Annotated in this window: 53 protein-coding genes, 1 pseudogene and 2 riboswitches (2 of these 56 cut by a window edge); of the genes and pseudogenes, 37 read left to right on the forward strand and 17 right to left on the reverse strand. The window is 36.2% G+C overall.

From position 1 onward, the window contains the following. The 5 genes from M1R53_RS00215 to clpB all read left to right on the forward strand — a co-directional run. Window positions 1–692, forward strand: the 3' portion of a protein-coding gene (locus M1R53_RS00215; RefSeq protein ID WP_249242642.1) for an ABC transporter ATP-binding protein. It extends 226 nt beyond the left edge of the window; only the last 692 of its 918 coding nucleotides appear in the window; the start codon falls outside the window, past its left edge; it ends in the stop codon at window positions 690–692. Next, entirely contained in the window at window positions 685–1,482 is a 798-nt protein-coding gene (locus tag M1R53_RS00220) for a hypothetical protein (RefSeq protein WP_249242643.1), read from the forward strand. The genes M1R53_RS00215 and M1R53_RS00220 overlap by 8 nt, the downstream gene beginning before the upstream one ends. After that, window positions 1,482–2,438: a sensor histidine kinase gene (locus tag M1R53_RS00225; protein WP_249242644.1), complete on the forward strand. Its 957-nt coding sequence runs from the start codon at window positions 1,482–1,484 to the stop codon at window positions 2,436–2,438. Before M1R53_RS00220 ends, M1R53_RS00225 begins: the two co-directional genes overlap by 1 nt. Window positions 2,439–2,599: 161 nt before the next feature. After that, the gene (locus M1R53_RS00230; protein ID WP_249242645.1) at window positions 2,600–3,592 is read left to right on the forward strand and encodes a DnaJ domain-containing protein; all 993 of its coding nucleotides are present in this window, start codon (window positions 2,600–2,602) and stop codon (window positions 3,590–3,592) included. A gap of 20 nt (window positions 3,593–3,612) precedes the next feature. Further along, window positions 3,613–6,192, forward strand: a complete 2,580-nt coding sequence (gene clpB, locus M1R53_RS00235; RefSeq protein WP_249242646.1) for an ATP-dependent chaperone ClpB — start codon at window positions 3,613–3,615, stop codon at window positions 6,190–6,192. Window positions 6,193–6,244: 52 nt separating this feature from the next. Here clpB and M1R53_RS00240 read toward each other — a convergent pair whose 3' ends face one another. The 3 genes from M1R53_RS00240 to M1R53_RS00250 are packed head-to-tail and all read right to left on the reverse strand — an operon-like array spanning window position 6,245 to window position 8,605. Then, window positions 6,245–6,949 carry an ABC transporter permease gene (locus M1R53_RS00240; RefSeq protein WP_070600594.1) on the reverse strand — a complete coding sequence of 235 codons (705 nt, stop codon included), beginning with the start codon at window positions 6,947–6,949 and terminating at the stop codon, window positions 6,245–6,247. An 8-nt stretch (window positions 6,950–6,957) separates the two neighbouring features. Continuing rightward, window positions 6,958–7,710 carry a hypothetical protein gene (locus M1R53_RS00245; RefSeq protein ID WP_249242647.1) on the reverse strand — a complete coding sequence of 251 codons (753 nt, stop codon included), beginning with the start codon at window positions 7,708–7,710 and terminating at the stop codon, window positions 6,958–6,960. A 1-nt stretch (window position 7,711) separates the two neighbouring features. Then, entirely contained in the window at window positions 7,712–8,605 is an 894-nt protein-coding gene (locus M1R53_RS00250; RefSeq protein ID WP_249242648.1) for an ABC transporter ATP-binding protein, read from the reverse strand. Window positions 8,606–8,741: 136 nt separating this feature from the next. On the opposite strand from M1R53_RS00250, the gene M1R53_RS00255 reads away from it, so the two are divergent. The 3 genes from M1R53_RS00255 (at window position 8,742) to thiT (ending at window position 11,747) form a co-directional block, all read left to right on the forward strand. Beyond that, window positions 8,742–9,437: a response regulator transcription factor gene (locus M1R53_RS00255; protein WP_070600590.1), complete on the forward strand. Its 696-nt coding sequence runs from the start codon at window positions 8,742–8,744 to the stop codon at window positions 9,435–9,437. Window position 9,438: 1 nt separating this feature from the next. After that, complete coding sequence (locus tag M1R53_RS00260) at window positions 9,439–10,716, forward strand: sensor histidine kinase (protein ID WP_249242649.1); 1,278 nt, start codon at window positions 9,439–9,441, stop codon at window positions 10,714–10,716. Window positions 10,717–11,076: 360 nt separating this feature from the next. Continuing rightward, window positions 11,077–11,170, forward strand: a riboswitch (TPP riboswitch). 25 nt (window positions 11,171–11,195) lie between these two features. After that, the gene (gene thiT / locus M1R53_RS00265) at window positions 11,196–11,747 is read left to right on the forward strand and encodes an energy-coupled thiamine transporter ThiT (protein WP_249242650.1); all 552 of its coding nucleotides are present in this window, start codon (window positions 11,196–11,198) and stop codon (window positions 11,745–11,747) included. A 410-nt stretch (window positions 11,748–12,157) separates the two neighbouring features. Here thiT and M1R53_RS00270 read toward each other — a convergent pair whose 3' ends face one another. Then, window positions 12,158–12,325: a hypothetical protein gene (locus tag M1R53_RS00270; RefSeq protein WP_215492048.1), complete on the reverse strand. Its 168-nt coding sequence runs from the start codon at window positions 12,323–12,325 to the stop codon at window positions 12,158–12,160. Between the two features lie 141 nt (window positions 12,326–12,466). Then, entirely contained in the window at window positions 12,467–13,837 is a 1,371-nt protein-coding gene (locus tag M1R53_RS00275; RefSeq protein WP_249242652.1) for a cation:dicarboxylate symporter family transporter, read from the reverse strand. A gap of 280 nt (window positions 13,838–14,117) precedes the next feature. Here M1R53_RS00275 and M1R53_RS00280 point away from each other — a divergent pair, with 280 nt between their 5' ends. The 4 genes from M1R53_RS00280 to M1R53_RS00295 all read left to right on the forward strand — a co-directional run bounded on the left by M1R53_RS00280 (window position 14,118) and on the right by M1R53_RS00295 (window position 17,798). Next, window positions 14,118–15,107: a PTS sugar transporter subunit IIC gene (locus tag M1R53_RS00280; RefSeq protein ID WP_249242653.1), complete on the forward strand. Its 990-nt coding sequence runs from the start codon at window positions 14,118–14,120 to the stop codon at window positions 15,105–15,107. Between the two features lie 339 nt (window positions 15,108–15,446). Continuing rightward, a complete protein-coding gene (locus M1R53_RS00285; protein WP_249242654.1) occupies window positions 15,447–16,925 on the forward strand; it encodes a C69 family dipeptidase in 1,479 nt (492 codons plus the stop codon). Window positions 16,926–17,253: 328 nt separating this feature from the next. Then, window positions 17,254–17,526: a type II toxin-antitoxin system RelB/DinJ family antitoxin gene (locus M1R53_RS00290; protein ID WP_249242655.1), complete on the forward strand. Its 273-nt coding sequence runs from the start codon at window positions 17,254–17,256 to the stop codon at window positions 17,524–17,526. After that, window positions 17,523–17,798: a type II toxin-antitoxin system YafQ family toxin gene (locus M1R53_RS00295; RefSeq protein WP_019214516.1), complete on the forward strand. Its 276-nt coding sequence runs from the start codon at window positions 17,523–17,525 to the stop codon at window positions 17,796–17,798. Before M1R53_RS00290 ends, M1R53_RS00295 begins: the two co-directional genes overlap by 4 nt. A gap of 118 nt (window positions 17,799–17,916) precedes the next feature. On the opposite strand, the gene msrB is transcribed toward M1R53_RS00295, so the two are convergent. Together msrB and M1R53_RS00305 are read right to left on the reverse strand one after the other, a co-directional pair. Beyond that, the gene (gene msrB, locus M1R53_RS00300) at window positions 17,917–18,951 is read right to left on the reverse strand and encodes a peptide-methionine (R)-S-oxide reductase MsrB (RefSeq protein ID WP_249242656.1); all 1,035 of its coding nucleotides are present in this window, start codon (window positions 18,949–18,951) and stop codon (window positions 17,917–17,919) included. A gap of 10 nt (window positions 18,952–18,961) precedes the next feature. After that, a complete protein-coding gene (locus tag M1R53_RS00305; RefSeq protein ID WP_249242657.1) occupies window positions 18,962–19,954 on the reverse strand; it encodes an LLM class flavin-dependent oxidoreductase in 993 nt (330 codons plus the stop codon). Between the two features lie 171 nt (window positions 19,955–20,125). Here M1R53_RS00305 and M1R53_RS00310 point away from each other — a divergent pair, with 171 nt between their 5' ends. From M1R53_RS00310 to M1R53_RS00390, 17 genes and pseudogenes are all read left to right on the forward strand, one after another. Further along, window positions 20,126–20,761 carry a YARHG domain-containing protein gene (locus M1R53_RS00310; RefSeq protein ID WP_249242659.1) on the forward strand — a complete coding sequence of 212 codons (636 nt, stop codon included), beginning with the start codon at window positions 20,126–20,128 and terminating at the stop codon, window positions 20,759–20,761. A gap of 551 nt (window positions 20,762–21,312) precedes the next feature. Next, window positions 21,313–21,510, forward strand: a complete 198-nt coding sequence (locus tag M1R53_RS00315; RefSeq protein ID WP_249242660.1) for a DUF4177 domain-containing protein — start codon at window positions 21,313–21,315, stop codon at window positions 21,508–21,510. Between the two features lie 90 nt (window positions 21,511–21,600). Then, window positions 21,601–27,264 (forward strand): S8 family serine peptidase, encoded by a 5,664-nt coding sequence (locus M1R53_RS00320; RefSeq protein ID WP_249242661.1) that lies wholly within the window; start codon window positions 21,601–21,603, stop codon window positions 27,262–27,264. Between the two features lie 214 nt (window positions 27,265–27,478). Continuing rightward, the gene (locus M1R53_RS00325) at window positions 27,479–29,959 is read left to right on the forward strand and encodes an S-layer homology domain-containing protein (protein WP_249242662.1); all 2,481 of its coding nucleotides are present in this window, start codon (window positions 27,479–27,481) and stop codon (window positions 29,957–29,959) included. A gap of 409 nt (window positions 29,960–30,368) precedes the next feature. Further along, on the forward strand, window positions 30,369–30,545 hold the full coding sequence (locus M1R53_RS00330) for a hypothetical protein (RefSeq protein ID WP_249242663.1): 177 nt from the start codon (window positions 30,369–30,371) through the stop codon (window positions 30,543–30,545). Between the two features lie 16 nt (window positions 30,546–30,561). Then, window positions 30,562–31,245 (forward strand): Type 1 glutamine amidotransferase-like domain-containing protein, encoded by a 684-nt coding sequence (locus M1R53_RS00335; protein WP_249242664.1) that lies wholly within the window; start codon window positions 30,562–30,564, stop codon window positions 31,243–31,245. Window positions 31,246–31,296: 51 nt separating this feature from the next. Then, on the forward strand, window positions 31,297–31,842 hold the full coding sequence (locus M1R53_RS00340) for a GNAT family N-acetyltransferase (RefSeq protein WP_249242665.1): 546 nt from the start codon (window positions 31,297–31,299) through the stop codon (window positions 31,840–31,842). Window positions 31,843–32,189: 347 nt separating this feature from the next. Beyond that, on the forward strand, window positions 32,190–32,891 hold the full coding sequence (locus M1R53_RS00345; protein WP_249242666.1) for a lantibiotic protection ABC transporter ATP-binding protein: 702 nt from the start codon (window positions 32,190–32,192) through the stop codon (window positions 32,889–32,891). Between the two features lie 3 nt (window positions 32,892–32,894). Next, complete coding sequence (locus M1R53_RS00350) at window positions 32,895–33,635, forward strand: lantibiotic immunity ABC transporter MutE/EpiE family permease subunit (protein ID WP_249242667.1); 741 nt, start codon at window positions 32,895–32,897, stop codon at window positions 33,633–33,635. Beyond that, entirely contained in the window at window positions 33,635–34,375 is a 741-nt protein-coding gene (locus M1R53_RS00355; protein ID WP_249242668.1) for a lantibiotic immunity ABC transporter MutG family permease subunit, read from the forward strand. Before M1R53_RS00350 ends, M1R53_RS00355 begins: the two co-directional genes overlap by 1 nt. A 32-nt stretch (window positions 34,376–34,407) precedes the next feature. Continuing rightward, the gene (locus M1R53_RS00360; protein WP_249242669.1) at window positions 34,408–35,067 is read left to right on the forward strand and encodes a response regulator transcription factor; all 660 of its coding nucleotides are present in this window, start codon (window positions 34,408–34,410) and stop codon (window positions 35,065–35,067) included. After that, on the forward strand, window positions 35,058–36,428 hold the full coding sequence (locus M1R53_RS00365) for a sensor histidine kinase (protein WP_249242670.1): 1,371 nt from the start codon (window positions 35,058–35,060) through the stop codon (window positions 36,426–36,428). The genes M1R53_RS00360 and M1R53_RS00365 overlap by 10 nt, the downstream gene beginning before the upstream one ends. Window positions 36,429–36,709: 281 nt before the next feature. Then, window positions 36,710–37,654 carry an NAD(P)-dependent oxidoreductase gene (locus M1R53_RS00370; protein ID WP_249242671.1) on the forward strand — a complete coding sequence of 315 codons (945 nt, stop codon included), beginning with the start codon at window positions 36,710–36,712 and terminating at the stop codon, window positions 37,652–37,654. Continuing rightward, window positions 37,647–38,681, forward strand: a pseudogene (locus M1R53_RS00375) (glycerate kinase); the annotation flags it as partial. The gene M1R53_RS00370 and the pseudogene M1R53_RS00375, both read left to right, overlap by 8 nt. Before the next feature lie 27 nt (window positions 38,682–38,708). Further along, window positions 38,709–39,863, forward strand: a complete 1,155-nt coding sequence (locus M1R53_RS00380; protein ID WP_249243184.1) for an NAD(P)-dependent malic enzyme — start codon at window positions 38,709–38,711, stop codon at window positions 39,861–39,863. Then, a complete protein-coding gene (locus M1R53_RS00385) occupies window positions 39,863–40,372 on the forward strand; it encodes a hypothetical protein (RefSeq protein ID WP_249242672.1) in 510 nt (169 codons plus the stop codon). Before M1R53_RS00380 ends, M1R53_RS00385 begins: the two co-directional genes overlap by 1 nt. A 41-nt stretch (window positions 40,373–40,413) precedes the next feature. Then, a riboswitch (FMN riboswitch) is annotated at window positions 40,414–40,528 on the forward strand. Window positions 40,529–40,570: 42 nt separating this feature from the next. Continuing rightward, window positions 40,571–41,215, forward strand: coding sequence for an ECF transporter S component (locus M1R53_RS00390; protein WP_249242673.1), 645 nt, complete (start codon window positions 40,571–40,573; stop codon window positions 41,213–41,215). Window positions 41,216–41,634: 419 nt separating this feature from the next. On the opposite strand, the gene pdxS is transcribed toward M1R53_RS00390, so the two are convergent. Continuing rightward, window positions 41,635–42,492 carry a pyridoxal 5'-phosphate synthase lyase subunit PdxS gene (gene pdxS, locus M1R53_RS00395; RefSeq protein ID WP_249242674.1) on the reverse strand — a complete coding sequence of 286 codons (858 nt, stop codon included), beginning with the start codon at window positions 42,490–42,492 and terminating at the stop codon, window positions 41,635–41,637. Window positions 42,493–42,587: 95 nt separating this feature from the next. Between pdxS and pdxR the strand changes: the two genes are divergently transcribed. Then, window positions 42,588–43,970 carry a MocR-like pyridoxine biosynthesis transcription factor PdxR gene (pdxR, locus tag M1R53_RS00400; RefSeq protein WP_249242675.1) on the forward strand — a complete coding sequence of 461 codons (1,383 nt, stop codon included), beginning with the start codon at window positions 42,588–42,590 and terminating at the stop codon, window positions 43,968–43,970. Between the two features lie 42 nt (window positions 43,971–44,012). Next, window positions 44,013–44,873 (forward strand): DegV family protein, encoded by an 861-nt coding sequence (locus tag M1R53_RS00405; protein WP_249242676.1) that lies wholly within the window; start codon window positions 44,013–44,015, stop codon window positions 44,871–44,873. 474 nt (window positions 44,874–45,347) lie between these two features. Here the strand turns inward: M1R53_RS00405 and M1R53_RS00410 are convergent, their stop codons facing one another. Beyond that, on the reverse strand, window positions 45,348–46,013 hold the full coding sequence (locus tag M1R53_RS00410) for an LrgB family protein (protein WP_249243185.1): 666 nt from the start codon (window positions 46,011–46,013) through the stop codon (window positions 45,348–45,350). Beyond that, window positions 46,013–46,366: a CidA/LrgA family protein gene (locus M1R53_RS00415; RefSeq protein ID WP_019214179.1), complete on the reverse strand. Its 354-nt coding sequence runs from the start codon at window positions 46,364–46,366 to the stop codon at window positions 46,013–46,015. Before M1R53_RS00415 ends, M1R53_RS00410 begins: the two co-directional genes overlap by 1 nt. A gap of 307 nt (window positions 46,367–46,673) precedes the next feature. On the opposite strand from M1R53_RS00415, the gene M1R53_RS00420 reads away from it, so the two are divergent. Together M1R53_RS00420 and M1R53_RS00425 are read left to right on the forward strand one after the other, a co-directional pair. Further along, complete coding sequence (locus M1R53_RS00420; RefSeq protein ID WP_249242677.1) at window positions 46,674–47,618, forward strand: 2-keto-3-deoxygluconate permease; 945 nt, start codon at window positions 46,674–46,676, stop codon at window positions 47,616–47,618. 11 nt (window positions 47,619–47,629) lie between these two features. Further along, window positions 47,630–48,790: a M20 metallopeptidase family protein gene (locus M1R53_RS00425; protein WP_249242678.1), complete on the forward strand. Its 1,161-nt coding sequence runs from the start codon at window positions 47,630–47,632 to the stop codon at window positions 48,788–48,790. 292 nt (window positions 48,791–49,082) lie between these two features. On the opposite strand, the gene tpx is transcribed toward M1R53_RS00425, so the two are convergent. Next, on the reverse strand, window positions 49,083–49,595 hold the full coding sequence (gene tpx, locus M1R53_RS00430) for a thiol peroxidase (RefSeq protein WP_249242679.1): 513 nt from the start codon (window positions 49,593–49,595) through the stop codon (window positions 49,083–49,085). A 150-nt stretch (window positions 49,596–49,745) separates the two neighbouring features. On the opposite strand from tpx, the gene M1R53_RS00435 reads away from it, so the two are divergent. Beyond that, entirely contained in the window at window positions 49,746–50,096 is a 351-nt protein-coding gene (locus M1R53_RS00435) for a helix-turn-helix domain-containing protein (protein WP_346428865.1), read from the forward strand. Window positions 50,097–50,228: 132 nt separating this feature from the next. Here the strand turns inward: M1R53_RS00435 and M1R53_RS00440 are convergent, their stop codons facing one another. From M1R53_RS00440 to M1R53_RS00465, 6 genes are all read right to left on the reverse strand, one after another. Next, window positions 50,229–52,709 (reverse strand): ABC transporter permease, encoded by a 2,481-nt coding sequence (locus M1R53_RS00440; RefSeq protein WP_249242680.1) that lies wholly within the window; start codon window positions 52,707–52,709, stop codon window positions 50,229–50,231. Beyond that, window positions 52,693–53,376 (reverse strand): ABC transporter ATP-binding protein, encoded by a 684-nt coding sequence (locus tag M1R53_RS00445; RefSeq protein ID WP_249243187.1) that lies wholly within the window; start codon window positions 53,374–53,376, stop codon window positions 52,693–52,695. The genes M1R53_RS00440 and M1R53_RS00445 overlap by 17 nt, the downstream gene beginning before the upstream one ends. An 82-nt stretch (window positions 53,377–53,458) precedes the next feature. Continuing rightward, entirely contained in the window at window positions 53,459–54,331 is an 873-nt protein-coding gene (locus tag M1R53_RS00450) for a sensor histidine kinase (RefSeq protein WP_249242681.1), read from the reverse strand. Then, complete coding sequence (locus M1R53_RS00455) at window positions 54,319–54,972, reverse strand: response regulator transcription factor (RefSeq protein WP_070599576.1); 654 nt, start codon at window positions 54,970–54,972, stop codon at window positions 54,319–54,321. Before M1R53_RS00455 ends, M1R53_RS00450 begins: the two co-directional genes overlap by 13 nt. Before the next feature lie 18 nt (window positions 54,973–54,990). Then, a complete protein-coding gene (locus tag M1R53_RS00460) occupies window positions 54,991–55,236 on the reverse strand; it encodes a helix-turn-helix domain-containing protein (RefSeq protein ID WP_249243188.1) in 246 nt (81 codons plus the stop codon). A 144-nt stretch (window positions 55,237–55,380) separates the two neighbouring features. After that, window positions 55,381–55,551: a hypothetical protein gene (locus tag M1R53_RS00465; protein WP_249242682.1), complete on the reverse strand. Its 171-nt coding sequence runs from the start codon at window positions 55,549–55,551 to the stop codon at window positions 55,381–55,383. A 101-nt stretch (window positions 55,552–55,652) separates the two neighbouring features. On the opposite strand from M1R53_RS00465, the gene M1R53_RS00470 reads away from it, so the two are divergent. The 3 genes in view from M1R53_RS00470 to M1R53_RS00480 are tightly spaced (at most 4 nt apart) and all read left to right on the forward strand, a layout consistent with a single transcriptional unit that may run on beyond the window. After that, window positions 55,653–56,828, forward strand: coding sequence for a glucose-6-phosphate isomerase (locus M1R53_RS00470; RefSeq protein ID WP_249242683.1), 1,176 nt, complete (start codon window positions 55,653–55,655; stop codon window positions 56,826–56,828). 4 nt (window positions 56,829–56,832) lie between these two features. Then, entirely contained in the window at window positions 56,833–57,117 is a 285-nt protein-coding gene (locus tag M1R53_RS00475) for a cupin domain-containing protein (RefSeq protein WP_085839746.1), read from the forward strand. 1 nt (window position 57,118) lies between these two features. Then, window positions 57,119–57,671 carry the 5' portion of a Crp/Fnr family transcriptional regulator gene (locus M1R53_RS00480; protein ID WP_019214183.1) on the forward strand. 140 nt of this gene lie beyond the right edge of the window, so only the first 553 of its 693 coding nucleotides appear in the window; its start codon is at window positions 57,119–57,121; its stop codon lies off the right edge, out of view.

Consider the following 57,671-nt stretch of genomic DNA (forward strand, 5'->3'; position numbering starts at 1 on the left):
GAAGGACAGGTGCTCTAATAAATAGGCCTTACTTCATTCCAACGCTTAGCGCAAGGGACAATCTTGAGTACATCGCGATCAACAGGGACATCAAGGACAGAAAGACGAAGGTAAATGAAACTTTGGAGCTTATCGGCCTTGAAAATACTAAGAATAAGAAGGCGAAGAACTTCTCACTAGGTATGCAGCAAAGGCTTGCCATCGGTATCGCGCTTATCGATGACCCGGTCTTTCTTATACTAGACGAACCGATCAATGGTCTTGACCCTATCGGTATCAAGGAGATTAGGGACCTTATCAAGCTTGTTAATCAAGAGAGAAAGACTACTGTCATGATCTCGAGCCACATTCTAAGCGAGCTTAACATGGTTGCTACTAAGTACGGCTTCATTGACAATGGTAGACTGATCCAAGAGATTACTAAGGCGGAGCTTGATGAAAAGCTTAAATCATCGACAAAGATCAAGGTTGACGACGCTGCCAAGGCTACTATAGTTTTGGAAGAGGACATGAAGCTTCATAATTACAAGGTTTTAGCTGATAATGTTATAGCCATCTATGATAATGTTTCATCGAGCGCTATATTCAAGGCTTTTGAAGCAGCTGGCGTTGAAATCATCGACATAAATCAAACTAAGGAAGAGTTTGAATCATATTTCTTAAGCTTAGTAGGAGGTAGAAGAGATGTTTAATTTTATTAAAGCAGAATTTTTTAGAATTAGTAGGAGAAAGTACAATGTGGGTCTATACATCTTCGGTTTTGTGATGTGTGCCTTTGTCTTATCCGTCTTCGCAGGATTTCAAAAGAGCAGATTTGATGTAGACAAGGACCTTACAATGATGTTCTTTACTTTAGGTCAAATAATGTCTATAGCATCCATACTTATACCTCTAATGGTAAACCTTACAGCGCTTGAACCATATGCATCAGGTGCCATCAACAACAACTTAGCTCTTGGTCAATCAAGGATGAAGATTTACCTAGCAAACGCAATTATTTCCTTCCTATATATCTTAGTTTACATGATAATTATGTTAACTATACTTATAGGCGGCGGCGCACTTATCGCACCTATCAGTACCGCATCATATGCAGATTTGATGAAGAACTTCCTTATAGGCTTTGTATATCTACTACCATGTCTATGGTTTTACGTGTCCCTAGTCTTGTTCTTCCAAATACTTACAAGACACAGATCATCAGCCATCGCCATCACTTATGTTGCCATGGCGATCTTCACACCAGTACTTTTAATAGTTATAGGTAAGTTTGAATTGCCTCAAAGTTTAATATTCTTATCACCATCGAAAATAACTCAATCTATAGCTTCAATGATGGGTAGCTACGGATTTGACTTTTTGCGTGGTATTACTTATACAAATAATGTTTTAAATGTTAACACTATGCTTTGCATCATGCTTGGCTGGATAGCTCTTGTTTGGGCTGGCATCTACTTTGTAGGTAGAAAAAGAGAATTTTAATGAAAAGGATATTTCCTGCCATAATTATAACAGCGGCGCTAATTTTTTTAGTAGCCGCTCTTGGTTTAGATTTGATGACTGTTGTTATTGTGCTTTTAGCTCTTGTGGCATATCTTTCTTACACCATATACCTATCAAGAAAAGAGCTTAGGGAGTTTCGCGAAAACCTTGAGGACAAGGAAGCAAGCGAGATTAAGGTCGCTTTGCAAAGCTATTCTTACACGGGTGAATTGAATGAGATCTGCAAGATAATTGAAGCGATCATTGACTCAAAGAACACCATGGGTCAAAAGTACAACGCTTCGATTGAGAACCAAAACCTGATGATTACAAACATCTCGCACGATTTTAGAACGCCTCTTACGTCCATCATGGGCTACATCGATGTCTACGAGAAGACTAGGGACGAGAAGTACCTTGAGATAATCAAGAAAAAGGCCGAGGAGTTAAAGGGTCTCATCGACGGTTTTTATGATTTTTCAAGGCTTGTGTCGAAGTCCTACAAGATTGACAAGAGGGTCTTTAATCTCGATGACTTTATCAAGGAAGAGATAGTGAATTACTACGACTACTACATTGCCAAAGGACAGATGATTGATGTAGAGCTTGATAGAGTGAGGTGCTTCCAAGACGAGAAGAATCTTAAGATAGTTGTCGACAATTTGATTTCAAATATGATGAAGTACTCCGAAGGCGAGGACAAGATTGAGCTAAAGCTGAAAGATGGCTACTTCGAGCTCAAATTTTCTAATCTTGCTCAGATTGAAACGGATGACAGTATAGAGAGAGTTTTCGAAAGGAACTACACTATAGATAAGTCGAAGAATGATGCGTCGAGCGGATTGGGACTGAATATTGTGGAGAATTTATGTGAATTGATGGGACTAGAAGCAACAGTCTCATACGAAGATGATATTTTTACAATTACAATCAAAGGCAAGGCCTTAAACAAATAAAAAATAAATTTATAATAAAACTCATTGAAGCGAATGATATTTAATTATCATCGCTTCTTTTTTCGCGATTTTTTACTATTTTCATAGAAAAATAAAAAATATGTTTATATTTTCATTTACTGGGTATAAATAAGTCAGAGATAGTCAAAGGAAGTGATATTATGGAGTATAAAGATTATTATAAGATATTAGGTGTCGATAAAAAGGCCTCTGATGCTGAGATTAAGAAGGCTTTTAGGACGCTTGCCAAAAAGTATCACCCTGATTTGCATCAAGGTGACAAGGCGAACGAAGAAAAATTTAAGGAAATAAATGAGGCTTACGAGGTTCTCTCTGACAAAGACAAGAGACAAAAGTACGACGCTTTCGGCTCTAACTATGACTTTAGAGGCGGACAAAACTTTAACCCGAACGATTTTGGGTTTGGCGGCTTTGGCGGTGCTAATGGTAATGGCGGCACTTATTACAGATACGAAACAAACGGCTCTGGTGGCGACTTCTCCGACTTCTTTAATATGTTCTTTGGTGGCGATTCTCAATCAGCTTCAGGAAAAGGATCAGGCTTTAATATAAATGACATTTTTGGCGGAAAAGCGCAATCTAATAAAAAATCGGGCTTTAATATAAATGACTTATTTAGAGGAAAGGCAAAAAAAGAGAGACAAAGGTACAATACTGAGCTATATATCACGCTTGATGAAGCTTATAAGGGCTCAAAAAGGTCAGTTTCACTTAATGTGGACGGCAAAAACATTAGCATAAATCTTAATATACCAAAAGGAATTACAGCTGGCAAGTCCATAAAAGTGGCTGGCGAAAAATGGGGCGTAAGTGGCGACATCTATTTCAAAATTCAATTCTTGAAGGACAGCCGCTACGAACTTGACGGCCTTGACATCAAAACTAGCGTCGACATCTACCCTTGGGGCGCGTATTTCGGCTGCGAAAGAGTGGTCGAAGTCTTTGACAAGAAGATCAAGATCAAGGTGCCAAAGGGCTACGACGTAAGCAAGCTTATGAGGATCAAGGGCAAGGGCTTTACTGATATGAAGGGCGCAACAGGCGATTTATATATCAGATTTAATATGGTGAACCCAAAACTTGATGAGGAAAGCGAAAAATTATACAGAGAATTAGAAGAAAAATATAAATAAATATAATAGAAGGTGATATTATGAACATGGATAAATTAACGAAAAAAACAATTGAGGCGATAAATAATTCGAACGAGGCTGCGAGGTCACTCGGCAATCCTGAGATAAGGCCTGCGCACCTACTAAAGGCACTACTTGAAGACAAGGAAGGCCTTATCAGAACTACAGTTGAGGCGATGGGCGTAAATGTGGACGGCATGCTTATGGATGTCCAAGGCATCATTAACAATTTCCCTAAGCAAAGCGGTTCAAACATTTACACTTCAGCTGAATACAACAAAGTTTTGGAACTAGCAGAAAATGAGATGAAAAACTTTCAAGATGAGTACCTAAGCGTTGAACATTTATTCTTAGGAATTATGGAAGTGAAAAATGCGAACATCGATGCCATTTTCAAGAAATATAATATAACGAGAGCGGCATTCTTAGATACTTTGAAGGGCTTTCGTGGCAATCAAAATGTAACGAGTGATAACCCTGAGATGCGTTATCAAGCGCTTGAAAAATACGGCAGAGACCTTGTGGAATACGCAAGGAAGGGCAATATGGACCCAATTATAGGCCGTGACGATGAGATCAGAAACGTTCTTATGATTCTTTCGAGAAGAACAAAGAACAATCCTTGCTTAATCGGCGACCCAGGCGTTGGTAAGACAGCCATAGTCGAAGGCTTAGCGCAAAGGATAGTTAAGGGCGACGTGCCAGAAAATTTGAAAGACAAGACAATTTTCGAGCTTGACATGGGCGCACTAATCGCTGGAGCTAAGTACAGAGGCGAGTTTGAAGAGAGATTAAAGGCAGTTTTAAAAGAAGTCGAAAAATCTGAAGGAAGGATTATATTATTCATCGACGAAATTCACAACATCGTCGGCGCTGGCAGAACTGAAGGCTCTATGGACGCTGGAAACCTTCTAAAACCTTTACTTGCAAGAGGCGTCTTGAGAACCATTGGTGCGACAACTATTGACGAATACAGAAAATATATTGAAAAAGATAAAGCGCTTGAAAGAAGATTCCAAAAAGTTATGGTGACTGAACCATCTGTTGAAGACACCATCAGCATCTTGAGAGGTTTGAAGGAAAAGTACGAAGTTTATCACGGAATCAGAATTTCTGACCCCGCTGTTATAGCTGCCGCAGTACTTTCAGATAGATACATCACCGACAGATATTTACCAGACAAGGCCATCGATCTAATGGATGAGGCCTCGGCGATGATTAGAACTGAGATTGACTCGATGCCAGAGGAGCTTGACTCGAAGAGAAGGCTTATTATGCAGCTTGAGATCGAGAGAGAGGCACTTAAGAAAGAGGACGACGAGCGCAGCATGAAGAGACTTGAAGAGCTTAACAAGGATTTGCAAGCACTTCAAGAGGAATACGATGTTAGTCTAAAGAAATGGCAAGAGGAAAAGGACAGGATAGAAGACGTTAAAGAGCTTAAGAAGAAGATAGATGAGACAAAATACGAGATAGAAAAGGCTCAAAGAGAGTACAATTTGGAAAAACTTTCCGAGCTTAAATATGGTACACTTGCGAAACTTGAGGCAGAACTTAAGGAAAAGAACGAAAATGTCAATGAAAAGCAAAAGTATCTAAAGCTTGAAGTTACTGAAAACGAGATCAGAGACGTTGTATCAAAGTGGACTGGCATACCTGTTTCTAAGCTTGAAGAGAGCGAAAAGGAAAAACTCTTAAAGCTTGACGAGATACTTCACCAAAGAGTAGTTGGTCAAGATGAGGCGATAGAAGCCGTATCAAACGCCATCATCAGAAATAGAGCGGGACTATCTGATCCGAACAGACCTATTGGCTCCTTTATATTCTTAGGACCAACTGGTGTAGGTAAGACAGAATTAACAAAGGCCTTGACACAAGATTTATTCGACGATGAAAAGAATATGATTAGAATTGATATGAGTGAATATATGGAAAAATTCGCTGTATCTAGGTTAATAGGCGCACCTCCAGGATACGTAGGCTACGAAGAAGGAGGCGAACTTACTGAAAAAGTAAGAAGAAAACCATATTCAGTAGTATTATTCGACGAGATAGAAAAGGCTCACCCAGATGTATTTAACATACTCCTACAAGTCTTGGACGATGGTAGATTAACTGACAATCAAGGAAGAACAGTCGATTTCAAGAACACCATCATCATCATGACAAGTAACATCGGTTCGCCAGACATACTTGAAGGCATTAGCGAAGACGGCAAGATTACAGACGAAACAAGAGAAAAAGTTAATGACGAGATGAAGGCCGCATTCAGACCAGAATTTTTAAACAGAATCGACGAGATCGTTATGTTTAAGCCGCTTATGAAGGCAGAAATCTTTGACATAATCGAAAAAGAAGTTGACAAGATCAGAGTTAAACTTGAAGCAAGATCCATCACATTAAAGATGACAGAAGCTTTGAAGGAGTACATCCTTAAAGAAAGCTACTCATCAGCCTTTGGCGCAAGACCAGTTAAGAGATTCATTCAAAGAACAGTTGAGACAAAACTTTCTAGAATGATTATAGCTGGAGAAGTGCTTGACGGCGAAAACATTGTCATGGACTACGACGGAAAAGATATTACAGTAAAGAAAAATTAATATTTGCATAAGAAAAAGAGCTTGTACAAAAATGTACAGGCTCTTTTTGTGTTTACTTGCTTTCATATTTTAAAAATCTCTTAGAAAGATACAAGGATATTAAGATCTCCACCGCTGCAAAAAAAGCTAATAAGCTTAAATCGTGAAGATTTATAAATCTTAAGTTGTTTGACTCAATCGCCAAAAAGCTTAGTCCAACTATTTTTAATGCCCTATACGCAGTTCCCAAACCAAGTATAGTAAATATGCTAGATAGAAGCACTATGATGCCGAAGGACTTTATCCTTATGGCAAGTGCGCTGAATATTGCGATTATTGGAAGTGATAATATTATGCTCATCATTATATAGTAAAAATATATGCTAAAGTTTATACTAGAGAAATTTGCTATAAATTTTCCTCCTATATAAAATAAGAAGAAAAAATATATTTGGCATAAACTTACTATGATGAAAGCTAAAATCGTCTTTGCTAATACAAAGGACATATTCTTTTTTGGACTCAGTCTTATGAATTTAAGTCCCGCCTTGTGCTCAACTGACCACAAACTTGCTACAACGATTGCAATTAAAGGTATATAGAAGAAGGAGAAGTAGAATAAACTCACTTGAGCCCACAGACTTTGCCACTCGTGCGTTAGTGAAGCCTTGTTACCCATGTAGTTTATAAGCCCAAAGGCGTTAGCTAATAAGGGTATTATGAGACTTACTAGCAAAATATTTATAAATTTTATCTTTTTTAATTCTAATTTTAACATTTTTCCTCCTAGTCCTTCCATAAATTATATGATTTCATTGTCTTTATATAAATTATCATAAGCACTAAAAATGCAAAGGCAATGATTATGGTGTAGAAATTTATTGGGTTTAGCACTTGAACAAAGTTTTGGTTTTCTATCACATAAGAAACATTCAAAAGAGATGCCATCCAAGCAAATGGGTTGATAAATGAAAGCACTTTAGATGTTAGCATGGTGATGATACCTGTAAGACCGCCTATGATTGAGATAAATGAAAGGGTGTAGACTTTTTTCGATTTCATCTCCACTATCATGAAAAATCCCAAGAAAAATAAATTTATTATCAGTGCTGATAAGTTTACCAGTAGAAATCTTAGGAGCATTTCGCTGTTCATATTGAAGTTTACTGATTTTCTTGCGAGCAAGATAAAGAATAGAGCTTCAAGCGCTTGCAGCAAAACTAATTTTATGGATAAATTTTTAAATTTATTTATAAGTATATGGTTAACTTTCTCTCCGAGCATAATTTGAATTTTCCACATATTATTTTTTTCTTCAATCTCTATAACTTTTTTCACAAGGGACGAGATCAGTATTGGGTTTATCAGTAGTGATATAAATAAATAAGTGTCTAGGATGTAGGCAAGTGGATAGGCACCTTCTGCAAACGATTTCGAGTGGCTAACGCCTGCTACCATCAGCATTTGAGCGATAAAAACAACTATTATTAAGAAATTTATTCCAAGTCTTTTATATTTTTTCCTCTCTAAATTTTTCATCTTAAGACCTGCTTTCTTCAATAAATAGCTTTTCTAGACTTTCTTTTTCTTCCTCTATCCTGTATATATCAACTTTTCCTGTTAAAAAATTAACTATATCTGCAATATCTTGGTTAGATTTTTTACCTAAAATTATCTTTTTCTCATTTATGCAGTCTATGTCAAGGTCTAAAAGTTCTCTAGCCTTGTCATTATCAGAAGTAATCATTGATATATATGGCGGATGAAGCCTTCTGTATTCGTCCAAACTGCCATTGTAAGTCAAGTTACCCTCTTTAAGTATACCTATGTGAGTGGAAATTTTTTCGATTTCATCAAGTATGTGCGAAGAGATAAGTATGCTGGTAGATGTGTTTTTCACGATGTTTTTAAATAAATTTCTCATCTCCTCAATACCTTGAGGGTCTAGGCCGTTGATTGGCTCGTCTAATATTAATAGTTTTGGGCTGCCCATCAGCGCCATGGCTATGCCGAGCCTTTGCTTCATGCCTAGGGAGTAGTTCCTAGCCTTTTTCTTACCTACATTGTTAAGGCCTACTAGATCTAAAGTTTTATTGATGCTCTCTTTTTTAATTCCTTTTAGGCTTGCGACTATCTCAAGGTTTTCGTAGCCACTTAGGTGCTCGTAAAATGATGGATTTTCAATAAGAGCGCCAAGATTTTTATTAAAATCCTTTTGGTTTTTGGCGTTTACCTCTTGATCGAAGACTTTAACTGTGCCAGCGTCTTTTTTCACAAGACCAAGTACAATCTTCATAAGAGTTGACTTGCCGGCGCCATTCTTACCGATAAGGCCATAGATAGAGCCTTCTTCGATTTCCAAAGAATCAATGTCTAGGACCAATTTTTTGTTGTAAGATTTTTTTAAATTTTTTACTTCAAGTATTTTTTTCATAATCATTCCTCCTAAAATTATAATAGCACGCATAGATAAATATAAAGTTTACACAAGCTCACTTTTAGATAACAAATTCAAATAAAGCTAAATATATTAAAAAAATGTTGTATAATAATCTTAATGAGGTGGGGCAATGGATTTTAGAAGTAATTTTAGTATATTGTTAGTCGATGATGAAAAAAGTTTATTAGAAAATTTATATAATTTTTTGAAAGATAAAGGCTTTAAAGAGGTTTATACTGCCAAAAACTTGAAGGAGTCCAGATTTAAATTAGAAAATTATAAAATCGATTTGGTGGTTTTAGACTTAATGCTTCCAGATGGCAGTGGCTTTGATTTATTAAAGGAGATAAGAAGCACATCTAATTTAGCGGTTATCATACTTTCAGCACTTGATGGCATAGACGACAGAAGAGAAGGCTTTGAGAATAAGGCGGACGACTACCTTGTTAAGCCTTTCTTCCCAGATGAGCTGCTTTGGAGGATTGATGCAGTTTTAAGAAGAATTAAAAAAATTAAAAGCGACGAGAAAATAAATTTAGGTAAAGTAGTTTTTGATAAATCAAGAGGCATACTTGAAAAGGGCGGCGAAGAAATTCCCTTAACAGCAAAGCAATTTAAAATTTTGGATTATTTATCCCAAAATATAAATACAATAGTTTCAATTGACCGAATTTTAGATAATATTTGGGAAGACTCTTATGGTTACGAAAACACCTTGATAACGCATATATACAGGCTCAGAGAAAAGCTTGAGGATGATCCAAGAAATCCCAAGATTTTGATCACAATAAAGGGTCTTGGCTACAAACTAATTAAAGAGGATTAAAATGTTTAATTATATATTAAAAAGATTTAAAAAAATTGTCATCAGAATACTAAGTTTATTGTTTTTTCTATTATTACTACTTATGATATTTTTATACTTAAACTATAGATTAAATAATAAATATCCAAACCCCAATTATATTTACTCCTATGTGAATGAAAATAAAACGGATACTTATCTAAACGAGAAAAATACAGCATTTTTACAAGAAAAAGATATTTGGGCTATAAGACTTGACAAAGAGGGAAATCTTATAGAGAGCTTTAATAAGCCAAAAGAGCTTAAGAAGAACTTTGATATAAGAGATGTGGCGAGATTTGCGAGATACTACTTAGCTGATTACCCTGTATTTACCTACGTTTTAGACGATGGCCTAATTGTCTTTGCTTATCCAAAGCACTCCTTGGACAAATTGCCTTCGAATTACTATAGTTACAGCAAATTTATTTTCAATATAATACTTGTTTTGGCATTTTTAATTTTATTCTTATTATTTGTCTATGTATTTTATAAGATAGATATTAAAAATATCCTTAAAAATATACTCCCACTGCAAAGTGCCATAGATAAGCTGTATGAGGATGACTACGAAAAGCTCGATGAATACGGCGACTTGAAAGATTTGACGAAAACCATAAACGAGGCGAATGAAAAATACAGGGAGCTAAAAAAGTCTCAAGGCAAGTGGATTAGAGGCGTGAGCCATGATGTGAGGACGCCGCTTGCAAAAATTTCTTGGGAAGTAAACAAAGAAAATCCAGATAAAAAACTTATACAGGACGAGGTTTTGAAAATTTCAAACATCTTAGAGGGGCTAAACCTTACTATATCGCTCTCTAGCATTGATAAAGAGAATATTACTAGTGAAAACCCATTAAAAATAATCAGAAAACTTATAGTTGATAAACTAAATGAAAATTCAGAGCGAGAAATTATTTTTGAAAATAATATTAAAACAGATACGAAAATTAAGATGGATGAGAATTTATTTTACAGAATGCTTGAAAATATCTTGAAAAATGCACTTAATTATACATCTGGCAAAATTAAAGTTACGCTTGGAGAGGGTGAAGACGTGATAAGTATCACTATATCGGACGAAGGCAGTGGCGTAAGTGAAGATATTATCAAGAGAATTAACCAAGAAGATTTGACAAATATTACAAAACATGGCTTAGGTCTCTTTATTTCTAAGCAAATAGCTGAGCTACACGACGCGAAATTTATTATAAAAAATAAAAACTCAGGTTTGGAAGTATCATTTATCTTTGATAAATAAAGTCAATAAAAAAGGAAAAGAGCTTGTACAAAAAATGTACAGGCTCTTTTTGAAGGAGATATTTCAAAATGAAAAAATATTTTCATCAAATTATAATTAATGTTTCCTTTGAACTTTTTTATAGCTCCTTAGAAGAAAATAAATTATTGCAAGGCCAATAATTAGTCCCACGGCTTTTAAAATTAAATAATTATCCATATGTAAACCTCCTTAAGGTGCTTAGGAATCACTTGAGCGTGATAAATCGTTCAATTATATATACCCAAAATTTTTAATAATAAACATAATTTATAAATAAATTCGTGCATTTCCTTGACAAATTATTTTTCTTGTGCTACAATCATCATTGTAATAATTAATATTTATCACTAGGGGAGCCATTGGCTGAGAGATTTATCGACCCTTATGACCTGATCTGGTTAGTACCAGCGTAGGCAAGTGCGAGAAAACTCCTAGTGACATCATTAGGGGGTTTTTTTATGAAAAAATTTAGTACAAAAATATTGACTGAAGCAGCTGTTATGATTGCTTTGTCAATAGTTCTTGGTAGATTCAAGATTTTTGAAATGCCTCAAGGCGGCTCAATCACTCTTGGACAAATGATTCCACTTTTATTCTTTGCAATAAGACATGGTGCTGGCTATGGTATAGTTGTTGGCGCTGTTTATGGCGTTCTAGACATGCTTTTAGGCGGCTACATCTACACACCTATCCAAGCTATACTTGATTATCCACTAGCATTTGGCTTACTTGGACTTGCTGGATGCTTCTCTAAACAAATTGTTAGCGAAGGAAAATCTTTCTACGTACCAGTTGCTGTTATAGTCGGCGTTCTAGGTAGATTCATCTGCCACGTTTTATCAGGCTACATCTTCTTTGCAGAATATGCAGAAGGATCAGGCCACGGCCCACTTATGTACTCAGTTATTTATAATGGTACTTTCTTGGGAGTGGAAGCGGTTATTGCTTTTGTAATTATCTTAATTTTAGCGAAAAATGTTCTTTTATACGGATTGGATAAAAGTAGATAGGATTTATTGAATTAAAATAATTTTTATTCGCAAAAATTAAAATTATATCTTTTGCATTGGCTATTGTGAGTTTGCTTACAATAGCCTTTTCTTTTTTGATTTTTGATTTTGCGTTAAAATTGCGCCTAAGGCTCGCGCGCTTACTTCCTCCTTGCGGAGTACCTTTAGTACACCTCAGTCGGTCGTTCGTTATGCTACGCCTTATCCATCAATTTTTCCAGCAAAATCTGTTTGTGCAGGCTCATTGACAAGGGCAATTGTTTTGTGACGATAAATGAAAACACTTTTCGATGTGTAATACACTTTTCGTTAAGAGATCATCCAAAAACTATTCTTATAAATCAAAACAAATCCATTTACATATAAAAAAGACAGGTGCTAGATAAATATCTCAAGCACCTGCCCATCTCTTATTTAATTACACCTTCAACAAGGTATAACTTTTTAAACAATATTTTCTTGAATTTCAAAGTTAGCGTATCATCCATCGCCCTAACAGCAACGAAGACGTAAACCTTGAATCCATCCACTTCATAAAGATCGTAATCATCTTTATTACTAGGTTCTTCCAATTTCACGATTGGTGTTACTTCACCTGCACCTCATTCGGAGCAGCCCGATAAATCAATCGTTACAGTGTTTTTTCCTTCGCTCTTAAGAGCGCTCTTAAAACTATCTTCAAGAATAATCTTCATAATTGTAACCTCCTTTAATAGAGTTTAGTCCACAATTTCTTTTCTGTTATAAATTTCTTCGTTCAATACACCAGTTCTCTTCGCAGCTATAACCCCAGCAAGTAGTGAGTCTGAGATGTTTAGAGCAGTTCTACCCATGTCTATGATTGGTTCAACTGAAATTAGTAGACCAACTAAGCCAACTGGGAAGTTTAGTGCACTTAAAACAACTATGGCAGTGAAAGTCGCTCCACCACCTACGCCTACAGTACCGAAGCTTGCTAGTACGCATAATAATGCTACTTCAACAAGAAAAGCTATTGACAATGGATTTATACCCATAGTCGGTGCAATCATAACAGCAACCATAGCTGGGAAGACTCCGGCGCAACCGTTTTGGCCCACGCTTGTACCAAGTGTCGATGCTAAGTTTGCTATGCCCTCTGGCACACCTAAGTTATTTTCTGCATTGTTTATGGTAATAGGTAGTGTAGCTGCAGATGATCTTGATGTAAAGGCAAATAATAGATTACTCATAGATTTTCTATAGAATGTGAATGGATTTAATCCAGCTGTTAATAGATATAGCATATGAACTATAACCATGATTATCATTGCTGCGTAGCTGATTAGTATGAAGTTTACAAGCTTTAGTATAGCTTGCCAATCAGATGTTGCAGTGATCTTGATCATTAGAGCTAATACGCCGTATGGTGTTAGTCTAATTATGATTCTAACAAGGTGCATGATGACATCGGAAATGTCCTGTACCCCTTGAATGAACCTATCTGCCACGTCCTTCTTATAATTTTTAAGCTGCATAGCTGCAAGACCTATCATGAAAGCAAAGAAAACAACAGCAAGTGTTGCGTTATTGCCTTGACCAGTAAGTGCGTAGAATGGATTTGTTGGTATGATATTAACGATTTGCTCTTGCATAGGAAGTTTGCTGAAATCAGCTTGCTTTTCCATAAGCACTTCTTGTCTGTGCAATTCGTTTTCGCCAGAGTTTAGTCCATCGGCGTTTAGTCCAAAGACTGCTGATAATGAGCCAGAGACCATAGCCGCGATAAATACAGTGATTAAGAAGACAGCCATAATCCTAAATGTGCTCTTGCCCATGCCGCTTTCTTGCATAGCAACTGATTTAACGATGCTTATGAAGATTAGTGGGAAGGCTACCATAGTTAAAAGTTTTACATAGGCGCTGCCGACTATCGAGATCCAGGATACTGATGTTCCAAGGACTTCCTTGTCTTTAACGATAATTTGTAGTAGTGCGCCGAAAATGATGCCGACTGCTAAAGCTATCAAAACTCTTGCGTTGAAGCTTAGGTTTAGCTTCTTCATGTAGCCAATTGCCCATAGCATACATGCAAAAATTGCTATGATTAATAATACAAATAATAAAGTCATTTTTTCTTCCTCCTTTGCTTGAAGCATACCACTTTTGGACTTAAAAGTCAAGAAGCGAGATCACATAGATTATGGTCTTGCTAAAAAATATTATATACAAATGGAACAAGAAAGTTAAAACATTAACACATAATTAACAAAGATAATATTATTAATTAACAACTTGCGAAAAGCTATAAAAAAACTAGAAAAAACTCTTCACATAAAAAATATTGGTGCTATAATATCAAAAAGGAGATTGATGAAATGAAAATAAAAGAATTTTTACACAAGAAAAAACGTGCTCGTCTCATACAAGGTCTACCTTATTGACGTGCTTGGCAACATGGCGATGGGTCTTTTCGCATCGCTACTGATCGGCACCATACTAAACACGATCGGCACTCATACTGGATTAAAATTTTTATCCGAAGAGCTTTGGCCACTTTGTAAAGACATGACTGGCCCAGCCATTGCCGCGGCGATAGGGGTCGCACTAAAGGCGCCAAACCTTGTTATGCTCTCATCGCTTGCGGTTGGCTACATAGGAAACCAGCTTGGCGGACCTGTTGGCTGCCTTATCGCATCGGTCGTTGCGATTGAACTTGGCAAACTTATTTCAAAAGAAACCATGATAGACATCATCGCAACACCACTAACTGTAATACTTTCAGGCTTTGCCATCGCAAAATTCGTTGGCCCTTCCATAAACATGATGATGGTGGGACTTGGTGATGTAATCATTGAAGCGACTAAGCTTAGACCATTCTTTATGGGTATAATAGTCTCCTTAATCGTTGGAATGGTTTTGACGCTACCAATATCGTCGGCGGCTCTTTGCATGATGCTTGGACTAAGTGACCTCGCTGCAGGCGCTGCAACTGCTGGCTGCTGCGCGCAAATGGTGGGTTTCGCCGTGATCAGTTTTAAGGTGAATCGCTTCGATGGACTGCTTGCTCAAGGACTCGGCACTAGCATGCTACAAATACCAAACATAGTAAAGAACTGGAAGATATGGCTTGCGCCGTCACTTGCATCCATGATAACTGGACCCATCGCAACCTGCGTATTTGGGTTAAAAAATACTCCGCTTGGCGCTGGCATGGGAACGAGCGGATTGGTTGGAATACTAGAAACCTTCAACGCAATGCAAGGCGCAGATATGACCATGACAATGATTGGCGTTCTTTTGACATATATAGTGCTACCAGCAGTACTATCCTTACTATTCCATAATCTATTTAAAAAATTGAACTGGGTTAAAGACGACGACTTATTACTTTCGCGCTAAATTATTTTTTATTCCAATTAGACATATTTAAAGACTATACTATAAAATGTGTAGTCTTTTTTATTATAATGGGTAAGAATACTTCGTAGAGATTATATTTACAAATATATTTTGTAAAAAATTTGATGACTTTGCATAGTAAAGCAAAAAGGGCAATTATATTATGAAGTATATTTAAGTATTAATAATGTTATAATAATATTTTGCTAAGAAAATGTGATGATTACGCGAAATGGAGCTTCGAGGCAAGCGGAGCGTATATGAGATACTCGAGCATTGCTGAGAAGCGAATGAGCGTAAGGACGCATTTTATAGCAAAAGATGAGGAGGTTTTATATTATGGCATGTACAACAATCTTAGTCGGAAAAAATGCGAGCTACGACGGCTCAACTATAGTCGCAAGAAATGAGGACTCACCATCTGGTATTTTCTGCGCAAAAAGATTTGCGGTGATGAAGGCAAAGGACCAACCACGTAAATACAAAGCAGTTATTTCAAAGGTTGAGATCGATTTACCAGACGATCCGATGGACTACACTTATTCACCAAGCTCTGACACAAAAGAGGGCATTTGGGGCGCTTATGGCGTTAACGCTAAAAACGTAACCATGAACGCGACTGAAACACTTACAACAAATGAGTTAGTTATGGGCGCTGATCCACTTGTTGAGTACCATAAAGATGAAGATGGAACTGAGCATTTTGGTGGTATAGGCGAAGAAGACCTAGTTACTATCACACTTCCATACATCAAGAGCGCTAAGGACGGCGTTAGAAGATTAGGCGCACTACTTGAAAAATACGGCACTTACGAGATGAATGGTATTGCCTTCCAAGACGAAAATGAAATTTGGTGGCTTGAAACAATTGGCGGCCACAACTGGATGGCAAAGAGGGTTCCGGACGATGCTTATGTAATTATGCCAAACCAATTAGGCATAGATGAATTCGATTTTGACGACGCTTATGGCGATGAAAAAGAATATATGTGCTCAAAATCATTAAAAGATTTAGTTAAAAAAGCGCACCTAGATAAGAGAATGAGTGAAGAAGAGGTATTTAACCCAAGAGACGCCTTTGGTTCACACGACGACTCAGACCACACATATAACACACCAAGAGCTTGGGTTTTACTACGCTATTTCAATCCAAAAACATTCTTCTGGGATGGCTACGACGCAGATTTCAGACCAACAGACGACAATTTACCATGGGCACTAGTACCAGAAAAGAAAATTACTATAGAAGAAGTTAAATGGGCACTATCCAACCATTATCAAGGTACACCTTATGACCCATACGCAAAACATAAAGACGAAATGCACACAGGCATATTCAGACCTATAGGTATAAACAGAAATAACGTTCTTGGCTTAACACAAGTCAGAGGCTACATGCCAGACGATTTGAAGGCACTTCACTGGTTAGCACTTGGCTCTAACGTTTTCAACGCGATAGTACCATTCTATACAAAGGTTTCCAAAACTCCAGACTACGTTGGAAAGGCAGTTACAAAGCCATCTACAGACAATTTCTACTGGATAAATAGGATTATAGGCGCTCTTGCAGACGCACACTTTGCTGAAAACGCATCAAACGTTGAACGTTATCAAATCAAGATTAATAATAAAATGAATGAAATGATCAATAAATTTGATGAGGAATATGCTAATGCAAAGGACAAAGAAGCCTTCTTCGAAAAAGCAAACCAAGAAATATCAGACTTTGTAGAAAAAGAAACTTTGGATTATTTGGATAAAGTATTATTTACTTCTTCGTGCTTGATGAAGAATGGTTTCTCGAGAAGCGACGCCTAAAATTTCTTGTTCGTGCGAAGCACCAAGGTTCTCGGGACCCATCTAAAGCTTTAGCTTTATGATGGGTGAGGTTCTTCAATTGCGCCTGGAACTCGTTACGGTCTCAACACTCCCTCAACGTACGTCTATGTACGTATCGGTCGTGTCTCGACCTAGACTTCGTCCCATGCATCAAATTTTCCGGCGAAATTTATTCTTCGTAGCAGTTTGCAAAATTACTCTTCGTACGAGATTGATAAAGTAAAATAAATAAATATTGCCATAATAATGACATTGTATTGACAAAGTCTTTATAAAGTGCTAGAATTATATTAAGGAAGGTGATTTTATGAGTAACACTAACTTAAATGTAAGGATAGATAAGGACATAAAAAAGGCTGCGGAAGAAGTTTACGCTGAACTTGGCTTTAATATGTCGACAGCCATAAATATGTTTTTAAGAGCAAGCATCAGAAAAGGTGGCATTCCTTTTGATTTAAAACTAGATGTGCCTAATAAAGAGACTTTAGAAGCGATTGAAGAAGGAAGACGCTTAGCAATGGATCCTTCAACACCGCTATATGACAATATGGAAGATCTTAGAAGAGCTTTAGAAGTATGAAATATAAGGTCTTATTAACATCTAAATTTAAAAAAGACTTTAAATTATTAAAAAAGCAGGGCAAGAATACAGATAAAATTTTAGCCATTATTAATAAGCTAGCTAAAGGCGAATTTTTAGATGCAAAATACAAGGATCATCCTTTGTTAGGAGATTATCTCGGCGCAAGAGAGTGCCATATTGAACCAGATTTACTTCTAATATATGAAAAACAAGAAAATATTCTGATACTTAATATATTGAGAGCTGGTTCACATTCAAATCTATTTTAATAAACAAAACAAAAGCTGTGAGATTTTTCTCACAGCTTTCATTTTTATAGCATCTTTATTTTTTTATCTTTTTCCATAATAGTCTAGCTATTATAATCACAACTAAAACAATAATCAGTCAATCAGCACTAATCCCTTTACTTGAAGCTTCTGGCTCATCTGCCTTAACTTCTTCGCCTACATTTTTAATGGCATTTTCCTTATACACTTCATCTGCGAAAAATATTTTGTACTCGCCATAGCCTTCCTTATCCATGTCTTCAAGCGGCACAAAGCGCAGAGCAGCGCCATCGATGCAGTATCTTAGTCCGCCCATTTCCTTTGGTCCATCGCTAAAAACGTGTCCTAGATGGTTTTTGCCGAATTTACTCTTGATCTCTACGCGCCTCATTCCATGCGATTCGTCTCTGTTGTAGCTAACGCTGTCACTATTTATAGTCCTCGCAAAGCTAGGCCAGCCGCAGCCTGCATCGAATTTATCCTGTGAAGTAAAAAGCACTTCACCAGTTAATTTATCCACATAAATCCCAGCACGCCACTCATCATTTAGCTCAGACGTATGCGGATGCTCAGTGCCTTCTTCCCTCATAACCTTGTAGCTAAGCTCATCCAATAGCTTTTTTGCTTCCTCATCAGAAACTTCCTTGTACTCTTTTTCGAAAATGGGCTCATCAGCTTCAGCCAAATTGATATGGCAGTAGCCGCCCGGATTTTTCTCCAAATAATCTTGGTGGTAGCCCTCTGCTAATACAAAGTTTTTCAGCTCCTCGACCTCAACAGCGAGCTCGCCGTGAATTTTTTCTTCATATTTATATACCTTGTCAATAATTTTTTTATCAGCTGGATCACTATAATAAATTCCAGTTCTATACTGTCTACCCCTGTCGCCGCCTTGCTTATTGACACTTTTTGGGTCAATGACCTTAAAGTAGCGAAGAAGTATTTCTTCTAGGCTCACAAGGCTTTTATCATAAGTTATTTCAACGGTTTCAGCGTGATCAGTCTCTTTAACTCTCTCGTAATTAGTGCTATCACCCTTGCCATTAGCGTATCCTACTTTTGTGCCCATAACACCACGTATTCTATTGAAATAGCCTTGCATGCCCCAAAAACAGCCGCCAGCTAAGTGTATGGTCTTGTTGTTATTATTCATAAAATCACCTCTATTTTTCCTCGTTTACAATGTCTTCAAGTATCTCAAATGACTTCGTAAGCTTGTCATATTCAGGAATATAGCTTACCGCAATTAATTCATCGAAGCCGTAATCCCTCTTTAAACCTTCGTAAGTTTTTTTCGCGTCCTCATAAGTGCCGCCGATGTGCAGACCGCGCATAGCCTTAAGAGCAAATTTTTGCATGCTTGTAAGCTCTGGCGCGTTGTTCGGATCGATCTTTTCAAACTCATCGCGATTGTCCACGTCTAGTATCTTTAAAAACACTTGCATCGCGTGAAACTCAAGCTCATCCGCATCCTTTTTGTTCTCGCCAATGTTAGCTGAAACTCCCAAGCTTGTGTATGGCGCGTCAAGGTACTTGCTCTTCTTGAAATTATCTCTGTAAATGTCAAAGGCCGCTTTAACGGTGTGCGGCGCGAAATGACCTGCGAATGAATAAGGAAGACCAAGCTCAGCCGCTACATAAGCGGAGTTTATGGAGCTACCCAAGATAGTTATAGGGACTTTTGCACCCATGCCAGGGTAAGGCGCGCTCGTTAAACCACTTGCATCGCCATCAAAATATTTTAGCATTAGGCGGATTGCATCTAAAAACTTTTCTTGCTTATATGTGTCGCGATAAAGTATTCTTGCAGTTTCCATATCAGTGCCGGGTGCTCTACCTATGCCAAGGTCTACTCTGTGAGGGAAAAGCGCTTCCATAGTTCCGTAGCGTTCAGCGACTTGAAATTGCGTGTGATTTGGTAGCATCACTCCGCCTGCGCCGACCTTGATGCGCTCTGTTTGGCCTAGTATGTGAGTTATAACAAGTTCAGTCGCGCTCGATAGTACGGCGGGGCTGTTATGATGCTCAGCCACCCAATATCTTTCAAAGCTTCTTGAGTCCGCAAACTGAGCGAGTTTCACGGCTCTTTCGAAAGCCTCCTTCTTTGTTTCGTCCTTGTATTTCGGTACAAGATTTAGTATCGAAAGCTTAGTCATTTAATCACCTCTATATATCTATTTATCTAAATTTCACCATGCTTATGGACTAGCCATGACTAATAAAAACGAAGTGGCAAGGCCATAAACATAAATCTTAATTATAATATAGATACCCAATCGCTCTTGAAAACATTGCCCCATCGTGATATAATTAAGCTAGGTGATGAAATGAGAATTAGAAGAAACTCTAGTGTTTACATAAATTTTGAGGGCAGAGGCGAAGGCCAAAGGGACAAAAGAAAGATTTATGCAATCGTCTTGACTTTGGCATGTTTAGCGCTTTTGGCGATTTTTTATTTTTTATTCAAATACACGACAACTCATGTATATATAAAGGAAGCGAGCGAGGACGCGAAAGTTTACGAGGGAATTTACAAGGAAACCGTTCTTGACCGCGAAAAATTCGAAAAGGCTGACGAAAAATTCAAAATGAAGATAGATGAGGCAAGTTTCATAAGGGCGCAAGCTGAGTATTTTATGCCAATTGAGCCGAAAGAAAAGCTTGACAAGAATTTCGCCAAGTCATACAAAAAAGTTTTTGAGGACGAATATCTTTTTAATGGCGATGCAAAATTGATACCAATGAAGCTTTTGAAAGCATTGTCGCGTAATGAGATTAGACTGATTAAGGCAGAAATTTTGGCTCGCCACGGATATGAGTTTAAGACGAAGGAATTTGCTGATTACTTTAAGCAAAAATCGTGGTATAAGGTTGATGAGCATTATAATAGTGCGTTTTTATCGACGACGGAAGCGCAAAATATTAAATTCATTATGGACTATGAAAAAGAATTAGACAAATAATAAAATTTCTGGTTAAAACGAGCCCTTTAGCTAGTTTCGAATTATTTTGTCGCTGCGGAGTGCTTTTGCACACCTCACTCCAAAAAATTCTGCACAACGCTAAATCATCTCGTTTTTCCTGCGAAATTTGCTCGGTGTATATATACTGATAAAATAATTTGAAGAGGTGTAATCATCGCATTTTTCCGACAAAATTTATTTGATCTAGTTCTTTGACACAATAAAAAATTTACTCGGTGTATATATTTTGACAAAACTCCGCTTCGCCAAATCATCGCAAGTGCGAAGCACCAAGGTTCTTAAGTCCATGCACCAAGAGAACGAGTTTGGCGATGTTCGATTGGCTATGCATGCCTTATGCCAGAGTTTACAAAGAGACGGAACGAAGTGAACGTCGATTTGATTAAACTTACGGCCTGGACCCATCCAAAGCTTTAGCTTTGATGATGGGTGAGGTTCTTCTTTCTTTAAGAAATTTACTCGGAGTATATAAATAGAAAAAAATTGAATGATTAGTAAAGAAAAATAAATTAAATAAAAGGGGCGATTTTATGAAAAAATATGAATACGAATTCGTTACAGTAAAGACCACAGGTCTTTGGTACGACGATTACCAAGAAATAATTAAAAAACACGGGGAAGATGGCTGGCGTTTTGTAGATGCCATAGATAAGAGTAGGGATTTTGTTGACGCCAACCCACGACTTGATCTAGTATTCGAAAGAGAAGTAGAAACGGAGGGGGAGTAAAACTATGAAATTTAATTTAAGAGATTAGTAATTTTATGATAAAGTATAGCTATATAATTTACTATAAATACTAACTAAGGAGGGAAGTTTATGAAGAAAACTATGTCTATAATCTTAGCCATGCTAATGATTTTATCAAGTGTAAATGTTTTAGCACTATCTTCAAATCAAGAAATTTATGTACTTAACGAGGGTAATGAGGACATTTACATTAATGAAAAAGTAGCAAGTCTTATACGTCAAAGTGATGGCAAGATTAAAAATGAAGATGAGGTGCATGTGCTATTTAGACTAAATCAAGAATATTTTCGTGAGTTTGGTCAAATGATTGATGCAGCTAGACTATACAGTGACTCTGGCATTAAAGAGCAGCTAGACTTTGGTCAAAGGGCTGTAGCTAAGGCTGTGAGTGAATTTAAAGCTCAAGGCTTTACTTTTGATGTGATTGATCAGTTCACTGTACTTTTACTTGGTTTTGATACCAAGGTTTCTTTTAAGGACGCAAAGAGGATGGCGTCGCTTGATTTTGTTGAGTCGGCTACTATTCAAAAGAAAATTATGAAGCCTGTTCTTAAGAACACTGGACTTAGATTTAGAATGTATAGTGCTGATAGACAGTCAAGGGATATCATCGGTAATGAGACTGTTTACTCAAAATTTAAGGGTGAGGGCACTATAGTTGCTGTTATCGACTCTGGTTTTGATGTTGATCACGAAGCTTTTTACTTAAGTGAGTCTGGTAAGGCTAAGGCTCGTTACTCTGAAGAAGATATTAATAAGCTTAAGAGTGAGGGTGTATTAAAGCAAGGCCGCTACTTTAACGAGAAGGTGCCGTTTGGCTGCAACTACTTCCCTGAGAGCAATCCTGAGAAGTTAAAGCAAAGAAGTCAAAACTCTCACGGTCAACACGTTGCGGGTACTATCGCCGGTAACAAGGTACTTGTTAAGTACGATGGTGTCAGAAGAGAGCTTATAGGTGTTGCTCCTGAGGCGCAGCTTGCTCTTATGAGGGTTTTCTCTGATGATGATCCTGGTACTGACCCGACTATCTATGTAAAGGCACTTGAGGACTGTGTTAAACTAAAGGTTACTGCTGTTAACATGAGTATCGGCTCACCTGCGGGAGACGCGACTCAAATTGACAAGGATACTACTACTGCTCTTGATCGTTTATCTAAGGCGGGCTGTGTTGTTGCAATTGCTGCGGGTAATGAGACTGCCTTTGGTATGGGTCACGAGCTTCATCCGTTTAAGGACAACCCTGACTACGGTATACTTGGTAATCCTGCTGCTGCTGAAAAATCTTTCGCGGTTGCATCTGTTGAAAACGGTTTTACTGTGCAAGATTATTTTGTAAATAAAACTGTGAGCGGCGAGCAAAATTACGCTATCAAGTGGTCTGTGGACAGCAAGGACAAGATGACTGAGCCTGAGTATGACAAGGAATATGATCTTGCATACGCTGATTTAGGTAGGGAAGAAGATTATTCTAAGAATAATTATGATGTTAATGGCAAGGTCGCTCTTATTGAAAGAGGGGTCAATAAATTTGAAGAAAAGGTTGATATCGCTATCAAGCACGGTGCTAAAGCTGTTCTAATCTATAATCATAAAGATGGCGGCGATCAATTCATCGGTATGGCGAACACATGGGGCAAGAGTGTTCCAGTAGCTTCCTTATACTACTCAACTGGTATGGCTCTTAGAAATAGCGGCGGCAAGGTCATTTTCAAAAAAGGCAAGGTAGAGCTCAACAATCCACTTGCTGGACAGATCTCAATCTTCTCATCGTTTGGTCTATCAAGCGACGGTTCATTCAAGCCTGAGATAACTGCTCCTGGTGGAAACATCCTTTCACTTGGTAACAACAACACATACAACGTACAAAGCGGTACATCCATGGCAACACCACACGTATCTGGTGGACTTGCGCTTGCACGCTCCATGGCTGATGAGAGGTTCCCAGATCTACCAGTAGAAGAAAAGTGGCAAAGAATTAGAAATTTACTAATGTCTACTGCACAAATCCACTTCACTGGAGACGCTGCAACAAGCCCAAGAAGACAAGGCGCAGGCATTATGAAGCTTCAAAACGCACTTACTACTAAGGCTATACTTCTTGGTGACGGCGGCGAGACTAAGCTTATGAGAAGAAAAGCTTCAAATCTTGAGAAACTTGATTTTAAAATACAAAACTTATCAAACGAAGAATTAACTTATAATTATAAGGCGATAGTAGTTGCGGACGAGTTAAATGGTGACTACTACACATACATGACTAGAAAGCTTAAAGATATTCCTTATGGAGAGATAAAGCTAGGAGCTAATGAGACAAAGGATGTAAGCGTTACTATCGACACAAGTGATTTTGCTCAAGAGCTTAAGAAAGAGATGCCAAACGGCTACTTTGTTGATGGCTTTGTGGTTTTTGAAAGCACAAATCAAAGTGAGCCTGAGATATCGATACCATTTATCACATTTGTGGGCGATTTAGAAAAGCTTACTTACTTTGAAAAGCCTGTATATGACTTAGCTAAAGAAGGCAAGCTTCCGTATTATTGGAACGAAAAAGCTACTATGCACATCGCAGGCATTAACGACACTGGCGTTCCAAACAATGATTTCACTCACTTATACACATACGTAGAGGATAAAAGCGAGATACTTGGCCAAGCTAGGGACTTTACTAACCAAAATCCGAAGTTCTACGACAAAAGAGTTATATCGCCAAACAAGGACGGCTACGCAGACACATTATCAGCTAGCTACACACTTCTAAGAAGTGGCCACGTTTCAGCCTATGTATATAAATTAGATGAAAACGGACACAAAGAAGCAGAGCCAATCGCTTGCTTACTTGAAGATGAGTACATGACAAAGAACTTTGGCTCATCGATGATGCCGCTTTCATACAGCCTTGGCAGAAGCTTCCCTGATGCGAAGACTACACTTGAGGACGGCGACTACGTTTTAAGCCTTAAAGCATATAGCAATAAGAACAACCCTGCAGACGACGTCGATATGAAGTTTACAGTTGATACAAAGAAGCCGAGCGTTACAAATGCTAATCTTGCTGAGAATAAATTGACATTTGAAGCAAAGGATGAGAGCGGTTTAAGAGAAGTAGTAGTTAAAAATGCAGATGATGTTATCGAAATGAACCCAGATGGCTCATACACTATAGCAGAAGGCGCAGACCTTGACAAGATCACAGTCGAAGCAGTTGACTACGGCTACAACAGATACAAAACAACTCTTAAGATGCTTCTAGAAGGAGGCAGCTCTTCATTAAAGGTAAATATCAAGCTTAACAAGGAAGATCCTGAGTTTAAGCTTATATACAAGATATATGACGAAAGTGGAAGAGAGTTCTACGAGGACAACCTTGCTCCAGGCACTTACACTATGAAGATTACTAAGCCTGAGGAAATCTATGAGATAAAAACTATTAACGATACAAGCATTGAGAACATCGAGCTTAAAGATGGTTTATATGAATACAAGTTCACTGTAGAAGAAAACAAGGGCGCAGTAGTAAATATTGACGTAGAAAAACTTGATGCCTACTACGTATACTTCTGGGTATATGGTAGTCACAGGGACTTCCACGGCATTAAGCTAGTTAATAAGGCAGATGAAAGTAAAGTTATCGAGCTAGAGAGAAGTATAGGCGAAGACGGCCCAGGCTACTTTGGACCAAAGGTTTATGAAAAGCTAGTACCATACGGCGAGTACAAGATTGTTTGTGACGCAGACATGGATAATTACAAGTATGACGTTCAAAGAGAGAAGGCAAAAACTGACGGAACAAATGAATATGTAAAGGCTGACCTAAAGACTTTGAAAGTTGATGCAAATAGCGACCTAAACGCTACTGGAAACATTTCATACAAAGTTGATGTAATGAAAAAGACAATGACTTTGAATATACTTGGTGACAATCTAGATAAGGCTAAGTTTAAACTAGTTCCAGATGGTACAGATAGAGAGATGAAAAAATCACTCAACACACTACCATCTAAAGACATAGGAACGAGCGCAGAAGTAGATCCTAAAGACTTTTCATTAGTTGCACTACCAGAAGAAGGCTACTATGCAGACCCGCCTATGTATTTACTTGAGTTAGGCAATAGTAGTAGAATAACAAGTTTCCCTAGCAAATCTTTCTACAACTTCAAAGGTGACAAAGTTGATTTACCTTTAGATATACACAAGTCAGAAGGCTTTGGAAGCTTGAAGATAAGTGATAACTCAGAAGAGCTTGGCTACAAGCAAGAGTACACAGTAGAAGACTTAAGAAGCTACTATGGTATGGGCGGCAAAACATACACAGACCTTAGTCATTTACAAGAAGGTAGCTACGTTGTAAGACCAAAGTTTGACGAGCACAGCTCACATATAACAGAAGATATATTTAAGTTTGTAACAGTAAAAGCTGATAAAGAAGCTACAGCAAGCTTTAAATTTGAAGCAATACCAGAACCACAATTTGATGGTTTTGCAATGATTACTTCAGAAGAAGAGCTTAAGATAAAAGCCAAAAATCTTAGCAGTGGAGATGTTCAAGAGCTACAAGCAATGCCTGATGAAGGTAAGTATACTTACTACTTGATGGGAAATAAAGGTATTTACGAGATTATAGTTAACGATGGCAACGACGAAGGATATGACTATCCTAAGTACATCATGGTTATAGGCGAATCAGTTATAGAAGTAAAGAAAGCTCATAAAGAAGAACCTACAAATCCAGATGCAGACAAGATTAAAGAGGCACTTGACGAGCTTCACAAACTTATAGACGAGGCAAAGGCTATAGACGAGGCTAAATATACAGAAGACTCAGTTAACAGACTTAAAGAAACTATATCACAAGTTGATAAAGACTACGACACTCTTGCTGAGCTTGAAGGAGCTATAGACGCGTTAAAGCAAGCTATGAGTAAACTAGAAGAAAAGCCAGTTGAGCCAAATCCAGATCCACAGCCACAACCAGAACCACAACCACAACCAGAGCCATATGAACCGTACGAACCATATGAACCATATGAACCATATAGACCAGAACCAAAACCATATAGACCAAGCAAACCTAGTGAACCATCTAAGACTATAAACAATAACGAAGACAAAAAAGATGAAAAGCCTGTTGAAACGAAGAATGATTTAGGTATTATTACTGAATATCCTACAAACCCAGTTGAACTAAAAGACGTGCCACAAGGTCCTGAAGGAGACGCAATCAGAAACCTAGTTTCTTACGGCATCATCAAAGGCATGGGCAACGGCATGTTCCAAGGCAATAAAACTATAACTAGAGCCATGGTTACAAGAGTCTTTATGCTTATTAGCAAGGACAAAGCCATTGACAAAGACGTTTACTTCAGTGATGTTACAAATGATAAATGGTACGCTGAATCAGTTAAGTGGGCCGCAGCTAAGGGCATCATCGCTGGCTACACTGACGGTACATTCAAGGCTGTCAAGAAAGTTACTAGACAAGAGTTCTGCGTAATGCTAATGAACTTACTAAAGGCCAATGGCATTGAGCTTGAAACAGTAGTTCCAGTTGACGAAACAGAATTTGCTAAGGCTGATAGCTGGGCAAAGGACGCGATGATCGCTATGAAGAGAGCTGGACTTGTGAATGTTGAAGCGAGTGGCAAGTTTGGTCCGCAAAGTAAGTTTACGAGAGAAGAATTAGCTAAGACTATTGATTTATTGATTAAGTTAATCAGTCTTAAAGAAAATAAATAATTTTGCACAACGCTTAGCGCAAAGGTTCTCGGCTATTTATAGTCGAGGTTCTTCAGCCTAAGTCACGAGTAATACACTTTTCGATTCGCAAAACAAAAACCACAAAATAAAAATCAAAGAGCTTATCCTAATCAGATAGGCTCTTTTTTGTTTGAAAAATCCATTTTCATGGTATAAATAAATATAAACACAAATCATAATGGGAGGTAATATTATGAAGATGAAGAGAATTTTATCCTTTGTACTAGCCTTTGTTTTAGTGGCAAGTACCATTAACGTAGGCTTTGCGCAAGGAGAAGTAAAAACTAATAAAGACAAGATTGACTATCTTGTTGAAAAAGGCTACGTTCTAGGCGATGCCAAAGGACTTAGACTTAGTGATTCGATTACAAGAGAAGAGTTTGCAGTTATGCTAACAAAGGTACTTAATAAAGAAAATGCCGCTAAGGCAGCTATGAACGTACCTAGCGCATTTAAGGACATGGCTGTTGATCGCTGGTCAAACGGCTTTGTTAATATCGCAAGCGAGCTAAAAATCATCGCTGGCTATAGCGATGGCACATTTAGACCAAGAAGAAACGTTTCTTATCAAGAAGCTATCAAGATGCTAGCGGTTGCAGCTGGTGGAACTGATATCAAGCCAGCAACTCAAGGCGAGTGGGCAGCACCATTTATCAGCTATGCAGCAAATAAAGGTATTTTAAATGGCCTAAGTGATCTAAAATATAAAGATCAAGCTACAAGAGAAAATGTTTTTGTAATGATTTATAACTATCTTAATGGCGTGAAAGAAGCTGAATTATCAAAGCTTACAGCCATCGTTACAAAGACAAATGCTAATTCAAATCTATCAGAAAAGCAAGCTGAAATAGTCGTTTTAAAATCAAGCCTAGATGGCTTTAAAGAAGGTAATTCCTACATCGTAGACCTTAAGGACGGCATGGACCCTATGGACATAGTCGGCAGAGTTTATGATCTTGACATCGACGAAAAGAACATGATTAAGACATACAGAGACAGCGCCATCGCTCAAACTGAGATTGCGCCTATCAATATCAAAGGCTTAAGACTTTATGTTGGCGATTCTACAAAGGATTCGACAATTCTTGAAGACAAGGCAGCACTTACTGAACAAAAATTCCGTGGCGCAGCAGTTAATGGCAAATATTTCGATTTATTCACAGATTTTGCTAAAGAAATTAACTACAAAGCAGATTTTGCCTACGTTACAAGCGTTAATGCAAAAGTTGTTTACATCAAAGCATATACATTTAACGACATAATGCCAGTATTTTCTTATGACAATGGCGCAGTTAAGGCTATAGACGACGAGTCAGCTGCCATAGTTAAGAGAAATCTTAAAAAAGCTTACCTTTATGACAATGGCAAACTTATGCCAATGGACCCAGCTAAGCTTGAAAAATACGATGTATTACACTTCTACTCAAGCGATGAAGCCATCGTTGTAAAAAATAAATTAGAAGGACAAGGCGCTAGATACAAATTAAGCAAGGGCGGCGCATACATTAATTTAGCTGATAAAGACTATAAGCTAAGCGATGAAAAATCAAGAAGAGCTGTTGCAACTGTTGACGAAAAGATATTCTCACAAGTTAATGCAGCAAACTACAATGACGAAGTAAAACTATTAATTAATGAAAAAGTTAACCTAGCACTAGATATATTTGGCAATGTTCAAGTTATCTACGGAAAACTTTCTTTCGATGAAGACGTTTTCATGATCGATAGAGTGACTACAAACGCAGTTGCACTAATTGATAGAAATGGCAAGGAAATTAGGGTTCAAGACTCACTTGACTTAAGAATATACAGAGAAGGCAAGGAAATTAGACTTTCTGAGCTAAATAATCAAGATATTGTTTACGCAATTTACAATAAAGACGCAGTTCAAAAGATATTCGTATTAAACGGTCTTAAGGACTACGACAAGAGTTTCAAGCCACTTGATAAGGACGGCAAGACATATAAAGTTTTCGCACCAACAAAGAGCGTTAAGAGAAGCTCCATTTACGTGGCAGGAAAAGAAGTAAACCTTCTTGACAACACAGTTCTATATAATTTAGTTCAAGTTGGAAAGAATTATAAAGTTGAGACTATTAGCCTAGATGAAGTGAAAAACGCAGGTTTTGACAAGACTGTAACAGCTTATGTATTCACAGTTAAGGACCTTAAGGACAAAAACGTTACTAAGTACGATAGCTTCCATGGAGCAGATGATGCGCCAGTTGCCATCCTATTTAAAAACGTTGAAAAGAAGAAAGTAGTTGACAAAGAAGATATAATCGAGCTTAGAAGTGCTTATGATGCTAAGATTGATAAATCATTCGAAGGCTACGATAAAAATCAAACACTTAGAGTTTATGAGACTAATGGCGAAAAATTTGAAAATTGCAAGGCAGGCGACATCGTTAAGCTAAGCCTTGACAAGGACGGAAAAGTTCTTAGACTAGATAAACTAATCACAGATTTGAGCGAAGAATACACAGTTCAAAACGTTTTGTATGACGCAGGTGGCAGCGAAAAACTTGTGCTTAAAGATAGTAAGGGTAAGGAAGTAACTGTATTTGCTAACGATAAGAGAGTGGTTTTTGGCAGGAATTATGCTAAGGATAGTGTGATTAAGATTGCATTAAACGAGAATGGGGAAGCGTTCATTATATCTGTAATCAAATAAAATTTCTTGTTAAAATGCGCCCTTTAGCTAGTTTCGAATTATTTTGTCGCTGCGGAGTGCGTCTGCACACCTCACTCCAAAAAATTCTGTACAACGCTAAATCATCGCATTTTTCCTGCGAAATTTACGCAGAGTATGTATAAAGAGGCGAATCATCGTTCGTGCGAAATTTACGCGGAGTATGTATAAAGAGGCGAATCATCGTTCGTGCGAAATTTACGCGGAGTATATATAAAGCGATAATAATTCGATTTGTAAAAAATATATTTTATTCAAAAGGATTGACAAGTATAGCTTGTTGATCCTTTTTTGATGGCGATAAAAAATAAAATTAAATTTGTATTAAACTTTTAATATTAGCACAGACTTTTCTATGATATAATAAACTAAAAGGTATAAGAGGTGCGCAATGAAGAAAAATGATAAGCTAAATAAAATCAAAAGAGATATGCAAAATAAAAGAAGAGAAGAAAATAAACGAGAAACAGAATACCTTTCATCAATACCGGGACTAAAAGAGAGTATAATCGAAGGCTTAAGAGCAGACCCAAGCGAGTTCGTCAGCGAAGATAAAGTGAAATTTTAAATATAGGAGGGATTTTATGATAGTAGCTATTGGAGGCGGGGAAGTAGGCTTAAATGAAACTTACGAGATAGATAAATTTATTGTAGAGGCATCAAAAAAAGAAAATCCAAATTTTCTATTTATTCCGACAGCAAGTAAAGATGCTCCGGCTTATGTAAAAATTATTGATAAGTTATATGGTGAGCTAGGATGCAAAACTGACACCTTGTATTTATCTAATATAGAAGTAGACAAGGAAGAGGTCAATCAAAAGATAGAAAATGCAGATATCATCTATGTTGGTGGCGGCAACACCCAATACATGATGAAAGTTTGGGAAGAATACGGTGTAGACAAAGCATTAATTAGAGCTTATAAAAGTGGCAAAGTACTCACCGGCTTAAGTGCAGGCTCTATATGCTGGTTTATTTCAGGCCATAGCGATAGTGAGTTTATAGAAGGTGTTGAAAATCCAAGACCTATATGGGTTAAAGGTCTAAGGCTTATTCCTTATTTGCATTGCCCTCATTATGACGAGCCTGATAGAGTAGTCTTTGATGAGTTTTATGCTGGGCAGTTAACAGATGCTATTGCAATAGAAAATCAAGTAGCAATTGTTTGGAATAATTATGAAATGAAAGTGATTAAATCGAATCCTGATAAAAATGCTTATAGACTATCTTGGACAGATAAAGGTGTGAAGAAAGAAGTTTTAAATTAAGAGTTTTCATATTATGAAAAGGGCAAATTAAAATTTATTGGAGGTATAAATATGAAGTTTACACCAGAAAATTTTGAATTAAAAGACGGCAGAATCTGTACAATTCGAGAAATTCAAGTAAAGGACGCTGAAGAAACAGTTGAATATTTAAAAGCTGTTAGTGGAGAATCTGATTTTTTGAATTCTTATCCAGAAGAAATACGTTTCTCAGCCGAAGAGGAAGCTAACTTAATAAAAGGTTTTAACGAATCTGATGATACACTCATGCTTGTTGTTGAATTGGAAGGAAGATTGATCGCAAACGGCACTATTACAAGGTTTAGAAGAAAGAAGATGCGCCACAGAGGAAATGTAGATCTTGCTGTGTTAAAAGAATTCTGGAACAAGGGGATAGGGACAAAGTTGCTTCAATGCCTTGAAGGCTATGCGAAAAAATTAGGACTTTCACAACTTGAGCTAGATTATTACTCAGGTAATGAAAGAGGAAGGCTTCTTTATGATAAACTTGGATTTATTCAAGTGGGAGAGACTCCTAATGCCATCATCTTAAAGGATGGAACCCTATATAGCAGTATAAAAATGGTGAAGAGCATATAAAAGTGATATTTAAATAATTATTAAATTATGGATGCAAGATGCAAAAACACTTTTTAAATTGAAATAGAATAAATATTCTTGACATTTTCAGAGCATTTGATGTAATAAAAGCACCAAAAGCCTTAGTACTTAAGGACAAGGTACTTTAATTTAAGATATGAGTTAAAGCACAGGGATTCTCTGTGCTTAATTTTTTATAACTAAATTAATCTAATTATAGAACATTTTCAAATTTTTAGTCTCAGTACTAGATAAGATAATAAATTTTAAAAGAATTTTATCTTCCTTATGAAATCCTTAAGTTTATATTTTATAATTTATTTATAAAATGAAGAGGAGGTTCATTTATGGACAAATTTATATTAGAAACAAAAAATCTTACTAAAACTTTTGGAAAGCAAAAAGCTGTAGATAATATTTCTTTAAAAATAAAAGAGAATTCTATCTATGGCTTGCTAGGACCTAATGGCGCTGGCAAATCGACTACATTGAAGATGATTACTGGAATGATTCATAAAACATCTGGTCAAATCTTTTTTGAAGGTCATGAGTGGAGTCGTGGCGATTTGTCGGATATTGGTGCCTTGATAGAAATGCCTGCCTTGTATGAGAACTTATCGGCTAGGGAAAATTTAAAAGTAAGGACACTCCTACTAGGCTTACCAGATTCTAGGATTGAAGAAGTATTGGAAATAGTAAGTTTAAAAGATACTGGCAAAAAGAAAAGTGGTCAGTTTTCTTTAGGCATGAAACAAAGGCTAGGTATCGCCATTGCCTTATTAAATAATCCTAAGCTTTTGATTTTAGATGAGCCAACAAATGGACTTGATCCACTAGGAATTCAAGAATTGCGTGGCTTAATACGAAGTTTTCCAGAAAAAGGAATAACCGTTATTTTGTCTAGTCATATTTTAGCAGAAGTTGAGCAAACTGCTGATCATATTGGGATTATTAATAATGGAAAATTGCAATATCAAAACATTATTAATCATGATGACAATTTAGAAGAACTTTTTATGAATGTTATAAAAAGTGGAATGGGAGCGTAAAAAATGATATCTTATATTCTTGCAGAAAATTTAAAACATAAGGGCACTTTCTTGAAGAAGTTATTAGTTATTATGCCGATAACTTTAATCTTATTGTCACTCTTTCTTATGCCAAGTTATTTCACTACTAATTCCTATAACTGGTGGTATGTCATAATAATGCCAGCCACTTTTGCCTTAATCCCAGCAATGATGCATAGAAAAGAAAGTAGAAAATTAAACTACAGAGCAGTTTTTCCTCTAAATATTAAGCTTGAAAAGTTATGGATTTCAAAAATAATCACAGCATTAATTTACATGAGTATTACTGCTATGGTTCATATGCTAGGGGTATATATTTTTCAATTTTTAATCGGCGGGCAATTAGCACCAAACTATAGATTTTTAACATTGGTATTTGCAAGTTTCTTACTAATTATAAGTAATATTTGGCAAATCCCCTTATGCTTTTTCTTGGCAAAAAAATTTGGCTTTATTGCAAGTATTACAATAAATGCAGTCTTAGGCTTAGCTTTAGGAATTTTGCTTTCTGATAGCACTTTTTGGATTTATTGTCCATATTCTTGGGGAATTAGATTAATGATTCCTGTTATGCATATTCTACCAAGTGGTGTTTTGACGGAAGCATCAAATCCAATGATATCAAACACATCATTACTTATTCCTTGTATTTTATCTATATGTCTATTTACATTACTGACAATGATAAGTGCAAAATGGTTTTCAAAACAAGAGGTAAAATAATGATAAAGATAATAAAATCCGAAATATATAAAATCAAAGGCACATGGCTTCCTTGGATTCACATAGTTTTACCTATAGCCTATTCTTTATTATTTTATGTGGCATCAAAAACTACTGGATTAAAAAATTTTGAAAAAAGCGATATAATACAAACTTATTTTGTACTTTTAGGAGCGATAATGCCAATAATATTAAGTTTTATAAGTTCAAAAGTTGTTGATATGGAAATGGGTGCTGGAAATTTTCAAACGCTTTTATCTACTACAAAATCTAGGACTAAGGCTTATCTAGGAAAACTTATTGTATTGGAACTAGGATTTATTGTTTCTATAAGTTTAGCTATTATCATTTTTGCGATATTATCTGGATATCAAAGTATTTTGGATTGGCTTATTGAATTTTGCTTAATTATCATTAGTAGCTTTTCTTTATACTTGATTCATTTTTGGGTATCAATCATATTAAGTAATGGTGCATCTATTGGATTAGGTTTTCTAGAAACAATGATTACTTTACTTTCAATGACTGTAATTGGTGATAGTATTTGGTATTTTATACCTTGTACTTGGGGCTCCAGACTTCCAGCTATGTATATTACTATGGGCAAAGTTTCGGATCCTTCCTATTTTTATAAAGAGTTCAGAATTTGGAGTTTTGTAGCTTTGTTTATTATCTTAATCCTATTTATTTCCTCAATAATTTGGTTTAATAAGTGGGATGGGAAATCTGTTAGTGAATAAAAATGTTTTATGAAAAATGAGGAGGTGATGGAATGTCTTTAATTCTTGCAGTTGATGACGAGTTAGATATGCTTGATCTAATAAGAAACATTTTGAAAAAGAATAAGCATCAAGTCGATATATACCAAAACCCTTTAGACATTGATAATAGCAAGCTTAGTAAATATGATTTGATTCTACTTGATGTTATGATGCCAGGTATTGACGGAATTAGCTTTTGCAAAGAAATACGCAATAAAGTAGACTGTCCTATTCTTTTTTTAACAGCAAAAACTATGGAAGAAGATATAGTTGAAGGCTTATTAATCGGTGGGGATGATTACATCACGAAACCATTCGGTGCAGCAGAACTCCTAGCTCGTGTCGAAGCACATTTAAGACGAGAAAAAAGAGAACGACACAGTAGTTTAAATCTCGGTGAGATTCGTTTTGATTTATCTTCCAATGAAGTCTTTGTAGGAGATGAAAAAGTTCATTTGACAAAATCTGAATATCAAATTTCAGAATTACTGGCAAAAAGAAAAGGACAAGTATTTTCAAGAGAGCAAATATATGAGCTTATCTTTGGATTTGATGGTATCGGAGATGCATCTGCAATATCAGAACATGTAAAAAATATTAGGGCAAAGTTTCAAAAATATGGGAAAAATCCAATTGAAACAGTATGGGGGATCGGATATAAATGGAATTAAAATCAAAAGGTCAATCTCTTAAAAATATACTTTTTAAATATTTGTTAAGTATTGCACTAGGACTAGTAATCTCTGTTGGATTAATAATGGCTTTTATATCTGCTTCTTACCAATTTAAGTGGATATTTCCTGCGAACTATATTGAGAATTTAATTCTTAAAAAAAGAACAGATATTGCCACTTCAAAAAAATTCGAAAAATCATTACTTCCAGATAATACATCTTATCTATTTCTATCAAAAGACGAAAAAGTTATAGAAACAAATATGAATAAGAATATCCAAGATATAGCCTTTAATTATCATAAGGGCTCTGTTAATTCTAATTCCAACTTATCCTTTATGGAAATACAGAGATCAGATGGATATGTACTTGTAGCTTATGACCTAAAGCCTTTTTATAAAAGTCCTTGGATGCAAAAAAATCTACCACAAATAAATATTTTATTACTAACTTTACTGATAATATTTTGTTTTATTAGTATTATTACTATCACATTAATTTGGGCAAAGAAAATATCGAAAGAATTAAATCCTTTGCTAGAAGCTTCGGAAGAAATCAGGAAACAAAACTTAGATTTTCAAGTTAAAAAGTCAAATGTTCAGGAATTTAATGTCATATTAGAAAGTTTAGAAAAAATAAAGTTAGGGTTAAGTGAATCTTTAAGAACAAATTGGAGAGAGGAAGAGAAAAAAAGAAATCAGATTTCAGCATTAAGCCATGATATAAAAACTCCAGTTTCAATTATAAAGGGAAACTCAGAATTATTAGGAGAAACAAACCTAACAGAAGAACAAGAAACATATCTAAATTATATTAGAAAAAACACAAGCCGTATTGATAAATATGTCGAAACTTTAATGCTTGTTAATAAATCTAATCAAGCAAATGAATTAAATTTTAATGAAATTAAGACAGAAAAATTTGTCGAAAACATTGAAAAGCTAGCTAAAGAATTTACATCAACTTATAAGTTAAATCTTTTAGAAGATATTAACTATGAGAATAATGTTTTAATAGTAGATTTGAAAAATTTTGAACGAGCCTTTCTAAATATTTTAAGTAATGCCAAGGAGCAAAGTCCTAAAAACTCAACTATTAATTTAATTATATGTTCCAAAGCTGCTAAGCTCGAAATATCAATATTAGATCAAGGACATGGATTTACAGGTGAAGACCTCTTATATGCAAAAGATCAATTCTATCAAGGAGACAAAAGTAGGCATTCAAAAGAAAACTATGGAATCGGATTATTTGTTGCCGAACAAATTATTGATATGCACGGAGGAAGCCTTGTTTTAGAAAATAGAACTGATGAAATCGGTGCCAAAGTAAGCATATTACTACCTGTAAAGAAATAAATAGAGAATATTACTATAATATCAAATTTCTTTATTTTATTATATTTGATTTATATAAAAAGACCATAATAAGTAAGTTATGGTCTGATTTTTTTCCAAGCACAAAGCACTTAGAATTATTATTTAATTTATTTTTTACAAATGTTTCCATTATAATCCGAGTTACATTATCAGTAATATTTAAGCTTTGAGCTTACAAGGTTTTGATTTTGCCTTTACAAACACACCTCACCGTTTAAAATCAATTCTTTTTGGGTAGCTATACATTAGAGGTGATATTTATGAAGATTGTTTTCTTAGATATGTACAATTCAAATCCGGGCGACATTGATACTGCTATATTCAAGGATCTTGGCGAATTTATTACATACGATAGAACTAATCCATCTGATATAAAAGAAAGAATCAAAGATGCGGACATCGTCATCACAAACAAGGTAAAGCTTGGTAAAGCTGAGCTTGAGGGCACTAAGGTTAAGTTCATCGCCGAGGCTGCGACTGGCTTCGATAACCTTGACCTAAATGCGCTTAAGGAGCTTGGTATAGGTCTAGCGAACGTTCCTAGCTACTCAACTTACTCAGTTGTACAGCTAACTCTTGCTCACTTACTAAATGCGACTAACGATGTCTATAGTTATGCAAAAAAGGTTCGTGAGGGAGCATGGGTGGACAGTCAAGACTTTAATTTCTTCCTAGGCACTATTCACGAGCTTGCTGGCAAAACAGCTGGCATTGTGGGCTATGGTGACATCGGCCAAAAAGTAGCTGATGCTTATAGGGCTCTTGGCATGAAGGTCATCGCTTTGAAGGTAGCGGGTCACCATGCAAATGGCGACTTCTTCCGCGATTTTGAAGACTTTTTCAAAGAAGCGGACATAATTAGTTTGCATGCGCCAATGAATAAAGATTCAAAAGAAATTATCAATAAAAATAGTCTTGCGCTTATGAAAAACACAGCCATCATCATAAACACAGCACGTGGCGGCCTTATCAACGAGGCTGATTTAGCTGACGCTCTTAAGAATGGCAAGGTCGCTTTCTACGCTTCGGACGTTTCTGCGCCTGAACCTATGACTAAGGACAATAAGCTATATGAGCTTGATAATGCGGCTTTCACGCCACACATCGCTTGGGCTTCACTTGAAGCAAGGCAAAGGCTTTACAAAGTTATTTATGACAATATCGATGCATATGTTAATGGAAGGAGCTTAAACAGAATTGTCTAAGAAGGTCGCACTCATCGCTGGCTCCTTTATTTCAGGAATTTCTTCCTTGGAGCTACTTAAGGCGATAGAAGGGAAAATAGATGCCGATGTAGATATATACGCGCTTCCAGACGGCTATGGCAACATTTATGAGGCGACAGAGGATTTAAAATCCTTTAAAGTCGAGGAGCTTACGGTAATGAACGAAGCGGGCGAAGAAAAACTATTAAAGTACCTTCGTCACGACGACAGAGTTATCGTCTCCTTCTCAAGCATAGTAAATTACAAGATGAAGGGCGAACTTAATTCTACAAGTTATTTAGCAGGCGCTCTTGTGAAAAAACTTATTGAAAGTGGCGAGAAAAAGATCACCATCAGCGTGGGTGGAAGTGGAGTCAATGACGCTGCTGTAGGTTTTTTGCGTGCCATGGGCGTGAAATTTTATAACGTTTTAGACGAAGAAGTGAAAGAGACGAGAGACATCTACAAGATCAAGCGCTTTGACACGACTGAGCTGGATAATTTGATTAAGGGCGTTGATTTTATCGTCTTCAAGTACTCCAAAACGCGCTTCATCGGCTACAGAGGCACTACTTATCAAAACAGGCTCATCAAGGACAATCTGATACTTGAGATTTTCGAGCGTAATATGGAGAATTTTCAGTATCTTTTGCAAAACCATTTTGACTTCAAAGTTAAAAGCGTTGAAGCGGCAGGTGCTGGAGGCGGATCCATGCTTAGCCTAATTAAATTTTTAAATGCAAAAGTAGTCGATTTGGGAGAATTTTTAGAAAAATATTTTAATTTTGACAATATTACTCAAAAAAGTGATATAATAATCTTAGTTGACGACTATCTGTCCTTAAAGTTAAGAAAAGAAAGCTTTAGGGCACTTGTCTTGAACAAGGCAAAACAATATGACAAAGAGATTATCGGTCTTGCGCTTGACGCTGAAGAGGAGAAAGCCTCTTTTATCGAGCAAGGCTTTACTAGGATGATAGACCTTACATACGACTCCGAGTCACTTGATAGAGCGGCAAAGATAATCAATAATTATTTAAAAGGAGAGGATGACATGGCTTACAAAGAAGAAGCACTTAAGTTTCATGAAGAAAAAAGAGGTAAATTAGAAGTAGTTCCAAAGGTTGAGGTAAACAATGCACATGACCTTGCACTTGCTTACACACCAGGCGTTGCCGAGCCTTGCAAGCTTATTCACGAAGATCCAGAACTTCAATACAAATACACTGCAAAAGGCAATCTTATCGCTGTAGTTACAGACGGTTCAGCAGTTCTTGGCCTTGGTAATATCGGTTCAAAGGCAGGTATGCCAGTTATGGAAGGAAAGTCCATACTATTCAAAAAGTTTGGTAATGTTGACGCTTTCCCTATCATGCTTGATACACAAGACGTTGACGAAATCGTAAATACAGTTAAAAACATCGCTCCAGGCTTTGGTGGCATTAACCTTGAAGATATCAGTGCGCCTAGATGCTTTGAGATAGAGAGAAAACTAGATGAGATGCTTGATATACCAGTATTTCATGACGATCAATATGGCACAGCCATCGTCGTAACAGCTGCACTTATCAACGCATGCAAACTTATTAAAAAAGAATACGCTGACCTTAAAGTAGTTATCAATGGTAGCGGCGCAGCAGGCATCGCCATCGCTTATATGATGCTTAACCTAGGCGTTAAGAATATACTTATCTGCGACTCAAAGGGCATTATCTATAGAGGAAATGAAAAGAATAACTGGATCAAGGCAGAAATAGCTGAAAAGACAAATCCAAATAACGAACAAGGCACACTTAAAGACGCAATGGTAGGCGCTGACGTATTCATAGGCGTTTCAGCTCCTGGAGTTCTTACAAAAGACATGATTAAGACAATGAACAAAGACGCAGTAGTTTTTGCTATGGCAAATCCAGTTCCAGAAATTTATCCAGACGAAGCAAAAGAAGCTGGAGCTAAAGTAGTTGGAACAGGTAGAAGCGATTTTCCTAACCAAATCAATAACTCCTTAGCCTTCCCGGGCATATTCAGAGGAGCACTTGATAGACGTGCAAAGACAATCACTTTCGATATGAAAGTTGCTGCAGCACATGCAATCGCTGGACTTGTATCAGATGAGGACCTAACAGCCAGTCACATCATGCCAGATATGTTCGACGAAAGAGTTCCAAAAGTCGTTGCAAAAGCAGTTTATGACGCATACAGAGAGTAATGAGCTACGGATTTATTAAAAAATTAGATAAATTAGATAAAGAAGTGATGCTGGGTATTGATCCGGCATCACTTTCTATTACCGAAGATTTTGATAAGACGGGGCTCAATAATCACTGCGCATTCACCACAGCCACCAACATATTAAAGATGATGGGTTTTAGTGAAGTCACTTTTGATGAAATTTATAGATATATAAAATCGGGTCCAGTACTATTTATGGAGCCGCGCGTGAAAAAAATTATTAAAAATAGAAAGACAAGCGTAAAAATTAAAAGAAAATATTTCCCAAAAACCATGGACATGGTAAAAGCCATCGACGAAGGACATATCACAGCCATGCTTTTGATAGAATCAATAAAAAGCGCACATTGGGTTATAGTCACAGGCTACGCCATAAGCATGGGAGAAATTTATCTAAAAATATTTACAAATTGGTACCACGAACTTCGCTATTATAAAGTGAATAAGGGAAGCAAAGCTGTGATGAGCCTTGAATTTTATATTTAGCCTTGACAAAGTCTATATAGAGGACTATAATAAAAGTACATCTAATACTTTGGGGTAAGGTGAAATTCCTTTTAACCGGCGGTAAAGCCCGCGAGCATTTGCAGAACCTGTGAGATTCAGGTGCCGACTGTATAGTCAGGACGGAAAAAGATCTTAAAGGTTATTAGTTGAATAATCATTAAGGAGGGTGTTTTTTTTATGTCAAGAGCAAAAAAAATCACATTAATTGCAGCAGTTGCCGCTATGGCAATAGTTTTAACAGCGATAATTCGCTTTCCAATCACATCACTACCATTCTTAAAGTATGACCCAAAAGACGTCATACTAACAACAGCAGGATTCATCTTTGGACCACTAGTTGCAATACTTGCAGCAGTTATCGAAGTAGTGGTTGAGATGGTAACATTCTCAGAGTCAGGACCTTGGGGCGCATTGATGAACATCATCGCAACACTTTCGTTCTCAGGTATAGCAGCAGCTATCTACCACAGAAAAAGAACAACAAAGGGAGCAGTTTTGTCACTAGTTTGCGCAGTTTTGTCGCTAACAGTAGTTATGGCACTTTGGAACCTAGTTGTAACACCGATATATACAGGCTTTCCAAGAGCAGAAGTCATAAAACTTATGCCAGTTATCATACCATTTAATTTAATCAAAGGCGGAGTAAACGCAGCACTTATCATACTTTTGTATAAACCAATCAAGAGCGCATTAGCAGGCGCTGGACTTACAGAAGAGGTACACACAGGTAAAAATGCTACTTGGAATGTAATTAAGATGGCGAGCTTTGTAGTGTTAATGGCACTGATTGCACTGATAATTTATTTAAGAAGCGGAATTTAGGATTTTGCGTTAAAATGCGCCCTTACGCTCATTCGCTTGTTCGGCAATGCTCGAGTACTTATATGTACACTCCGCTTGCCTCAAAGCTCCATTTCGCGTAATCATCGCATTTTTCCAGCAAAATTAATGTGTATAGATTGATTAATAAACAAAGAAAATTCTAAATCAAATTAATTAAATAATTTAACACAAATAACGATAAAGGATAGAGAAATAAAACTCTATCCTTTATTTTTACATAAAATTTATAATTTTCACAAATTAATTACACTTGTCAATGAGTCATAGCCAAACAAATTGAAGAACCTCGTCCTTATGGCCGAGAGCCTTAGGCGCAGTTTGAAGGACCTCACCCATCATCAAAGCATAGCTTTGGATGGGTCCCCTAGAACCTTGGTGCTTCGCACGGGCGTGAAATTTTATCTGTCGGACATGTGAACAGCAAGTTCATCTTCATTAATCCCAAACATAGCCTTACCTAATCCAGTCGCTGCCTCAGCTATAATCTTATTATCTTCATAATTTTTCACTGCCTTAACTATTGCCTTAGCTCTTCTTTCTGGGTCTTCGCTCTTAAATATACCGCTTCCAACGAAGACACCTTCAGCACCAAGTCTTCTCATTAGTGCTGCGTCTTGAGGTGTTGCGACACCGCCAGCTGAGAAGTTAAGTACAGGTAGTCTTTTGTTGTCGTGAACGTATTTTACTATATCGTAGCTAACTCTATATTCTTTTGCAAAAGTATATAGCTCGTCTTCTCTTTTTGAAACAAGTAGCGAGATACCGCCAAGTATTTGTCTTAAGTGGCTTACAGCTTGTACAACGTCGCCTGTACCTGCTTCACCCTTGCTTCTAATCATCGATGCACCTTCTTCGATCCTTCTAAGTGCTTCGCCAAGATCTCTTGCACCGCAAACAAATGGCACGTCGAATTGGTATTTGTCTATGTGATTGTCGTTATCAGCCTTTGACAAAACTTCTGATTCATCGACGTAGTCAATGCCAAGCGCTTCCAAAACCCCTGCTTCAACAAAGTGACCGATTCTGCACTTCGCCATAACAGGGATTTTAACGGCTTTTTTTATCTCCAAAATCATTTGTGGATCGCTCATTCTAGCAACGCCGCCTTCGCGTCTGATGTCCGCAGGTACCCTCTCAAGTGCCATGACAGCGCATGCTCCAGCACTTTCGGCAATCTTCGCTTCCTCAGGATTAGTAACGTCCATGATGACGCCGCCCTTAAGTGTATTTGTAAAGTCTAAAAATTTTTTATTCATAATATTCCTCCTCTTTTATAGCAATTATACTTGAATTATGGTATAATTAAAAGTACCAATTATGATTATTTTGATGGTACCAGATAGGAGGAGCTATGCAAATAGATTTAAAAAGCGATAGGCCTATTTATGAACAGATATATGAATATTTTAAGGATGCAATACTTGAAGGACGCTTCAAAAAAGGAGAGAAACTGCCTTCGAAGAGGACTCTTGCAAGGGACATATCTGTTGCGGTGAACACGGTGACAAGTGCGTACGAGATGCTGATCTCTGAAGGCTACATAAGGAGCGAGGAGAAGCGTGGCTACTTCGTCAATGACATAGGAACTATATACACTCTTAAGCATGATGATGTAGAGATAAGCACGCGTAAGGAGAAGAAGTCTTATAAGTACTCATTTTTAATTACACAGGGCGATCCTGAGTCCTACCCTATAGATAGATTTAGAAAGATATTTACTCAGGAGCTCATCTATGACACTGAGTTCTACGAAAGAGACTACCAAGGGCTCTATGGTCTTAGGCACGAGATTAAAAACTATCTATTCAAGGCGAGGGGCATCAAGACTAATGAAGACAATATCATTATAAGTTCGGGCCTTGAGTACCTACTTATGACTCTCTTTTTAATCTTGCAAAACAAGGTGAAGCTTGCTTTGGAGAACCCGGGCTACAAGGTTTTGGAGACGCTTTTACGGGTCAATGGTATAGCCTACGAGCCGATTGACATCGATGAAAGTGGTATGAGCTTTGAAAACTTTCTAAAGGCGGACTGCGAGCTTGCACTACTTACGCCATCTAACCAGTTTCCAACTGCGACTGTCATGCCTATCAAAAGAAGGCTGGAATTCTTAAACTGGGCGAATGCTGCAAGTGGCCGCTACATTATTGAGGACGACTACGACAGTGAATTTCGTTATGCACCCAGAGCCATATCCCCAATAAAGAGCCTTGATGAGATGGATAGGGTAATCTACATAGGAAACTTTTCTAAGTCCATAAGCCCGCTTTTAAGGGTGAGCTACATGGTCTTACCAAACGCACTTTTGCACGAGTACCATGGCATAAGGCCACTCATGAACTCGCCTGTTTCAAACATTGTCCAAATTCTCGTGAAGGACTTTATGAAGGAGGGCCACTTTGAAAGGCAGCTCAACAGAATGAAGGGTATCTACAACAGAAAGAGGCTTACGCTCTTAGACGCTCTCAAGGACGCTTCTGGCATTAGGCTTGTGGACTCCATGGCTGGTATGCACCTTAAGCTTTATATGAGTGGTCTTGATGATTACAGTAGGCTAGTTCAAATGCTTGATAAGAGAAGTGTCAAGGCTGAAACTATATCGAGCTACACTTTTGGCAAAAAAAGCGTAAGTGAAGATGCTCTTTTACTTGGCTATGGCCTTATGAGTGAGAAAGAGCTTGAGTCTGCTGCGGCTATAGTTCTTGATACTATTAAAAACTTGAAAAATCTATAATTTTATCATATAATATATTTAGTTAAAGCTAAGGAGGATACCATGAGCATCAAAATTATAACGGATTCAGCTTCGGACATAAGCTATGAATTAGCAAGTGAATATGACATAGACATCATGCCCATAGTCATCATGAAGGGTGACGAAACTTACCTTGATGGTGTGGACATAAGTGGCAAGATGATATATGACGATATGAGGCAGGGGGCTGTTTACAAAACTGGTGCCATAGCTCCCAATGAGTATGAGGAGAAATTCAAGGAAGTTTTGGAAAAGTATGACAAGGCTATATATGTATCTTTGTCGACTGGCATGTCTTCTACATATAACAACGCTGTGCTTGCGAAGAACTCGCTTGGTATAGGTGACGATAGGCTTATGCTTGTTGACTCGCGTGGTGCGTCTATGGGCCAAGGCTTGCAGGTTTTATCTCTAGCAAAGCTTAATCAAGAAGGCAAGACTTTTGATGAGCTTAAGGCTTATGCACATGGCTTTGTCAAGAATACAAGGTATGTATTCTTCGTGGACTCGCTTGAGTACTTGCAAAGGGGCGGCAGGGTTTCAAAGCTAAGTGCTGCAATTGGTAACCTGATCAATATGAAGGTTGTGCTTGATGTGCACTCTGATGGCGTGATCTACACTGAAGACAAGGTTAGAGGTACTAAGAGAGCCATTGCAAGAACTGTTGATTTTTTCGAAAATGAAGTGGGTCATGACTTGTACGCTAACACGATATACGTATGTCATGCGGACTGCGAAGACCTTGCAAATAAGGTAAAGGAGCTACTCGTAGAAAAGTATCCAGACATGGAGATAAAGCTAAACCCATTTGCGGTATGCATAGGCGCTCATACAGGACCTGGTACGGTGCATATATGTACTATAAAGAATTTTGAACTATAGTTAATAGCTTTATAAGATATAAGAAGGGACAGAGCAAATCTGTCCCTTCTTGTATATTTTAATTTCTTTTTACAATAAATTAACTCAGTGTAATTGGTTTTGCAAAGAAAGTGAAGAACCCCGCCCATAAATGGACGAGAACCTTTGCGCTATGATGTATAAGGCGAAGCAATTTTACCCTTGTTAATGAATCATCGCCAAACAAATTTTTTGCAGCAATGAAGAACCTTGTCCTAACGGACAAGAACCTTTACGCTAGGATGAATGAGGCGAAATAATCTTATCCATGTCAAAGAACCTGCACAAACAAATTTTGCTGGAAAAACTAGATGATTACGCGAAATGGAGATTTGAGGCAAGCGGAGTGTACGTACAAGTACTCGAGCATTGCCGAAAATCGAATGAGCGTAAGGGCTAGTTTGAAGAACCTCGTCCAAACGGACGAGAACCTTGGTGCTTCGCACGAACGCAAAATTATATGAAAAAAGGAAGTATGATAACACTCAATATCCCGCTAATCACCAAACTCATCGAGCTCGCCGCACCAGTCAATTCATTCATATTATTTGCCTTCGCTGTACCTATCGCGTGCGATGCGCTTCCCAAGGCAACTCCCTTAGCAACGTCTGATTTAATTTTCATAATTTTAAAAACAGCATCACTCACCATGGCTCCGAATATGCCTGTAAATATTATCGTAAATACTGTAATTGAAACGATGCCGCCCATCGATCTAGAAACGTCTATGCCTATAGCTGTGGTGATGGACTTTGGCAAAAGCGTTGCAAAATGCACTTTTTCAAGCACAAATATCTTATAAATTGCAAAAACTGTCAAAACTGAAGAGAATACGCCGAAGACTATGCTCATAAGTATTGGGACTATGTCTTTTTTTATGGTTTTTAGTTCTTCATACAAAGGAAAGGCTAGGGCAATGGTTGCCGGTGTTAGTAATAGCGTAACATATTTTGCGCCCGATGCATAAGTTTTGCTGTCAATTTTAAAACTCAAAAGCACTGCCATATCGACAGCTATTGCAAATAGAAGCGGATTGATAAAAGACCACTTAAGCTTCTTTTTTATGTAAACAAAGAAAAAATATGGAAGTGCTGTTAGTAAAAGCATGAAAATGGCTGTCATCACTTCACCTTCCTTATCTTTAATAGCGTTTCGCAAAATTTTCCTGTTGTTGCCATAACGAAAATTGTCGAGAAAACGATTGCGACTAGAACTGGGACTATGATGACTTTAAGGTCTATGAAGCTGTCAATAAGTGCAACTGCGCTCGGTATAAAAGTTAGCGGCATTATTTTAATCAAAAATTTGCACACGCCTTCGACTTTTTCTTTTTTAACGAGGCCCATTTGCAGAAGCAAAAAAAGTATTATTATGCCGTAAATGCTTGCTGGCATCGAGACTGGCAAGGTTTTTGAGAGATAGTCGCTCACAAGTGTCACCGCCGCCACGATTATTATTCCAAATATTGTATTCAAAAAAAATCACTCCTATTCTTAAATAGTATACCATTAATATGCGTTTATGAAAAATAAAAATTTTTTACTATAATTATAAATTTTATCTATACTAAGTGGGCCATGTATTGTAATTTGTTATACAAGTGAGTAATTTAGCTAAATCCATTGACATTTCAAGAATTATGTTCTATATTATAATTAATTGTAAGAATAATCTTGGACACATAATTTACACCACCTAAAAAAACGTTCATTGGCCGAGCGTTTTTTTGTTTGCAAAATATTGTTTTAGGGTAAAATATTAATGTGCAAAGGAGGGTGAATTATGTACAAATTTATGAAAAAAGTCCCTGGTGGCTTGCTTTTGATACCAATGCTTATAAGCGCGGTATTTGCAACATTTTGGCCAAATTTATTCTACATCGGAGGACTTACTGAGGCTTTATTTACTAAAAAAGGAATTAACTACATCGTTGCTTTAATAACATTTTGTTCAGCGACATCACTTGATTTTAAGAGCCTTGCAAAGGTTTTGAAAAAACAAGGACTTATGCTTCTTGTGAAAATTATTTTATGTATGGTATTTTCATTATTATTTTTCAAATTTTTCGGCGAAACAGGTGTATTTGGCATCAGCCTACTAAGTTTTGTATGCATTTTGGCATCACTAAACCCATCACTTTACTTGGCCTTGACTAAGGACTATGCGACAAAGACTGATGAGAGCGCTTTTGGTTTGACTGGCCTTTTATGTTTACCAGTTTTTCCAATCATAGTGTATTCTGTTGCTCAATCGCAAGCTATTGACTTTTCACCGATAATTTCAACGCTTATACCTCTTGTTTTGGGTATTTTGGTAGCGAACTTTGATAAAGAATTTGCAAATATTTTCAAAGGTTCAACTACTATGCTTACACCATTTATGGGATGGAGCTTTGGAACCGGAATTAATCTAATTGAATCATTCAAATCAGGTGTACAAGGAATTGTTTTAGTAATTATTTTCTACGTGCTTATAGCGCTTCCAATATTCTTATTTGAAATTAAAGTGCTTAAGAGTACTGGCGTTAGCGCACTTGGAATGTCTTCGGTTGCTGGACTAACTGTTTCAGTACCATTAATTTTATCACAAAATTCTGATTATCTAGCATCAATCGCTAGTCAAAGTGCTTCGCAAATAGCTCTAGCTGTTGTAATCACTTCAGTTATCACACCTATACTTGTGAAGATGCTTGCAAAGAAAAAGGGTTTAGAGATAAACAAATATTAAGGAGAGGAATTATGAATAAATTTTATGAATTAGCAGAAAAAATGCAAGATGAAACCATAAAGATGAGACGCGATCTTCATCAAATGCCTGAAATTGGTCTAGAGGTTGAAAAAACTTGCGACTATGTCGAAGGAAAGCTTAAGGAGATAGGTCTAGAACCTGTAAGATATGGTAACTCTGGTGTATCGGCTATCATCGACTCGGGTAAAGACGGCGAATGCATCTTATTAAGAGCTGACATGGATGCACTCCCAATGGCTGAAGATAATGATTTGCCATTCAAGGCGACTAATGGCTACGCTCACACATGTGGCCACGATATTCACGCTGCAATGCTTTTAAGCGCAGCAAAGATTTTAAATGACAATAAGGATAGCTTCAAGGGTAAGGTAAAACTTATGTTCCAATCAGCTGAAGAGATTTTTAAGGGCTCACGCTTTATGATAGAGCATGGCATACTTGAAAATCCTCATGTAGACGCAGCTCTTGCAATGCATACATCGCTTGACGAAGAACTGGGCTCTTTTGGATACAATCTTGGATATATGACTACATCTTGCGATAACTTCAAGATCACTATCGTTGGAAAAGGCTCACACGGTGCTTATCCGCACACAGCTCACGACCCAATATATGCAGGAGTATTATTATATACACAATTTATGGAGCTAATAGCGAGAGAAAAGGATCCAAATAAGGTCGCTACACTAACATTTGGCCAATTCGTAGCTGGAAGCAACTCAAACATTATCCCAAATGAATGCGTTATGCAAGGAACACTTAGAACATATAATCCAGAAGTAAGAGAGTATATGAAAAATAGAATGGCTGACGCAATGAAGGCAATAGAAGTTCTTACACAAACTAAGATCGAAGTAGACTACTTTAGCGGCGTGCCAAGCCTTTACTCAGATCCAGAGCTAACAGAATTTTTCGCAGAGACTATCAAGGAAAATATGGATCTAAAAGCGATTAAAGATAGCAAGATTATGGCATCAGAAGATATGGCCTGCGTTGCAGAAAAAGTTAAGACAACATATCTAATGCTTAATATGAAGGTAAGGGGCTGTGAAGCAGCTCATCACAATCCTAAAGTTATGTTTAACGAGGATGCATTAAAATACGGTACGGCGATATTCTGTATATGCGCTGTAGCATTTTTGAATAAATAATTTTGCATTCAATTGGCGACTAAGGCTGGTTCGCTTTTCGGCAATGCTCACGTACCATTAGTACGCTGCGCTTGCCTCAAAGCTCCACTTCGCCTTATTCATCCAATTGCTCTGCAAAATTTAGATGGATACAATAAATAATTTCACTTTTTGTTTAAGCAAATAGTGAGAAAAGTGATTTTCACTAATCAATTGATTTAATATCGAAATTTGCAAAAGGGCTTAATTTAATGCAAATTTAAAAATAGCTGGGCATGATGGCCCAGCTATTTTCATATAAAAAGATATTTGCTTAAATAAGTTTTTTTGCTTCTTCCAAAGCCTTATCATAATCAGGATGCTTAGTAACTTCACTAACAATTTCTTGATACTTGATAGTGCCGTCCTTATCTATGATAGTGATGGCTCTTGCAAGTAGACGAAGCTCCTTGATTACAAGACCGTACTTTGTACCAAAATCAAGGTCTCTGTGGTCTGATAAAACTATAACCTTGTCAATGCCATCAGCAGCGCAAAATCTTGATTGAGCAAATGGTAGGTCGCAGCTAAGTGTTAAAACAACTGCATCACCAAGCTTAGCGGCTTCTTCGTTGAATCTCTTTGTTTGTAATTCGCAAACAGGTGTGTCAATTGAAGGAACTGAGCTGATGATAACGACTTTGCCCTTCACTTCATCAAGAGAAAACTCTGATAAGTCATTCTTAAGTGCCTTAAAATCAGGCGCCTTGCTGCCTACCTTTGTTTCTTCACCAATTAAAGTTACTGGTGAACCGCCAAATGTTATTATTCCTTTTCTTTCATTCATATTTATTACCCCCTAGTGTAATTTATTTACCCGAAATTAAAAATTTTAAACGGATAAATTTATATTAAAGGATATGATAACTTAAAAGTACTTGACAAAGCATTTTTAATTGGATATTATTAAGTAAATAGTGAAGCAGGAGCGAATGTTATGAAGAAAGATTATAATATGGTTATAAAAGAAGCTAAAGAAATGGTACTAGACATAAATAACCGCGGGCAAGAAGCTTTAGGCGATGATGCTTTAGAATTTATGGATTCACTTATGAGTTCAAATGAGATACTTGAAAGTGATTTACGTGTTCAATTAATTGATGAACTAGTAAGAGCAAGAAATGAACAAGTCATTAGTCAAAAGAAGCTAGAAGAATTAAGTGGCGTTAAGCAGCCTGTCATTGCTAGGATGGAGACAGGCAAGACTAGTCCTCAAGTAAGTACACTTATTAAAATATTAAAACCTTTAGGAAAAACTCTAGCAGTTGTGCCTATTGAAAATAATTAAAAATCGCGGCTATAAGGCTCATTGAATTAGGGATTTTAAAAAAACTAGTTCATAGAGTCTTTAGGTGGCATAGATAAAAGGCTATGAGTTTAGTGCTCATAGCCTGTTTTTATTTCTAGTTAACAAAAAATATTAATCTAAACTTCTAATCCTGTCTACAAGGCTATTTTGGCTGTGCTTTTCATAGAACTTGCCAGTAAATATTATCCCAATAATTATATTTACAAAGTTTACAAGTATAAGTGGCATGATTACAAATTTATAGGAAGTCCACTTAGTTTGTTCCATAAAATCTATCAAGATGTATTTATCTACAAGAAGCATAATGATGAAAGAAAATACTAAGCCACATAAAGAATAGATCAAATTCTTTTTCACCAAATATTTTTTAATATTTTTCTTTGTCATTCCAATTGCTTCAAGAATTGATAAGTTAACCATATTTCTCAAAATTTCAGTAGCAATAACATTTATAAAATTCAGTACAGAAATTAAAAACAATACTATAGATAAACTATAACCCACAAATTCTATAAGGTTTTTGAAATCTTTAAAAGACTTTATTTGAAGATCTTTTGAGTCATAGGAAAAGTCTGGGTTATTTTCAAAAGATTTTAATAAATTATCAAAATTTTCCTTTTCACTATCTTCTACATCAAATCCATAGGACATTATACTATTATCGCCTGTGAGTTCTTTGTACAAATTAGGATTTAAATAAAAATATTCTAAATCTAACTCAGGGCTAGACTCATCAAATTGATTTTCCTGGATAATAGGATAATATCTCAATCCATCGGAAAAATTATAATTAATCTTTCCCATAACTTGGACTTCTTTGACCCTGTTTTTTACATTGATTTTTATTTTATCGCCAGTTTTATAGTCAGAATTATTTTTTATTTTTTCGCCTATAATAACATAATTTCCTGTTTTCCATTTTTCTTTATCAAATTCTCCATCTATTATTTTTTGTTTATTTATTAAATAATCATCTATTCCCAATAATATTGGAGCAACTTTATTGTCTTCTATTTTTATATCTGGATAAGAGTATTCATAACCATAATAGTATAAGGCTCCCCCAGCTTTAAATCCCTTTTGATTTTCTATTTCATCAATGAAATTATCCTTGATACCGTCCTCACTTCCTGAGTACATATACCTAAAATATTTTGGGCTTGCTATATTATAATCCGTTACGATTACATCTGATATTCCTTTCTCTAAATCTATGTTACTTGTATAAGTTAAAATACTATTTAGAATCACTGCTGATAAACTCATAGAAAGAACAATTGAAACAAATCTAAATTTATTTGAAAAAACCTGTCTTTTTGCAAGTTTTCCTAGTGAAATAGAATTACTTTTGTATTTCTTTTTTACTTGAGTTTCATTATACTTACTAGCATCTATTGGTGAAATTTTAGCTGCATATTTTGCTGGACTCATAACTGATAGAAAAACAGTTAATAAAGTAAATATGGTAGAGAAAAGTATAACTAATAATATTAAGGCTAATGATAGATTTATATTCGCTAGCATTACATTAGTAGAAAATATTTTATTTAAAATTATTTTACCAATAGAAATACCTATGGCGTTTCCTATTATTATAGATGGGATAGAAACTATAAAAGATTCTAAATGAACAAGCTTTTTAACTTGAACTTTTGTCATACCAATTGTTTTAAGTAGTCCAATTAAATTTATATCTTCATTTACAGATATTTTAAATATATTATTGATAATTAAAAATCCTGCAATCATTACTAAAATTAAAAAAGCTAAGAAAGGTAAAAATGTTTTAAAATCAAAACTACTATCACCAGAAAAAATATAAGCAAAGTTAACACCAATTCTTATTTCTTTATCAGATAAATTTCCAGGGTCCTCTACAACTTTATAACCATTTCTCTCTGCAATTTTTAAAAGCTTATTCCTTATCATAAAGGAATTCTTTAGCATTACTTCCACGTCATTATTATTTTCTGGAAGTGATAATTTATCTACATAAGCTTTTGATAAATAGATTTGTCCTACACCAACATTTGAGTCAATAGGATTTTGAAAGGTTCCAGATATAATAAATTTATCACTTTTCTTTTCGATAATCTCTCCCGTGTAAGGTTTTTCTATTTTAAAAGGAACTTCTATCTCTTCTCCGATTTCACCCTTATAACCTAATTTTTTAGCAGTTGCTGTATCTATAAATACTTCATTTTCTTTTTCTGGAAACTTCCCCTTAACTTTTTCTATTAGAGACCATTCAAATCCTTTTTTGTCCATATAGGATAGTTCTGCCATAACTTTTTCATCATCAAGAATGCCAACTTTCTCTCTAACTGAAAAATCCTTTATGTCTTTATCCTTGGATAAAATATTTATGTCTTTGTCAGAAAGTTCTTTAAAAGAGCCATGGCTGATTGTGCCAATAGTTTTCATTGTTTGGGTTTCCATGCTTTTTCCTAAACCTAAGGCAACTGAAAATAGGCTTGTAAATAGTATAGAAGTCAAAGCAATGGCTAATAAGAGAATATTTCTCCTACTTTTATTTGCATTTAAAATATTTTTTGACAGACGTACTATATAAGCTTTATTTTTGACTTTCATTATTTTCCACCAGCCTTCCATCTTCTATTCTTAGAGTTTTTTCTGCAGCTTGAGCGACGGCATCATCGTGAGTAATCATAAGAATAGTATTTCCAAGCTCTTTATTAATCTTTTTTAGTAAGTAAACAACTTGAGAAGATGATTTTGAATCCAAATTACCTGTGGGTTCATCAGCTAGAATTAAAGATGGTTTGGTAACCAAGGCTCTTGCTATGGCAACTCTTTGTTGCTGCCCACCAGATAATTCGTTTGGCATTTTATTTTTTTGATCGCCTATCTCAAGAATGTCTATTACAGAATCAACATATTTTTTATCTACCTTGTCTCCATCAAGACCAAAGGGAATAATTATATTCTCATATACATTTAGCATAGGCAAAAGATTATATGCTTGAAAGACAAAACCAATATTTCTTCTTCTAAAAATGGTTCTCTCATCATCTTTCAATGCATAAATGTCGGTATCATCAATTAAAACTTTTCCGCTTGTAGGATAATCAAGTCCCCCTAGTAAATGTAATAGGGTTGATTTACCAGAACCAGATGCCCCAATTATAGAAATAAATTCTCCTTTTTCCACATCGAAAGATACTCCATCAAGAGCTCTTACTTCAACGTCATTTGTTTTGTAGTATCTTTTTAATTTTTCTACTTTTAACATTTCTATCACCTCTTTACATTTAATATAACACTTATATCTTACAAAGTACTTACAAGATTTCTTACAGTTTTGTAAGAAAAAAGACTTCTCACAAGGGGAAGTCTACTGAAAATTTTATTCTATTTTCGTCTAAAGACGCTCTTATATTTCCGCCATGTTTTTCTATAATTTCTCTGGCTATAAATAGACCTAAACCCAAACCGTCTTTTGAAACTGAATTTTTTCCTCTATAAAATCTTTCAAATATTTTTGGCAAAGTTTCTTCAGATAGGTCTTTGCACTCATTTTCTATATCTAGATTATAGTTTAGGTAAGATTTATAAACTGAAATATTAATTGTAGAACCATTTGGCGAGTATTTTATAGCATTATCTACTAGATTGTGAATGGCTTCTTTAAGCCATCTTTCGTCCAAATTGAAAATTAAGTCTTCGTTTTTTAAATTTATGCTTATACATTTTTCATCTAATATTACTTTAAATTCTCTCAAAACATCTTCTGCTATGTCTTTTAAATTTGCTTGATGTTTCTGTAAGGAAATAATATCGGATTCGAGCCTAGATGATTTTACTAGGTTTTGAATTAAAAATTCTAATTTATTAAGTTCATACTTTATAATTTCAAGATACTCATCTTTTGGATCATCTTCTAAAAGACTAATGTATAAAGAAAGGTTGGTAATGGGTGTCTTGGTTTGGTGTGATATATCTGCTATCAAATCTTTTGTTTTACTTTTTTCTGTATTTATTTTCACTTCTTTTACTTGGATGGCATACAAAAACTTAATGAACTTTGATTTTATTTTAGATAATTCCTTTTCATCAAATTCTGTAATTTCTAAATTTCCATCCAAAGCCTTATCAATATAGTCTGAGAGCTCACTCATTTCATTTCTCAAGACAATATATTTATATAAAAGAATTCCAATTAAAATTACTAGAATACCTATTAAAATTGCCATTTATATCCAACTCCAAAAACTGTTTCTATTGGGTCATAGGGTTTTAATTTATTTCTTATCCTAGAAATATTGACACTAAGGGTATTCTGATCAATAAATTCATCATCTAATCCCCAAATAAAATCAAATAGTAATTCTTTAGTAATAACTTGAGACTTATTTTTTATCAGGTAATATAGAATTTTTGTCTCTGTCCTTGTGAGATCTATGTTTTTATTATCCACAAAGAAAGTATTTTCATTGAAATTAAAGTCTAGACCATTTTTATTATAAATATTTAAATCGCTAGGTGATATTTTTTCAAAAGCCCTATTTATCTTTGCTTCTAAGATTCCTAAAGAAAAGGGTTTTGTTAAATAGTCGTCTGCCCCTAAATTTATAGCAGAAATTATATATGCCTCAAGATCTATAGCAGATAAAACTATAATGGGAATTGCTGAAGATTGTCTAGTATATTTTATTATTTCAAGCCCATCTCCATCCGGTAAATTCATGTCAAGTAAAAGTAAGTCAGCTTTATCAATAAAGTTTTTGGCTTCACTAATTGTGCTTACAGATAAAACCTCATAATCTTTATTTAAAGCTATAGAAAGTCCTTTATTTAAATTTTTATCATCTTCAATTATTAATATCTTTTTCATAGTTTCTACCGCCATTAATTAAATTCCATAATTACAAACAAGTATCGAATTCTTATGTAAGTTTTCACTTCTATACTCCAATATATCCGATATATCACATTTAAAATACTTACAAAGTCTACCCAGTATTTCCATACTAACATTCTCATCTCGTCCCATTTTAGCTATGGTATGAGGAGTTGTATTTATGGCTTTTTGTAAGTCTAGTTTATTCATCTTTTCATCTATTAATTTTTTCCATAATTTGTCATAGGAAAATCCTATATTTCACCTCAATCTAATCTTCTACTTTGTTCAGTATTTCTATAATATTATACCACATTCTACAACTTAATCTTTACATATTTCTTAAGAGGGATTTATGGTCGCGATTTTTTATGTTTATAATTCTTAAAAATTTTAAACGCTTTATTCAATTTCTTCATCATCTATTGGCTCAATCTTATCAAAGTCTATATTAAATTCTTTTTCAAATTCTTCCATGCTAATAAGTTTTTCTTTATTCTTTTTCATAGAAGCGAGTCTTTTCTCAGCAAGAGCCATATCTTTTATATCTTCTAAAATTTCATCTAATTTCATTTTCATCACCAAAGACATTATATCACAAAGACTATATTAATATGTGGAAATTTATGCTCTTTCGTGTTATAATATAGATACTTATAAGCGAGGTGAATCTTATGCAGCTTGAAATATATAAAGAGCCGCTTCAATTCGAGGCGAGTGCTTCCGAGAAAAAGCTTAATGCATTTAAACAATTTCATACGAAATATGCGTCTGACTGGATTAGGCTTGATTATTTGAACGAAGCCTTTATTAGTGATGTCAAAAAAACAGCTGATTACATACGCAAATCTTTTGATGCTCTTGTAGTTATCGGGATCGGCGGATCTTTTATCGGTGCAAAGGCATTCATCGACGCTTTAGGAAATGATTTCCCAATATATTTCACCGGAAATAATCTTGATGGCGAGTGCCTTATTAATTTAATTAATGAACTTAAAGATAAGCGCTATGCGATAAACGTTATAAGTAAGTCAGGAACAACTATGGAGACAAAACTTGTATTCGAAATTTTCCTTAATGATATGATGAAAAAAGGAATTGACCTTAAGAATAGCATTATAGTGACTAGCTCAGAAACTAGTGAATTAGCAAATTTTGCTCTATTACATAAGATGAAAACTTTTATAATACCCGAAGATATAGGTGGACGCTACAGCGTTTTCACTGCAGTTGGCCTTTTACCAATGGCGGCCAGTGGCCTTGATATAGAAAAAGTAATTATGGGTATAAAAAATGCAAAGGAAGAATATTTTGAAAGCGATGGAGCCATAAACACAGCTCTTGACTACGCTTACTATAGGCATCTAGCTGGAAAGACTTATGCGCTTGAGTTTATCAGCGTTTACGAGGAAAGGCTTGCTTCATTTACTGAGTGGATTAAGCAGCTTCTTTGCGAATCGCTTGCCAAGGACGGCAAGGGACTCATTGTTTCTAATCTTAAGTACACACAGGATTTGCACTCTATGGGTCAGCTTTTGCAAGAGGGCAGGCGCAATATAATCGAGACGCATTTATTTGCGGAGGCGAAAAAAACTCAAGATGAGGCTATCATGAATATAAATAAGATTAATGAAATTGCCTTCAAAGCGACTGTTAAGGCGCACCACATGGGCGGCGTGCCAAGCTGCGTGATTAAACTAAAGACCATTAGCGAAGAAAGCCTTGCAAAGCTCTCTATATTTTATATGGCATCCTGCGTTTATAACGCTGTTATGGACAAGGTAGAGCCTTATGGTCAGCCGGGTGTAGAAGTTTACAAAGAAAAAATCAGAAATATATTAGAGGAGTGATAAGATGTTAGCAAAAGTTTTAAAAGATGAAGGCTTAATAAAAAGCATAAATGGGGTTAATTTTGTTCACAAAATTTTGAAAAAGGGCGATGTAATTGATAAACACAATCATCCAGGTAAGGAAATAGTTTTCGCTGTGATGAAGGGCTCTTTCGAGATTACTATTGGCGAAGAAGAAAAACACCTTGTAAAGGCTGGCGAAGCACTTAATTTTGACGGCACTAATACTATAAGCGCGGTGGCTTTGGACGATAGTGAAAGCCTTGTTGTGCTAGTTAATAAAGAATAAAATGCTTAATAAATTTCCAGAAAGCATTGATTTAAAGAAGATACCATTATTCTCATATTTTTCAGACGAAGAACTTAACGAGATCAGAAAAGGTCTTAAGCTTGAGACACTTAAGCGTGGCGACGCCATATTCTCATCAGGCGACAGCGCGGACAGGATGTTCATCGTCTACGAAGGTTTTATGAAGATATCTATGTATCTTTCGGACGGTAGAGAGCAAATTCTCTACATCTACAAAAAAGACGACTTCGTTGGCGGCTTCAACATACTTTATCAGGACAAATATGTCTATAATGCAGCTGCCACAACGAACGCAAAGATCATAGTTATAAATAAGTATGACTTTGAAAATATCATGCTAAAGAACAAGGACTTCGTTTTGAAGGTTTTGGAAGAAGCCTACTACAGAATCAGAAAGTCTGAAGAGCTTATCGACAGGCTCTCAGTTATAAACGCGGATATGAAGGTTGCTAAGGCTCTTATCAATCTGATTAAAATATCGGGCTCAATCAAGGATGGCGTCATCACAGTTGACCTTAAGATCAATCGCGAGG

The organism is Fenollaria massiliensis (genome assembly GCF_023347705.1).
Taxonomy (GTDB): domain Bacteria; phylum Bacillota; class Clostridia; order Tissierellales; family Peptoniphilaceae; genus Fenollaria; species Fenollaria massiliensis.

Excerpts from the sequence above, each read along its gene's own strand:
- M1R53_RS00290 (WP_249242655.1), top strand. The coding sequence starts at position 17,254 with ATGAGTAACACTAACTTAAATGTAAGGATAGATAAGGACATAAAAAAG.
- clpB (WP_249242646.1), top strand. The coding sequence starts at position 3,613 with ATGAACATGGATAAATTAACGAAAAAAACAATTGAGGCGATAAATAAT.
- M1R53_RS00425 (WP_249242678.1), top strand. The coding sequence starts at position 47,630 with ATGAATAAATTTTATGAATTAGCAGAAAAAATGCAAGATGAAACCATA.
- M1R53_RS00320 (WP_249242661.1), top strand. The coding sequence starts at position 21,601 with ATGAAGAAAACTATGTCTATAATCTTAGCCATGCTAATGATTTTATCA.
- M1R53_RS00285 (WP_249242654.1), top strand. The coding sequence starts at position 15,447 with ATGGCATGTACAACAATCTTAGTCGGAAAAAATGCGAGCTACGACGGC.
- msrB (WP_249242656.1), bottom strand. The coding sequence starts at position 18,951 with ATGAATAATAACAACAAGACCATACACTTAGCTGGCGGCTGTTTTTGG.
- M1R53_RS00330 (WP_249242663.1), top strand. The coding sequence starts at position 30,369 with ATGAAGAAAAATGATAAGCTAAATAAAATCAAAAGAGATATGCAAAAT.
- M1R53_RS00410 (WP_249243185.1), bottom strand. The coding sequence starts at position 46,013 with ATGACAGCCATTTTCATGCTTTTACTAACAGCACTTCCATATTTTTTC.
- M1R53_RS00385 (WP_249242672.1), top strand. The coding sequence starts at position 39,863 with ATGAGCTACGGATTTATTAAAAAATTAGATAAATTAGATAAAGAAGTG.
- pdxS (WP_249242674.1), bottom strand. The coding sequence starts at position 42,492 with ATGAATAAAAAATTTTTAGACTTTACAAATACACTTAAGGGCGGCGTC.
- M1R53_RS00450 (WP_249242681.1), bottom strand. The coding sequence starts at position 54,331 with ATGGCAATTTTAATAGGTATTCTAGTAATTTTAATTGGAATTCTTTTA.
- M1R53_RS00355 (WP_249242668.1), top strand. The coding sequence starts at position 33,635 with ATGATAAAGATAATAAAATCCGAAATATATAAAATCAAAGGCACATGG.
- M1R53_RS00465 (WP_249242682.1), bottom strand. The coding sequence starts at position 55,551 with ATGAAATTAGATGAAATTTTAGAAGATATAAAAGATATGGCTCTTGCT.
- M1R53_RS00325 (WP_249242662.1), top strand. The coding sequence starts at position 27,479 with ATGAAGATGAAGAGAATTTTATCCTTTGTACTAGCCTTTGTTTTAGTG.
- M1R53_RS00240 (WP_070600594.1), bottom strand. The coding sequence starts at position 6,949 with ATGTTAAAATTAGAATTAAAAAAGATAAAATTTATAAATATTTTGCTA.
- M1R53_RS00225 (WP_249242644.1), top strand. The coding sequence starts at position 1,482 with ATGAAAAGGATATTTCCTGCCATAATTATAACAGCGGCGCTAATTTTT.
- M1R53_RS00380 (WP_249243184.1), top strand. The coding sequence starts at position 38,709 with ATGGCTTACAAAGAAGAAGCACTTAAGTTTCATGAAGAAAAAAGAGGT.
- M1R53_RS00250 (WP_249242648.1), bottom strand. The coding sequence starts at position 8,605 with ATGAAAAAAATACTTGAAGTAAAAAATTTAAAAAAATCTTACAACAAA.
- M1R53_RS00245 (WP_249242647.1), bottom strand. The coding sequence starts at position 7,710 with ATGAAAAATTTAGAGAGGAAAAAATATAAAAGACTTGGAATAAATTTC.
- pdxR (WP_249242675.1), top strand. The coding sequence starts at position 42,588 with ATGCAAATAGATTTAAAAAGCGATAGGCCTATTTATGAACAGATATAT.
- M1R53_RS00275 (WP_249242652.1), bottom strand. The coding sequence starts at position 13,837 with ATGACTTTATTATTTGTATTATTAATCATAGCAATTTTTGCATGTATG.
- M1R53_RS00260 (WP_249242649.1), top strand. The coding sequence starts at position 9,439 with ATGTTTAATTATATATTAAAAAGATTTAAAAAAATTGTCATCAGAATA.
- M1R53_RS00335 (WP_249242664.1), top strand. The coding sequence starts at position 30,562 with ATGATAGTAGCTATTGGAGGCGGGGAAGTAGGCTTAAATGAAACTTAC.
- M1R53_RS00315 (WP_249242660.1), top strand. The coding sequence starts at position 21,313 with ATGAAAAAATATGAATACGAATTCGTTACAGTAAAGACCACAGGTCTT.
- M1R53_RS00360 (WP_249242669.1), top strand. The coding sequence starts at position 34,408 with ATGTCTTTAATTCTTGCAGTTGATGACGAGTTAGATATGCTTGATCTA.
- M1R53_RS00350 (WP_249242667.1), top strand. The coding sequence starts at position 32,895 with ATGATATCTTATATTCTTGCAGAAAATTTAAAACATAAGGGCACTTTC.
- M1R53_RS00390 (WP_249242673.1), top strand. The coding sequence starts at position 40,571 with ATGTCAAGAGCAAAAAAAATCACATTAATTGCAGCAGTTGCCGCTATG.
- M1R53_RS00455 (WP_070599576.1), bottom strand. The coding sequence starts at position 54,972 with ATGAAAAAGATATTAATAATTGAAGATGATAAAAATTTAAATAAAGGA.
- M1R53_RS00305 (WP_249242657.1), bottom strand. The coding sequence starts at position 19,954 with ATGACTAAGCTTTCGATACTAAATCTTGTACCGAAATACAAGGACGAA.
- M1R53_RS00310 (WP_249242659.1), top strand. The coding sequence starts at position 20,126 with ATGAGAATTAGAAGAAACTCTAGTGTTTACATAAATTTTGAGGGCAGA.
- tpx (WP_249242679.1), bottom strand. The coding sequence starts at position 49,595 with ATGAATGAAAGAAAAGGAATAATAACATTTGGCGGTTCACCAGTAACT.
- M1R53_RS00365 (WP_249242670.1), top strand. The coding sequence starts at position 35,058 with ATGGAATTAAAATCAAAAGGTCAATCTCTTAAAAATATACTTTTTAAA.
- thiT (WP_249242650.1), top strand. The coding sequence starts at position 11,196 with ATGAAAAAATTTAGTACAAAAATATTGACTGAAGCAGCTGTTATGATT.
- M1R53_RS00255 (WP_070600590.1), top strand. The coding sequence starts at position 8,742 with ATGGATTTTAGAAGTAATTTTAGTATATTGTTAGTCGATGATGAAAAA.
- M1R53_RS00475 (WP_085839746.1), top strand. The coding sequence starts at position 56,833 with ATGTTAGCAAAAGTTTTAAAAGATGAAGGCTTAATAAAAAGCATAAAT.
- M1R53_RS00405 (WP_249242676.1), top strand. The coding sequence starts at position 44,013 with ATGAGCATCAAAATTATAACGGATTCAGCTTCGGACATAAGCTATGAA.
- M1R53_RS00440 (WP_249242680.1), bottom strand. The coding sequence starts at position 52,709 with ATGAAAGTCAAAAATAAAGCTTATATAGTACGTCTGTCAAAAAATATT.
- M1R53_RS00340 (WP_249242665.1), top strand. The coding sequence starts at position 31,297 with ATGAAGTTTACACCAGAAAATTTTGAATTAAAAGACGGCAGAATCTGT.
- M1R53_RS00420 (WP_249242677.1), top strand. The coding sequence starts at position 46,674 with ATGTACAAATTTATGAAAAAAGTCCCTGGTGGCTTGCTTTTGATACCA.
- M1R53_RS00345 (WP_249242666.1), top strand. The coding sequence starts at position 32,190 with ATGGACAAATTTATATTAGAAACAAAAAATCTTACTAAAACTTTTGGA.
- M1R53_RS00370 (WP_249242671.1), top strand. The coding sequence starts at position 36,710 with ATGAAGATTGTTTTCTTAGATATGTACAATTCAAATCCGGGCGACATT.
- M1R53_RS00220 (WP_249242643.1), top strand. The coding sequence starts at position 685 with ATGTTTAATTTTATTAAAGCAGAATTTTTTAGAATTAGTAGGAGAAAG.
- M1R53_RS00470 (WP_249242683.1), top strand. The coding sequence starts at position 55,653 with ATGCAGCTTGAAATATATAAAGAGCCGCTTCAATTCGAGGCGAGTGCT.
- M1R53_RS00295 (WP_019214516.1), top strand. The coding sequence starts at position 17,523 with ATGAAATATAAGGTCTTATTAACATCTAAATTTAAAAAAGACTTTAAA.
- M1R53_RS00435 (WP_346428865.1), top strand. The coding sequence starts at position 49,746 with ATGAAGAAAGATTATAATATGGTTATAAAAGAAGCTAAAGAAATGGTA.
- M1R53_RS00230 (WP_249242645.1), top strand. The coding sequence starts at position 2,600 with ATGGAGTATAAAGATTATTATAAGATATTAGGTGTCGATAAAAAGGCC.